Annotated in this window: 50 protein-coding genes and 1 pseudogene (2 of these 51 cut by a window edge); 16 read left to right on the top strand and 35 right to left on the bottom strand. The window is 71.5% G+C overall.

Annotation, left to right across the window (positions count from 1 at the left end; genetic code table 11):
* From ACH34Q_RS15090 to ACH34Q_RS15105, 4 genes are all read right to left on the bottom strand, one after another.
* On the bottom strand, positions 1-983 hold the 5' portion of the coding sequence (locus ACH34Q_RS15090; RefSeq protein ID WP_395983708.1) for an RNA polymerase sigma factor. It extends 247 nt beyond the left edge of the window; the window shows 983 of its 1,230 coding nt (coding positions 1-983); it begins with the start codon at positions 981-983; the stop codon falls past the left edge of the window.
* A 195-nt stretch (positions 984-1,178) separates the two neighbouring features.
* Positions 1,179-1,517 (bottom strand): YciI family protein, encoded by a 339-nt coding sequence (locus ACH34Q_RS15095; RefSeq protein ID WP_395983531.1) that lies wholly within the window; start codon positions 1,515-1,517, stop codon positions 1,179-1,181.
* A gap of 250 nt (positions 1,518-1,767) precedes the next feature.
* Positions 1,768-2,337, bottom strand: a complete 570-nt coding sequence (locus ACH34Q_RS15100) for a dihydrofolate reductase family protein (protein ID WP_395983532.1) — start codon at positions 2,335-2,337, stop codon at positions 1,768-1,770.
* Between the two features lie 32 nt (positions 2,338-2,369).
* Complete coding sequence (locus ACH34Q_RS15105) at positions 2,370-3,002, bottom strand: NADPH-dependent FMN reductase (protein ID WP_395983533.1); 633 nt, start codon at positions 3,000-3,002, stop codon at positions 2,370-2,372.
* A gap of 100 nt (positions 3,003-3,102) precedes the next feature.
* On the opposite strand from ACH34Q_RS15105, the gene ACH34Q_RS15110 reads away from it, so the two are divergent.
* Both ACH34Q_RS15110 and ACH34Q_RS15115 read left to right on the top strand, forming a co-directional pair.
* Positions 3,103-6,330, top strand: coding sequence for a BTAD domain-containing putative transcriptional regulator (locus ACH34Q_RS15110; RefSeq protein ID WP_395983534.1), 3,228 nt, complete (start codon positions 3,103-3,105; stop codon positions 6,328-6,330).
* 44 nt (positions 6,331-6,374) lie between these two features.
* Entirely contained in the window at positions 6,375-9,428 is a 3,054-nt protein-coding gene (locus ACH34Q_RS15115) for a BTAD domain-containing putative transcriptional regulator (RefSeq protein ID WP_395983535.1), read from the top strand.
* A 43-nt stretch (positions 9,429-9,471) separates the two neighbouring features.
* Here ACH34Q_RS15115 and ACH34Q_RS15120 read toward each other — a convergent pair whose 3' ends face one another.
* From ACH34Q_RS15120 to ACH34Q_RS15135, 4 genes are all read right to left on the bottom strand, one after another.
* Positions 9,472-9,969: an SRPBCC domain-containing protein gene (locus ACH34Q_RS15120; RefSeq protein ID WP_395983536.1), complete on the bottom strand. Its 498-nt coding sequence runs from the start codon at positions 9,967-9,969 to the stop codon at positions 9,472-9,474.
* A 75-nt stretch (positions 9,970-10,044) separates the two neighbouring features.
* On the bottom strand, positions 10,045-10,851 hold the full coding sequence (locus ACH34Q_RS15125) for an MFS transporter (RefSeq protein ID WP_395983537.1): 807 nt from the start codon (positions 10,849-10,851) through the stop codon (positions 10,045-10,047).
* 52 nt (positions 10,852-10,903) lie between these two features.
* Positions 10,904-11,191: a hypothetical protein gene (locus tag ACH34Q_RS15130; RefSeq protein ID WP_395983538.1), complete on the bottom strand. Its 288-nt coding sequence runs from the start codon at positions 11,189-11,191 to the stop codon at positions 10,904-10,906.
* A gap of 210 nt (positions 11,192-11,401) precedes the next feature.
* Positions 11,402-12,121, bottom strand: a complete 720-nt coding sequence (locus ACH34Q_RS15135) for a S1 family peptidase (protein ID WP_395983539.1) — start codon at positions 12,119-12,121, stop codon at positions 11,402-11,404.
* Positions 12,122-12,252: 131 nt separating this feature from the next.
* Here ACH34Q_RS15135 and ACH34Q_RS15140 point away from each other — a divergent pair, with 131 nt between their 5' ends.
* Complete coding sequence (locus tag ACH34Q_RS15140) at positions 12,253-12,474, top strand: hypothetical protein (protein WP_395983540.1); 222 nt, start codon at positions 12,253-12,255, stop codon at positions 12,472-12,474.
* Here ACH34Q_RS15140 and ACH34Q_RS15145 read toward each other — a convergent pair.
* Positions 12,465-12,863 (bottom strand): ATP-binding protein, encoded by a 399-nt coding sequence (locus tag ACH34Q_RS15145; protein ID WP_395983541.1) that lies wholly within the window; start codon positions 12,861-12,863, stop codon positions 12,465-12,467. The two genes, ACH34Q_RS15140 and ACH34Q_RS15145, sit on opposite strands and share 10 nt — an antisense overlap.
* Positions 12,864-13,073: 210 nt before the next feature.
* Between ACH34Q_RS15145 and ACH34Q_RS15150 the strand changes: the two genes are divergently transcribed.
* Positions 13,074-13,898, top strand: a complete 825-nt coding sequence (locus ACH34Q_RS15150) for a helix-turn-helix transcriptional regulator (RefSeq protein ID WP_395983542.1) — start codon at positions 13,074-13,076, stop codon at positions 13,896-13,898.
* Positions 13,882-14,076 (top strand): DUF397 domain-containing protein, encoded by a 195-nt coding sequence (locus ACH34Q_RS15155; protein ID WP_395983543.1) that lies wholly within the window; start codon positions 13,882-13,884, stop codon positions 14,074-14,076. The genes ACH34Q_RS15150 and ACH34Q_RS15155 overlap by 17 nt, the downstream gene beginning before the upstream one ends.
* Before the next feature lie 2 nt (positions 14,077-14,078).
* Here ACH34Q_RS15155 and ACH34Q_RS15160 read toward each other — a convergent pair whose 3' ends face one another.
* Positions 14,079-15,017 carry an RNA polymerase sigma-70 factor gene (locus ACH34Q_RS15160; RefSeq protein WP_395983544.1) on the bottom strand — a complete coding sequence of 313 codons (939 nt, stop codon included), beginning with the start codon at positions 15,015-15,017 and terminating at the stop codon, positions 14,079-14,081.
* A gap of 197 nt (positions 15,018-15,214) precedes the next feature.
* On the opposite strand from ACH34Q_RS15160, the gene ACH34Q_RS15165 reads away from it, so the two are divergent.
* Complete coding sequence (locus tag ACH34Q_RS15165) at positions 15,215-16,705, top strand: MFS transporter (protein WP_395983545.1); 1,491 nt, start codon at positions 15,215-15,217, stop codon at positions 16,703-16,705.
* A 129-nt stretch (positions 16,706-16,834) separates the two neighbouring features.
* Here the strand turns inward: ACH34Q_RS15165 and ACH34Q_RS15170 are convergent, their stop codons facing one another.
* Positions 16,835-17,326, bottom strand: coding sequence for an FBP domain-containing protein (locus ACH34Q_RS15170; protein WP_395983546.1), 492 nt, complete (start codon positions 17,324-17,326; stop codon positions 16,835-16,837).
* Between the two features lie 66 nt (positions 17,327-17,392).
* Here ACH34Q_RS15170 and ACH34Q_RS15175 point away from each other — a divergent pair, with 66 nt between their 5' ends.
* From ACH34Q_RS15175 to ACH34Q_RS15185, 3 genes are all read left to right on the top strand, one after another.
* Positions 17,393-17,986 carry a TetR/AcrR family transcriptional regulator gene (locus ACH34Q_RS15175; protein ID WP_395983547.1) on the top strand — a complete coding sequence of 198 codons (594 nt, stop codon included), beginning with the start codon at positions 17,393-17,395 and terminating at the stop codon, positions 17,984-17,986.
* Positions 17,987-18,067: 81 nt separating this feature from the next.
* Positions 18,068-18,673, top strand: coding sequence for an SMI1/KNR4 family protein (locus ACH34Q_RS15180; RefSeq protein WP_395983549.1), 606 nt, complete (start codon positions 18,068-18,070; stop codon positions 18,671-18,673).
* Positions 18,674-18,699: 26 nt separating this feature from the next.
* The gene (locus tag ACH34Q_RS15185; RefSeq protein ID WP_395983550.1) at positions 18,700-19,017 is read left to right on the top strand and encodes a hypothetical protein; all 318 of its coding nucleotides are present in this window, start codon (positions 18,700-18,702) and stop codon (positions 19,015-19,017) included.
* Between the two features lie 43 nt (positions 19,018-19,060).
* On the opposite strand, the gene ACH34Q_RS15190 is transcribed toward ACH34Q_RS15185, so the two are convergent.
* Together ACH34Q_RS15190 and ACH34Q_RS15195 are read right to left on the bottom strand one after the other, a co-directional pair.
* Positions 19,061-19,900, bottom strand: a complete 840-nt coding sequence (locus ACH34Q_RS15190; RefSeq protein ID WP_395983551.1) for an MFS transporter — start codon at positions 19,898-19,900, stop codon at positions 19,061-19,063.
* 29 nt (positions 19,901-19,929) lie between these two features.
* Positions 19,930-20,265, bottom strand: coding sequence for a hypothetical protein (locus ACH34Q_RS15195; protein ID WP_395983553.1), 336 nt, complete (start codon positions 20,263-20,265; stop codon positions 19,930-19,932).
* 173 nt (positions 20,266-20,438) lie between these two features.
* Between ACH34Q_RS15195 and ACH34Q_RS15200 the strand changes: the two genes are divergently transcribed.
* Positions 20,439-21,404 (top strand): LysR family transcriptional regulator, encoded by a 966-nt coding sequence (locus ACH34Q_RS15200; RefSeq protein WP_395983555.1) that lies wholly within the window; start codon positions 20,439-20,441, stop codon positions 21,402-21,404.
* 80 nt (positions 21,405-21,484) lie between these two features.
* Here ACH34Q_RS15200 and ACH34Q_RS15205 read toward each other — a convergent pair whose 3' ends face one another.
* From ACH34Q_RS15205 to ACH34Q_RS15215, 3 genes are all read right to left on the bottom strand, one after another.
* On the bottom strand, positions 21,485-22,915 hold the full coding sequence (locus tag ACH34Q_RS15205) for a DUF2254 family protein (protein WP_395983556.1): 1,431 nt from the start codon (positions 22,913-22,915) through the stop codon (positions 21,485-21,487).
* A 218-nt stretch (positions 22,916-23,133) separates the two neighbouring features.
* On the bottom strand, positions 23,134-24,183 hold the full coding sequence (locus ACH34Q_RS15210; protein WP_395983557.1) for an LLM class flavin-dependent oxidoreductase: 1,050 nt from the start codon (positions 24,181-24,183) through the stop codon (positions 23,134-23,136).
* A 95-nt stretch (positions 24,184-24,278) separates the two neighbouring features.
* Entirely contained in the window at positions 24,279-25,472 is a 1,194-nt protein-coding gene (locus tag ACH34Q_RS15215) for an ABC transporter substrate-binding protein (RefSeq protein WP_395983558.1), read from the bottom strand.
* A 167-nt stretch (positions 25,473-25,639) separates the two neighbouring features.
* On the opposite strand from ACH34Q_RS15215, the gene ACH34Q_RS15220 reads away from it, so the two are divergent.
* The 3 genes from ACH34Q_RS15220 to ACH34Q_RS15230 are packed head-to-tail and all read left to right on the top strand — an operon-like array spanning position 25,640 to position 29,340.
* Positions 25,640-28,315, top strand: coding sequence for a nitrate- and nitrite sensing domain-containing protein (locus ACH34Q_RS15220; protein WP_395983559.1), 2,676 nt, complete (start codon positions 25,640-25,642; stop codon positions 28,313-28,315).
* A gap of 7 nt (positions 28,316-28,322) precedes the next feature.
* Positions 28,323-28,703 (top strand): DUF742 domain-containing protein, encoded by a 381-nt coding sequence (locus ACH34Q_RS15225; protein ID WP_395983560.1) that lies wholly within the window; start codon positions 28,323-28,325, stop codon positions 28,701-28,703.
* A gap of 58 nt (positions 28,704-28,761) precedes the next feature.
* Positions 28,762-29,340, top strand: a complete 579-nt coding sequence (locus ACH34Q_RS15230; protein WP_395983561.1) for a GTP-binding protein — start codon at positions 28,762-28,764, stop codon at positions 29,338-29,340.
* Positions 29,341-29,356: 16 nt separating this feature from the next.
* Here ACH34Q_RS15230 and ACH34Q_RS15235 read toward each other — a convergent pair whose 3' ends face one another.
* The 6 genes from ACH34Q_RS15235 to ACH34Q_RS15260 form a co-directional block, all read right to left on the bottom strand.
* Positions 29,357-29,602 (bottom strand): hypothetical protein, encoded by a 246-nt coding sequence (locus ACH34Q_RS15235; RefSeq protein ID WP_395983562.1) that lies wholly within the window; start codon positions 29,600-29,602, stop codon positions 29,357-29,359.
* A complete protein-coding gene (locus ACH34Q_RS15240) occupies positions 29,599-30,144 on the bottom strand; it encodes a class E sortase (RefSeq protein ID WP_395983563.1) in 546 nt (181 codons plus the stop codon). The genes ACH34Q_RS15235 and ACH34Q_RS15240 overlap by 4 nt, the downstream gene beginning before the upstream one ends.
* 107 nt (positions 30,145-30,251) lie before the next feature.
* Positions 30,252-31,079 (bottom strand): hypothetical protein, encoded by an 828-nt coding sequence (locus ACH34Q_RS15245; RefSeq protein WP_395983564.1) that lies wholly within the window; start codon positions 31,077-31,079, stop codon positions 30,252-30,254.
* A 245-nt stretch (positions 31,080-31,324) separates the two neighbouring features.
* Complete coding sequence (locus ACH34Q_RS15250; protein ID WP_395983565.1) at positions 31,325-32,176, bottom strand: hypothetical protein; 852 nt, start codon at positions 32,174-32,176, stop codon at positions 31,325-31,327.
* 174 nt (positions 32,177-32,350) lie between these two features.
* Positions 32,351-33,640: an NAD(P)-binding domain-containing protein gene (locus tag ACH34Q_RS15255; protein ID WP_395983566.1), complete on the bottom strand. Its 1,290-nt coding sequence runs from the start codon at positions 33,638-33,640 to the stop codon at positions 32,351-32,353.
* Positions 33,641-33,722: 82 nt separating this feature from the next.
* Positions 33,723-34,982, bottom strand: coding sequence for an ATP-grasp domain-containing protein (locus ACH34Q_RS15260; protein ID WP_395983567.1), 1,260 nt, complete (start codon positions 34,980-34,982; stop codon positions 33,723-33,725).
* Between the two features lie 778 nt (positions 34,983-35,760).
* On the opposite strand from ACH34Q_RS15260, the gene ACH34Q_RS15265 reads away from it, so the two are divergent.
* Positions 35,761-36,618, top strand: a complete 858-nt coding sequence (locus ACH34Q_RS15265) for a hypothetical protein (protein ID WP_395983709.1) — start codon at positions 35,761-35,763, stop codon at positions 36,616-36,618.
* On the opposite strand, the pseudogene ACH34Q_RS15270 reads toward ACH34Q_RS15265, so the two are convergent.
* The 8 genes and pseudogenes from ACH34Q_RS15270 to ACH34Q_RS15305 all read right to left on the bottom strand — a co-directional run.
* Positions 36,558-37,550: pseudogene (locus ACH34Q_RS15270) on the bottom strand (glycosyltransferase); the annotation flags it as partial. The gene ACH34Q_RS15265 and the pseudogene ACH34Q_RS15270 sit on opposite strands and share 61 nt — an antisense overlap.
* Positions 37,543-38,700, bottom strand: coding sequence for a GNAT family N-acetyltransferase (locus ACH34Q_RS15275; RefSeq protein ID WP_395983568.1), 1,158 nt, complete (start codon positions 38,698-38,700; stop codon positions 37,543-37,545). The gene ACH34Q_RS15275 and the pseudogene ACH34Q_RS15270, both read right to left, overlap by 8 nt.
* Positions 38,697-39,497 carry a hypothetical protein gene (locus ACH34Q_RS15280; protein ID WP_395983569.1) on the bottom strand — a complete coding sequence of 267 codons (801 nt, stop codon included), beginning with the start codon at positions 39,495-39,497 and terminating at the stop codon, positions 38,697-38,699. Before ACH34Q_RS15280 ends, ACH34Q_RS15275 begins: the two co-directional genes overlap by 4 nt.
* Positions 39,498-39,508: 11 nt before the next feature.
* The gene (locus ACH34Q_RS15285) at positions 39,509-40,657 is read right to left on the bottom strand and encodes a glycosyltransferase (protein ID WP_395983570.1); all 1,149 of its coding nucleotides are present in this window, start codon (positions 40,655-40,657) and stop codon (positions 39,509-39,511) included.
* Complete coding sequence (locus tag ACH34Q_RS15290; RefSeq protein WP_395983571.1) at positions 40,654-41,400, bottom strand: polysaccharide deacetylase family protein; 747 nt, start codon at positions 41,398-41,400, stop codon at positions 40,654-40,656. The genes ACH34Q_RS15285 and ACH34Q_RS15290 overlap by 4 nt, the downstream gene beginning before the upstream one ends.
* Before the next feature lie 104 nt (positions 41,401-41,504).
* Positions 41,505-43,109, bottom strand: coding sequence for a murein biosynthesis integral membrane protein MurJ (murJ, locus tag ACH34Q_RS15295; RefSeq protein WP_395983572.1), 1,605 nt, complete (start codon positions 43,107-43,109; stop codon positions 41,505-41,507).
* Positions 43,106-44,494: an O-antigen ligase family protein gene (locus ACH34Q_RS15300; RefSeq protein ID WP_395983574.1), complete on the bottom strand. Its 1,389-nt coding sequence runs from the start codon at positions 44,492-44,494 to the stop codon at positions 43,106-43,108. The genes murJ and ACH34Q_RS15300 overlap by 4 nt, the downstream gene beginning before the upstream one ends.
* Complete coding sequence (locus tag ACH34Q_RS15305) at positions 44,491-46,035, bottom strand: exopolysaccharide biosynthesis polyprenyl glycosylphosphotransferase (RefSeq protein ID WP_395983576.1); 1,545 nt, start codon at positions 46,033-46,035, stop codon at positions 44,491-44,493. The genes ACH34Q_RS15300 and ACH34Q_RS15305 overlap by 4 nt, the downstream gene beginning before the upstream one ends.
* A 525-nt stretch (positions 46,036-46,560) precedes the next feature.
* Between ACH34Q_RS15305 and ACH34Q_RS15310 the strand changes: the two genes are divergently transcribed.
* Positions 46,561-46,803 carry a hypothetical protein gene (locus ACH34Q_RS15310; protein WP_395983577.1) on the top strand — a complete coding sequence of 81 codons (243 nt, stop codon included), beginning with the start codon at positions 46,561-46,563 and terminating at the stop codon, positions 46,801-46,803.
* Between the two features lie 222 nt (positions 46,804-47,025).
* Entirely contained in the window at positions 47,026-48,021 is a 996-nt protein-coding gene (locus ACH34Q_RS15315) for a matrixin family metalloprotease (protein ID WP_395983578.1), read from the top strand.
* Between the two features lie 47 nt (positions 48,022-48,068).
* On the opposite strand, the gene ACH34Q_RS15320 is transcribed toward ACH34Q_RS15315, so the two are convergent.
* From ACH34Q_RS15320 to ACH34Q_RS15340, 5 genes are all read right to left on the bottom strand, one after another.
* Positions 48,069-50,027 carry a hypothetical protein gene (locus tag ACH34Q_RS15320; protein ID WP_395983579.1) on the bottom strand — a complete coding sequence of 653 codons (1,959 nt, stop codon included), beginning with the start codon at positions 50,025-50,027 and terminating at the stop codon, positions 48,069-48,071.
* 419 nt (positions 50,028-50,446) lie between these two features.
* Positions 50,447-52,696, bottom strand: a complete 2,250-nt coding sequence (locus tag ACH34Q_RS15325) for a hypothetical protein (protein WP_395983580.1) — start codon at positions 52,694-52,696, stop codon at positions 50,447-50,449.
* Positions 52,693-54,543 (bottom strand): HSP90 family protein, encoded by a 1,851-nt coding sequence (locus ACH34Q_RS15330; protein ID WP_395983581.1) that lies wholly within the window; start codon positions 54,541-54,543, stop codon positions 52,693-52,695. Before ACH34Q_RS15330 ends, ACH34Q_RS15325 begins: the two co-directional genes overlap by 4 nt.
* Before the next feature lie 189 nt (positions 54,544-54,732).
* On the bottom strand, positions 54,733-55,665 hold the full coding sequence (locus ACH34Q_RS15335) for a diiron oxygenase (RefSeq protein ID WP_395983582.1): 933 nt from the start codon (positions 55,663-55,665) through the stop codon (positions 54,733-54,735).
* A gap of 4 nt (positions 55,666-55,669) precedes the next feature.
* On the bottom strand, positions 55,670-56,097 hold the 3' portion of the coding sequence (locus tag ACH34Q_RS15340; protein ID WP_395983583.1) for a TetR/AcrR family transcriptional regulator. The gene runs 187 nt beyond the window's last position; only the last 428 of its 615 coding nucleotides appear in the window; the start codon falls outside the window, past its right edge; it ends in the stop codon at positions 55,670-55,672.

Genomic DNA, 56,097 nt, shown 5'->3' on the forward strand with positions numbered 1-56,097 from the left:
ATCGCGACCGCGCGGTTGAGCTCCACGACGGGGGACGGGGCGCGCTGGGCGAGGACGTCGTACAGGGCCGCGATGCGTTCCCAGGCGGTCTCCTCGGCCGTACGGGCCTGGGCGTGGCAGGCGGCGATGGCGGCCTGGAGCACGTACGGCCCGGGCGGGCCGCCGATCTTCTCGGCCCGCAGCAGCGCCGCGTACCCGCGCCGGATGAGCAGCTGGTCCCAGAGCCCGCGGTTCTGGTCGAGCAGCTGGACGGGCGCGCCGGACGGGCCGGTACGCGCCCGGGTCCGCGACGCCTGGATCTCCATGAGCGCGACGAGGCCGTGCACCTCGGCCTCGGCCGGGGCGAGCCCGGCGAGCAGCCGGCCCAGCCGCAGCGCCTCCAGGCAGAGGTCGGTACGGACCAGGTCCTTCCCGGCGGTCGCCGCGTATCCCTCGTTGAAGATCAGGTAGATGACCTCCAGGACCGAGGACAGCCGGCCGGCCCGCTCGGCTCCGGCCGGTACCTCGAACGGCACGTCCGCGTCGGCGAGGGTGCGCTTGGCCCGGACGATCCGCTGCGCGACCGTCGTTTCCGGGACGAGGAACGCCCGCGCGATCTCGTCGGTGGACAGCCCGCCCAGCATGCGCAGCGTGAGCGCGATACGGGACGGGGTGGGCAGCACCGGGTGGCAGGCGGTGAACACCAGCCGCAGGATGTCGTCCTCGATCGGCTCGTCCTCGAACATCGCCGCGAGGTCGTCGTCGGAGGCGGTGCCGTCGCCGATCTCCAGCCGGTGGCCGATCTCCTCCAGCTTGCGCTCGAGCGTCTGGTCGCGGCGGATCCGGTCGATCGCGCGGCGCTTGCCGATGGCCATCAGCCAGGCACCCGGGTTATCCGGTACGCCCGCCTTCGGCCACTGCTCCAGCGCGGTGACCAGCGCGTCCTGCGCCAGCTCCTCGGCCAGCCCGATATCGCGGACCAGCCGGGCCAGCCCGGCGATGATCCGCCCGGACTCGGCCCGCCAGACCGTATCGACCGCCCGGTGCGCCCCGGCCTCGGTACCCGTACCGCCGGTGCTGCCGGTACCACCGGTGCTGCCCGTATTGCCCGTACCCGTCACGCCGACGATCAGAGCACCGCCCCGGCCCGGGCGCAAGCCTCACCGGACGATCCCCGGCGTGCCCGGGGCGGCGACTGATCACTCCGGCCCGAACACCTGCTTGATCACACCTTCGCCGTCGCCGACGATCGCGTAGAACCGCTTGGAGAGCTCGATGGCCTCCTCCTTGGTCCGGGTCTCGACCAGCGCGAAGCCGACCACGACCTCCTTGGCCTCGGCGAACGGCCCGTCGGTCACGGTGATCTTGCCGTCGGCCGAGGCGATCCGGGTCCCGTGCGGCTCCAGGCCGCCGGTGGCCAGCAGCTGCCCCGACCTGCTCGTCTCCTCGATGAACGCGCCCATCTCGGCCATCATCTTCTCGTCCGGCGGAGCCGCTTCGGCCGAGCCGCCGTCGGTCGTCATCAGCAGGAATCGCATCGTGTTCTCCTCGCTCGCCGCGCACGACCTGTACGCGGCGTCCTTGCGTGGGGGACGTCCTGTCCGTCCCGCCCTTCACCAACGCGTCGGACGGAGGACGACCGGATCGACATGCCGGTCGACATTCTTTCGAAGTTTTTTCAGAACGAACGGCCGGGCCCGTGTCACGCGGCCCGGCCGTTCGTCGTTTCGCCTGCTCAGCGCCCTGCTCGGCGTCCTGCTCAGCGTCCTGTTCAGCGCCTGCTGGGCCTTACTTCTCCGGCTTCGCGGCGGCCGGGGTGTAGGTGGCCACGATGACGCCCGAGCTGAACGTCGTCGTCCCGGCCAGCTCGAACGAGGCCTTGAAGCCCTCCGAGGTGAGCAGGTCGGCCGTCTTGCCGGTCCCGACCATCACCGGGTGGATCCACAGTCGCAGCTCGTCCAGCAGGCCGTTCTCGACCAGCGTCCGCGACAGCGAGCCGAAGCCGTACTGGACGATGTCCTGGCCCTCCTGCTCCTTGATCCGGCGGATCTCCCCGACCACGTCGTCCTTGATGATCGTGGTGTTGTTCCACTCGCCCTTCTCCAGCGTGGTGGAGACGGCGTAGTGGGTGATGGTGTTCATCCGGACGCCGAAGTCGCCGGTCTGCTCCTCCATCGCCGGCCAGGCCTGCGCGAAGGTCTCGTAGGTGGTGCGGCCGGCGATCAGAGCGTCGCAGGAGAAGAGCAGGTCGCGGGCGTAGACCTGGGCCTCCTCGTTGAAGTAGTCGGAGGTCCACAGCTGCGGGTCCTCGATGACGCCGTCGAGCGAGATGTAGGTGGAGTTGATGATCTTGCGCATGGCGGTCTCCTCAGGTGGTGTGCGGATTCGGGTCAGCTCGTGTACGGAACGGCGGTGCGGGCGTCCCGGAGGGCGCGGGCCCACCAGGCGAGCTGGTCGAGCGTGGTCTTGACGGCGGTGTTGCAGGCGGCGTTCGTCTTGGGCCAGGTGCCGTCGGCGGCGAAGTCCTCCCAGTAGCAGGGGAGGGCGATGCCGTCCCGGATCGTGACCGCGTGCAGCTCGGCGAAGATCTGCCGGAGCTGCGCCGCGGCGTGCAGCCCGCCCGACTCGCGGCCGTACGAGACGAGGGCGACCGGCTTGGCCTTCCACTCCTCGTAGTACCAGTCGATGGCGGTCTTCAGCGGAGCCGGAAAGCTCCGGTTGTACTCGGGTGTCACCACGACGAAGGCGTCGGCGGCGGCCAGCCGGGGAGCCAGCTCCCGGACCGGCGCCGGTACCGGCTCGTCGTGGTCGCCGAGCGTGTCCGGCAGCCGGACCCCGGCCAGGTCGACCACGTCCACGTCCAGGTCCGGGCGCCGGCGGGCATGGCCGGCGAACCAGCCCGCCACCGTCGGCCCGAACCGGCCGCTGCGGGTGCTGCCGATGATGATCGCCATCCTCAGCATCCCGGCCTCCTCGCGTTCGGTGTCCTGTGCTTCGTTCCGCTCCGTTCTGACATGTTCCACGGTGCCCGAGGAGGTTTACGGGATCTTTACGGCCGCCTTCTGGCCGGTTCGCGCCGCTTTACGGCGCCCTGGCCGTACCCCTCCGACTATCGTGCGGCTCATGCTTTTCGGGGTACTGGGGCCGCTGGCCTTGTGGACCGACGACGGCGCTCTCGTCGCGGTGCCGGGCGTGAAGGTCAGGGCCCTGCTGGCCGACCTGCTGCTGAACGAGGGCCGCCCGGTCCCGGCGGACCGCCTCATCGACGATCTGTGGGGCGACGACCTGCCGGGCAACCCGCCCGCCGCGCTGTCGGCCAAGGTCTCGCAGCTGCGCCGGGTCTTCGAGGACGCCGAGCCGGGTGCGCGGGCGCTGCTCCCGACCCGTCCGGCCGGGTACCTGCTTGACATCGCGCCTGAACGGGTGGACGCGTACCGGTTCCAGGCCACCACCGCCAGGGCGCGCGCGACCACCGAGCCCGGGGCCAGGGCGGAACTGCTGGCCGAGGCGCTGCGGCTGTGGCGCGGGGCCGCACTCGCCGACTTCGCGGACGAGGCGTTCGCGCAGGCCGCGATCGCCCGCCTGGAAGAGCTGCGGCTCACGACGCTGGAGGACCACGCGGAAGTCCGGCTCCTGCTGTCCGAGCACGGTCCGCCCGAACGCAGCCTGGCCGGGGCAGACCACGGCGATCACGGCGTTCTGGCCGGTGAGCTGGGCGAACTGCTCGCCGCGCATCCGCTGAGGGAACGGCTGCGCGCCGCGCACATGCGTGCCCTCTACCGTTCGGGACGGCAGACCGAGGCGCTGGAGAGTTACGAGTCCCTGCGCGCCCACCTGTCCGACGAACTCGGCCTCGATCCCAGTGCCGAGCTGGCGGAGCTGCACTGTTCGATCCTCATGCAGGCACCTGAGCTGAACCCCGATCCCGCCGCCGCTCTCAGCCGTCCCAGGACGAACCTGCAGGCACCGGCGTCCGACCTGATCGGCCGTGACGAGGACGTCGAGGCGATCCGCGCGCGCCTGGCCACCGACCGGCTCGTCACGTTGACCGGACCGGGCGGCGTCGGCAAGACCCGGCTGGCGATCGAGACGGCGATCGGTATCGCGACCGGTACCGCGTTCCCCGGTGGTACGTGGCTGGTGGAGCTGGCCGCCCTCGACCGGTCCGCGACAGCCGGGGATCTCACCGACACCATCATGCGCGCGCTGGACATCCGCGATTCCCCATCCCCGGGCACGCCCGCCGAACGCCTGGCCGAGGCGCTGGACGGCCTGCCGATCCTGCTCCTGCTCGACAACTGCGAGCACGTCGTCGACGAGGTGGCCGACCTCGCGCGCCTGCTGCTCGCCTCCCTGCCGGAGCTGCGCCTGCTCGCGACCAGCCGCGAACCCCTCGGCCTCCCCGGCGAGATCGTCTGGAACGTCCCGCCCCTGGACGTCCCCGAGAGCACCGACATCGACGTCGCGGCGCTGGAACGGTCGAGCGCGGTCCGGCTGTTCGTGGCGCGGGCGGCCGCGGCGGCGCGCGACTTCCGGCTCGACGACGAGACCGCCGCCGCCGTCTCCGTGCTCTGCCGGCGCCTGGACGGCATCCCGCTCGCACTCGAACTGGCCGCGACCCGCGTCCGGGCGCTCGGTGTCCACGGACTGGTGGCCCGCCTGGACGACCGCTTCCGGCTGCTGGCCACCGGCCATCGCGGTGCCCCGCCCCGCCAGCGCACGCTCACGGCGATGATCGAGTGGAGCTGGGAGCTGCTGCCCGAGCCCGAACGCGCCGTACTGCGCAGGCTCGCCGTGCACGCCGGCGGGTGTTCGCTGGAGGCCGCCGAGGCCGTCTGCGCCGATGACGACATCCCGTCGTTCGACGTTCTTGATCTCCTGATCCGCCTGGTCGACCGTTCGCTGGTCGTCGTGGCCGACCGTCCTGACGGCCCCCGCTACCGGCTGCTGGAGTCGGTCGCCGCGTACTGCGTCGACCGCTTGCGCGAGGCGGGCGAGTACGACGAGGTGCTGCGACGGCACCACGGCTACTACACAGGACTCGCCGAACGAGCCGAGCCGTACCTCTACGGCCAGGACCAGGACCACTGGCTCCGCGTCCTCGACACCGAGGCCGCCAACTTCCGGGCCGCACTGGCAGGCCCGCTGGCACTCCGGCTGGCGAACGCCTTGACCTGGTACTGGTTCCTACGCGGACGGCTCGCCGAAGCACTCCGGTCCTTGGACACCGCCCTCCTTACGGAAGGGGACGAGGCCGACCGTGCGCGTGCCTTCGCCTGGCGTACGGGCATCGCGTTCTACCAGGGCGACGACATCGACTGGCCCGTACGCCGCCAGGAGGCCCTGACCCGACTCGGCAGGGCGACCCCGCATCACCGTGCCCGCGCCCAATGGTTCCTGGCCTTCATCGGCAGCGAGGTGGACCAGCCGGCGACCGGCGAGGAACTGCTCGACACGTGCCTGGAGACGTTCCAGGACCAGGGCGACCGCTGGGGTGAGGCCGCCACCCACATCCTCAGGGCCAAGCACGCCCACAGCCGCGCCGATTCCGCCGCGCTCGAACGCGAAGCCGAACGTGCCGTACGCCTCTTCGCCAAGCTCGGCGACCGCTGGGGCCAGCTCCAAGCCACCGGCTGGCTGTCCGGGCATGCCGAGCTGACCGGCGATTACCGGCAGGCAGCGGCGATCCACCACGACAGCCTGCGCATCGCCGAGGAACTCCACCTGTGGCCGGAGCTCGCGGGCGGGTACGCGTGGCTCGGCTGGATCCATCTGCAACTCGGCGAGTTCGCCGAAGCCCGCGCCTACTGCGCCCAGGCCCAAGGCTCAACGGACCCGCACGCCATGATCTTCGCCGAACTCACCCTGGGCTTCATCGCCCGCTACGAGGGCAAGGCCGACGAGGCCGAATCCCGCCTGACCACCCTCCTCAAGGCGATCCCCACGGACGACGACTCGCCGCCCCTCTCCCTGCCCCTCATCTATGTGGGCCTCGGCCACACGGCCGAACTACACGGCAACCCGCAGATCGCCTTCGACTTCCACCGCCGGGCCCTCGCCGTTGGGCTCCAGATCGACGGCCCTCGCGACATGGCCTACTCCCTGGAGGGAATGGCCAGCGCCCTCAGCCTCATGGGACTTCCGTCCGACGCGGCCCGCTTCCTGGGAGCCGCGATGGAAATCCGCCGTACGACCGGCATGACCCAGGGCCCCGCCGAACGCTCCGACACGGCCCGTACGGAAGCACGACTCCGCGACGTCCTCCCCGTCGCCACCCTGGAAGAACGACTGGCCGAAGGCGCCGCCCTCACCCCCGCCACCTGCCTGGACCGCGCGCAGACCCTCGCCTGAACGCCATCTCCAGGCATCGTCTCGATGGGCTTAAGGTCCCTCATATGCGATTCGGAGTGCTGGGACCGGTCACGACCTGGACCGATGCGGGCGAGGTCGTCGCGATCCCAGGGCTGAAGGTGCGCGCACTGCTGGCCAGTCTGCTCGCCCACGAGGGACGGGTCGTGCCGGTCGATCGTCTCGTCGAGGACCTGTGGGGGGACGAGCCGCCCGGCAATCCCGTCGCCGCCCTGCAGGTACGGGTGTCACAGCTGCGCCGGGCGCTGAAGGACGCCGAACCCGGCGGGAACGACTTGATCGTCTCGCGCGCCCCCGGGTACGCGCTGGCGGCCGGGCCCGACGCGGTCGACGCCGTCCGCTTCGAGCGGCTGGCTGGCGCGGGCCGGTTCGCCGAGGCGCTGGACCTGTGGCGCGGCGACCCGTACGCGGACTTCGCCGACGCCGAGTTCCTCCAGCCGGTGATCGCGCGCCTGGACGAGATGCGCCTGACGGCCGTCGAGAGCCACGCCGCCGAACGGCTCGAAGCGGGGGAGCCGGTCGACGTGGCAGAGCTGGTCGCGCAGCACCCCTTGCGCGAACGGCTCCGCGCCGTCCACATCACGTCCCTCTACCAGCGAGGACTCCAGAGCGAGGCGCTCGCCGCGTACGCCGACCTGCGCGAACGGCTCGCCGACGAGCTCGGGCTCGACCCGTCCCCGGAACTGGCCGAGCTGTACGAGCGCATCCTGCGCCAGGCCCCGGAGCTGCGCGGCACCCGCGAACGTCCCCGTACCAACCTCCCGGCGGCGGTCGGCGACCTCATCGGCCGGGACGAGGCGGTCGCGGAGGTACGGGTACTGCTGGGGAACGAGCGGCTGGTCACGCTCACGGGCCCTGGCGGAGTCGGCAAGACGAGCCTCGCGCTGGAGGCCGCCCGCCGGCTCGCCGCTACCCAACCCGACGGCGCGTGGATGGTCGAACTCGCCCCGTACGACCGGAACACGCCCTCACTCGCCGAAGCCGTCCTCGCCGCGCTCGACGTCCGCGCCGGATCCGCGGGCAGCATGGAGGACCTGATCGGGTCGCTGCGCGAGCGGCGGCTGCTGTTGCTGCTCGACAACTGCGAGCACGTGATCGACCAGGCCGCCGACCTGACCGACAGGCTGCTGCGTTCGGTCCCCGGCCTGCGGATCCTGGCCACCAGCCGCGAACCGCTGAACGTGGCGGGCGAAACGCTGTGGAGCGTCCCCGCACTGCCCGTTCCGAACGGTTCTGAACTGCGCACGGTGGCGAAGGCCGACGCCGTCCAGCTGTTCCTGGCGCGCGTGACGGCGTCCGCGCGCGACTTCCGGCTCGACGCCGACAACGCCGCCGCGGTCGCCCAACTGTGCCGCCGCCTGGACGGCATCCCGCTGGCACTGGAGCTGGCCGCGACCCGGGTCCGCGCGCTCGGCGTCCAGGAGGTCGTGGCCCGGCTGGACGACCGCTTCAAGCTGCTGGCCGGCTTCCAGCGCGGTGCCCCGGCCCGGCAGCAGACGCTGATGGCGATGATCGACTGGAGCTGGACGCTGCTCGGCGACGCCGAACGGACCGTCCTGCGACGCCTGTCCGTCCACGCGGACGGCTGCGGGCTGGAGGCCGCCGAGGCGGTGTGCGGCGAGCCCGGCATCGAGGTGATGGACGTCCTGGCCCGGCTGGTCGACCGTTCCCTCGTCGTCGCCGTGGACGGCCCCTCGGGCATGCGCTACCGGCTGCTGGAATCGGTGGCGGCCTACTGCCTGCGCCGCCTGGACGACGCGGGCGAGGTCGAGTCCACGCGAACAGCACACGCCGCGTACTACACGGAACTCGCCGTACAGGCCGAGGCGTACCTGCGCGGGGACCGGCAGATGCGCTGGATGCTGCGCCTGGACGCCGAGTCCGCGAACCTGCGGGCCGCCCTCGACAACGCCCCGCCCGCCGAAGCCCTGCGGCTGGTCAACGCGCTGGCCTGGTACTGGTTCCTGCGCGGCCGGCTCGGCGAAGCGCACCGCTCGTTCAGCAAGGCCCTGGCAGCCGCCCCGGAGCGGGACGCGGAACGGGCTCGCGCCGCCGCCTGGCTCGCCGGCTTCGCCCTCCTGCTCGGTGAGGACACCGATTGGAAGGGCGCCCTTGAGGACCTCTCCGACCCCGGCGATCGGGCGAGGGCCCAGTGGTTCGTCGGGCTGAGCATGCCCGACCTGCCGTCCGCGCGGGATCTGACCAACGCCGCGCTGGAGACGTTCCGGGAGATCGGCGACCGCTGGGGGACCGCCGCCGCGCTGACCAGGCACGCCCGCGACGCGTTCACCCACCGCGACCTGGAGGCCCTGGAACGCGACGGCGGCGAGAGCGACCGGATCTTCCGCGAACTGGGCGACCGCTGGGGACGGCTCCAGGCGACCGAATGGATGGGCGGCCTCGCCGAGATGAGCGGCGACAGCGACAAGGCCGTCCGGCTGTTCACCGAGAGCCTGCACCTGGCCGAGGAGATGGGGCTGTGGCCCGACGCCGTACGGCGGATGTCCTGGCTGGGATGGATGGCCCTGTACGCCGGTGACTACGCGCGGGCCATGGAGCAGTGCGCCCGGGCCCTGCGGCTGGCGAACGAGCAGGGCTACCAGGAAGGCCGGATGATGGCCGAGATGGGCTACGCCTTCTCGGCCCGCCGGGCAGGCCTGCTGGACGAGGCGAAGGCGCACCTGGACCGCATGGTCGAGGGTGTTCCGCGCGACGACGAGCCGCCCTTGTTCCTGCCGTCGACCCTGGTCGAGCTGGGCTTCGTTCACGTACTGCGCGGCGATGCCGAGCGCGCGCGGGAGCTGTTCCTTGACGCCTTCACCGCCTCCATGAGAATCGGTGACCCGCGCACGACGGCGTCCACGGTCGAAGGCCTGGCCGCCGCGTCGCCCCCCGAAGACGGCGCCCGCCTCCTCGGCCTGGCCGCCGCCGCCCGTGACGCGCACCGTACCCCGGCCAGCGACACCGAGACGGACGAGATCCGGCGGATCACCGAGGGAATCGTGAACGCGCTGGGCGGCGACGCCTTCGCCGCCGCCTACGCACACGGCCGCGAACTCACCTTCGACGACGTGTCTTAACGACGCTGTGTTTCAGCGACGCTGTCTTTAGCGACATGGTGCTTCAACGACGCTGGGTGTCTTGACGACGCTGGGTGTTCTGACGACGCCGTGTGTTCTGAACGCGGAGATGCTCGGCGAGCCGGTCGAAGAACTCGACCCAACCGGCCTTGGCCTGTTCGGCGTGCTCTGCGTCGGTGTTGACCCCGTACTGGTGGAACCGCATCGTCGTGGTGCCGTCCTGCTCGTCCAAGAGAACGGTGACCACGGAGGCCGGGGCGTCCCCGGGATCGTCGGGATCGCCGGTCGTGAACACCAGCCGCCCCGGCCCGTCCACTTCGCGGTAGACGCCGTTAAGCGTGACCTCGAAGCCTTCCTCGCCGACCATCGTCGCCTTCCACGTCCCACCAGGCCGTACGTCGAGGACGACCCGGTCGGCGGGCGTCGTGAAGACGCGCGGGCCGAACCAGCGTGCGAACCGTTCTGAACGCGTCCACGCCTCGTACACCAGCTCGCGTGGCACGTCGAAGACACAGGTGATCTCGTACTCGGCGGTCTGCATCGCGCTCTCCCTCGTAGATCGCTACCAGCGAGGACCACGATGCCGAGCGCCCCTTACGATCCCCTTCCCGCCCACTTAAGGAGCCCAGCCGGGCAGCACCTGCGGGCTTTCGCTCTGGGACTCCGAAGGCACGGCCCGCCGCCGCCGGGAGAGCCGGTGGGCCAGCTCGGACAGGCCCAGCGCGAGCAGCGCGAGCACGGCGGCGGCCAGCAGGACGAGCGCGCCGGACGCGACCGCCCGCCCGCCGAGCCGGTCGGCCAGCGTCCCGCCCGCGTAGTTGGCGACCGTTCCGATCACCCCGAAGACCAGCAACAGCAGGGCGAGGCGCCCGGTGTCCCCGCCCGTGGCGGGTTCGAAGATCGCGGAGATGTAGGTGTACGGGATGTAGACGGCGGTGAACCCGATGAGGGTGGTTCCCATCAGGGCAAGCGCGCGCGGGTCGCGCAGGGGGCGCAGCCGTTCGCCGAGGCCCTCGGGTGCCGGGGCCACGGCCTGCCGAGGTACGAGGGTGAGCATGGCCACGATGCCAAGGATTGCTAGGCCGACCAGGAACCACACTGTCGCCCGCCACCCGAAGGCCCCTCCCAGGACGGTGCCGATAGGGGCGCCCAAGGCTGTGGCCGCGGTGAACCCGGTGGTGACCACGGCGATGGCACGCCCGCGGCAACGCGGGTGCGAGGGCCGTACCGACATTGCCCGCGAGGTAGACGCCCAGGGCGAGCAGCAGGATCCGGCGGCGCGGCCAGCGGGCGGTGAGGGTCCCCAGCACCGGGGCCAGCACAGCGCCGGCCAGGTCCGGTACCGGCTCAGCGGCGGGACGGGCGGGCTCATGTCGACCGAGACCACCTCGCCCCGCCAGGCCGGGTCGACGTCACCTCCCATGCCCACGGCCAAGGATGGACGGCTCACACCCGTTCCGTGGACCGGTGCCCGTTCAGCCCCGCTGCAGGGCGGCGAGCCCCTTCCGCATGTCGTCCGGGCTCATTACGGGGTGGATGTCGATCTTCGCGCCGAGCTCCTGGAACAGGGGCTCCGCGATCGAGGGCAGCGTCGAACTGTCGGTCATGTCGAAGACGAAGGTGCAGGAACGATGGCCCTCGCCGGGACCGAAGTAGGCCGCCTCGGGCTTGAGGCGCTCCATCATCGACTCCATGACCTCCCGCAGCTTGCCGCTCTTGAGCGCCTCGTTCGCGACCTGGGTGTCCAGCTTCGCTCTCAGCATCACTCTCATCGCACGTACTCCCCGTGTGTTCGGCTTCCCGTGCATCCGGGCCGGCGCGGCCCGGCCGCGCTCCCCGAGACCCGGTGCTGCCCCGATTGATCACCCCAACCGACCAGGGCAAACATCGCGTTCCGCAGCGCCCGAGGAGGGAGTCCTCGGGCACGGAAAGCCCGGCCGGGAAGGGGACCCGGCCGGGCTTCGCGAGCGGTGTCAGACGCCGGATACCGAACGAATCCAGGAGCGGTTATAGGGCACGCTCCCGTACTGCTGCGTCGACTGGCCGTCGGCGGTGGAGGCGACGCCGACCTGCTGGCCGTTGTAGCGCTGCGGCCCGCCGGAGTCGCCGCTCCACGCGTTGCCGGTGATCCTGCTGCTGCAGACCGCCTGGCCGCCGTAGTAGTCGCGGCACGTCGTGGACGTGACACGGACGTCGGCGCACTTGAGCTGGTCCGAGGTCGGGCCGTTGTAGCTCGTACGGCCCCAGCCGCAGATCTGGTTGGTCGAACCGACCGGCGGGTTGGTGCCGGCGAGCTGCGAGTACGTGGTGTTGTACGCGCTGGCCAGCCGTACCAGTGCGAGGTCACCCTGCGGCGACACCTGGTAGCTGCTGACGGCGATCGTGGTGGCGCGCGACCGGTAGACGCTGCCGACGCGTACCGTGATGCCGCTGCTGACACAGTGCCGCGCGGTCAGGACCCACGTCGGCGCGATGATGGTGCCGGAACAGGTGAACGATCCGCCGCTGCGGTAGATCGAGGCCGCCCAGGGGGCGCTGGTGACGGGCGTGCCGCCGATGATGGGCGGCGCGGCCAAGGTGGCGGGGGGACCGGGCCTACTGTCGGATCCGTCGTCCGCTGTAGCGGGGACGGCCATCCCGAAGAGCAGGGCCAGTGCGGCCCCTACCAAGGTAATGGTGCGTCGGGTGGACATGTACGGCTCCTTTGTGGGGGGTATGTGTAGGAGCCCCACAAAGATAGACCGACGCCCAACAAGTGTGATGTATCCAGTACCTATCGGTTTTTCAGTGTGAATGCCTTTAGCGTAGAAGGTGGCACTCGCCAATGGCGCCCATCCCTGGCCACGGTGCCGAGCGCCGTGACGGTCTGCTCGATGCGCCCGCGACCCTCGTACGGCGCGGCCCCGAGAGCTTCGAGTACAGCGACCAGGAGGACGCCCGACGCGACGAGAACCTCGCCCGCCATGCCGGCGAGATCCAGCCCGCTGATGACCATATGTGTACATTCTCCATTCTCCGTACGGCAGTGATCTCGGCCTATGGCTGACCTGCTGCCACCTGAAAGTGAAATTTCGCCCATACCCACTTGCCGTGCGGGCGCGTGCGCTCGATGCCCTGCTCGTCGCTCAGGGCCATGACCAGCGGCAATCCCAGCCCGCCGATCTCCTCGGACGCGTAGCCCTCGTCCAGTGCCCGTGAATCCGGCGTGACCCCTTCCAGGCAGATGTCACGCGGTGTAGGCTTATCGTCACTGGCATCCCACACACCAACCCAAATGCCCTGGACCTCAAGAACGGCCGAGAACGAAATCGCCGAATGAGGAGTGGCACACCCCGCGTTGGTGACCAGTTCGGATACGACGAGCAGAATGTCGTGCCGCTTTTCCGCAGAGATCGTCTTGTCGAGCCCGAGCCGTGCGAAGCGTTGCTCCAGCATGCTCCGGATGCTCATGGGAACGGTCGGTGCGGGAAGCGTCGTGCACCTGATCTCCCGATCCTCCGACGTTCCGATCGCTGACCCCGACACCTGACCCACCCTTCGGCCGCTGACCTCCGTGAACGGCTCCAAGATTGGCTGTGCCGAGGTTGGTTGTCACTATTGCCAGCAACATCAGAAAATCGATCACCCGTGAGAGGGAGAGTGATCATGGTCCGGCAATCCCCCGACCCCACCTCGTCGATCTACGACTTCATGGGGTACTACCTGCGCTTTCTGCGGATGCAGCACGGGGCGACCCAGGTAGAGGTCGGAAAGATCATCGGCTGCTCGAACAGCCAAGTTTCCAAGTACGAATCCGGGGAGAAGCAGCTCGACGTCAAACAGTGCGAATCACTCGATAAGGAGTGGAATACGGGCGATCTGTTCACGACGCTGCTCGTCTACGCGAAGCATGGAGCGGATGCCAACCTTCCGGCACGGCTCGGCCGCTACCAGCGCAGGGCGGTCGAGCATCACATCTTCTCCAACCTGATCCCGTTCCCACTGCAGACGGAGGCTTACGCGAAAGTGCTCCTGCAAGCGGGGCATGCCGCCGGTTACGTTGATGACGTCGAGGTCGCCGTCTCTCGGCGGATGGATCTCCAGGCCGCGGTCATGGAGGGGCGCCCCAATATCTGGGTGGTCGTAGACCAGGTCGCTCTCCGTCCGATGGGAGCCCCTGAGGTCATGGCCGCCCAGCGGGACAGGCTGCTGGAACTGGGGGCATTGGCCCATGTATCCATCCGTATACTCCCGCTGTCGGCTGCACCCCACATTGGCCTGGACGGCTCCTTCTGGTGCTTCACCTTGCCCAACCGTCGCCAGGCGGCGTTCTCGGGCAGCGCGTTGGGTGTTGGTCGAATTTTTGACGATCAAACGGAAGCAGCTCGGGTGGCAGAACGCTTCCAAAGACTCGCGGCGCGGGCCTGGAGTGAAGATCAGTCACGCGAGCACCTGGAAGGGATGGGTGTGGACCATGACGGCTTGGCGTAAGAGCAGCTACAGCCAGACCAGCGGTACAACGGACTGCGTTGAGCTGGCCGGTGTCTTTGGTGGTGTCGGTGTGCGGGACAGCAAGGCTCCGGACTTGGGCCACCTTGTCTTGAGCCGGGCGGCTTTCCGTGAGGTCTTGCTGCAGGTGCGGGCTGGCGAGCTGGACATGGGAACGTAGTCTCAGCGGCTCACGGTGGTCTCTCGCTCCACGCGGGACAGCTTCTCGGGGTTGCGCACGTGGTAGGCGCCGGTGATGAGGCCGTTCTCGATTCGCACCGCCACCACGCCGTCGACCTCCCCATCGACCCGGACGAGCAGCCCCGGGCCGCCATTGATCTGTACCAGCTCGACCGACCTTTCGGCGCCCCGCTTCCACCAGCCGGCGGCCAGCAGGCGAGCCACCTTGTCGGCCCCGACGAGAGGCCGCAGCAGGGCATGTTTGATTCCGCCGCCGTCGCTCAGGGCGACGACGTCCGGCGCGAGGATGTCGAGCAGCTGCTGCAGGTCGCCGGTCTCGATCGCGCGCAGGAAGGCTCCGAGTGCGGCTCGGGTCTCGGCCGGGGAGGCGACGCCGCGTGGCCGTCGCGCGGCGACGTGCGCCCGTGCCCGGTAGGCGGTCTGGCGGACCGCGGCCGGGGTCTTGTCGACGGCTTCGGCGATCTCGTCGTAGTCCAGGTCGAACACCTCGCGCAGGACGAACACCGCCCGCTCGATCGGCGCGAGCGTCTCCAGCACCAGCAGCATCGCCATCGACACGCTGTCGGCCAGCTCGACGTCCTCGGCCACGTCGGGCGCGGTCAGTAGCGGCTCGGGCAGCCATGGCCCGATGTAGGACTCCCTACGGCGGCCGAGCGTGCGCAGCCGGTCCAGCGCCTGCCGGGTGACGATCCGGACCAGGTACGCGCGCTTCTCGCGGACGGTGGCCAGATCGACGGCCACCCATCGCAGCCAGGTCTCCTGCAGGACGTCCTCGGCGTCGGCGGCCGAGCCGAGCATCTCGTACGCGACGGTGAACAGCAGGTTCCGGTGGGCGACGAAGACGTCGGTAGCGGAGTCCACGCGGTCGCCAGGAGCGCGCGGTTCGGCTGGGTCCGTCGTTCGTTCGCTGCGCTGTCCCATTCCCGGCTCCTGCCTGTTCGGCCTTGGTCCTGCCACACGCACTAGACGCCGCTCCCCACTGCTTTGTAACACCCGCGAGCGATGACCCACATCACACCACCGCGCTGTTACAGGACCTGGGTCGCCGGCGTCTTGTGATCGTCAGGCCGCTGCGCGAACGATCCGCGCGGCACGCAACGAGCAGAGGACGAAGAGTCATGGCAACCACGAAGGCGCAGGCACCGGCGGTCTCGTCGCGCCGCTGGGCCGCGCTGTTCTTCATCGGGCTGGCTCAGCTGACGATTGTTCTGGACGGGACGGTGGTGAACATCGCGCTGCCGTCGCTCCAGCAGGACTTGATGATCTCTGACGGTGACCGGCAGTGGATCATCACCGCGTACACGCTGGCGTTCGGCAGCCTGCTGCTGCTGGGCGGCCGGATCGCCGATCACACCGGCCGCAAGCGGACCTTCCAGATCGGGCTGCTGGGCTTTGCCGCCGCGTCGGCGCTGGGTGGTGCGGCGGGCAACTTCGAGTTGCTGCTGACCGCCCGTGCCTTGCAGGGCGGGTTCGCTGCGCTGCTGGGGCCATCGGCGCTGTCGCTGCTGACCGTGACGTTCACCGAACCCAAGGAGCGCGCCAAGGCGTTCGGAATCTGGGGTGCCATCACCGCTGCCGGCGGCGCGATCGGGCTGCTGGCCGGCGGGGCACTGACCGACTACCTGGACTGGCGCTGGTGCCTGTACATCAGCGTCCCGATCGCGGCGATCGCGGCGATCGGCGGCCACCTGGTGCTGACCGAGTCGCGGCGCGAGGGCCGGGCCCGGTTCGACATCCCCGGCGTGCTGCTGGTCACCGGCGGGCTGGTCGCGATCGTGTACGCCACCGGCCGCGCCGAGTCCGGCGGCTGGGACTCGGTGGAGGTCATCGGGCTGCTGGCCGCGGGTGTGGTGCTGCTCGCCGCGTTCGCCGTCGTCGAGAGCCGGGTGCCGCAGCCGCTGCTGCCGCCGCGCCTGGTCGCCGACCGTACCCGCGGCGGCGCCTACCTGAGTGTGGGACTGGCGATGCTCGCGATGTTCGGGGCGTTCCTGTTCATGACCTACTACATGCAGGTCGTCAAGGGGTACTCGCCGATCAGGACGGGCGTGGCCTTCCTTCCGATGACCGTGGCGGTCCTGATCTCTGCGGGCGGGCTCACCGCCCGGCTGCTGCCCAAGCTCCCGCCGCGGATGCTGATCGTGCCGGGCCTGCTGCTCATCGTCTTCGGCATGCTGTGGCTGCGCACGATGGAGACCGACACCGCCTACGTCGAGGGCGTGCTGGTCTCGGAGCTGCTGCTCGGCCTGGGGGCGGGCATGATCATGCCGGTGGCCTTCAACTACGCCACCCACGGGGTCGACCCCGGTGACGCGGGCATCGCCTCGGCCACCGTCAACACCGCGCAGCAGATCAGCAGTTCGATCGGCACCGCGCTGCTCAACACCATCGCCACCAGCGCGACCGCGGCCTACATCGCCTCACACGGCACGAGCCCGGCCATCGCCAGGGAGGCGATGCTGGAAGGCTTCGTGACGGCCGGCACCTGGGCGGCGGGAATCCTCTTGGCCGGCGCGCTGGTCGTCGTCGTTTTGATGAACACCCCGCGCCCTGAACGCCAGGCCGTCACGAAGGACGCCGAGGACGCCGAGCCGGTGCTCGCTCAGCCCTGATCCCTCCGGCAGAGGTTCACTGGGGCAGCACTTAACCGCGGGGACGTCGGCGGCCGTGGCCCGGACGGGTCGGGGCCGCCGCTGCCTGCGCTGCCGTCCCCCGCCGTACTGCCGCCGGAGATAGCAGGGTCACTTGGCCACTCTGGCGATGAAGGCGGTCAGGTTGTCCTGAGTACGGGCGATCCTCTCGTCCACGGAGAGGGTCTCGTCGAAATCGCCGGCCGTCTGTTTCTTGCCCCGGACGAAGAGGGAGCAGGCCAGGTCCGTACAGAAGTACTGCCCGACGGTATTGCCCTGGCGTCCGGCCTCGCCGGCGCGCGGGGCGCTCATCAGTGCCACACCGCCGCTGGTGTGCGTGGACAGGCACAGCGAGCACATGCTGCGTGCGGTGAAGCCGCGCGCGGTTCCCGTTCCCGCGCGAAGGACCAGGCCGACGAGGCGGCCGTCGCGTTCGGCGACCAGGCAGGCGCGCTCGGGGGCGCCGGGATCTCGCCAGCCGAGGAAGTCGAGGTCGTCCCAGGGACGCTCCGCGAGGTCCTTGGGGACGTCCAGGCGCTTGGCCTCGCCCTTGGAGCAGTTGACGAACGACCTGCGGATATCGCTCTCAGTGAGGGGTCTCATGTGCGTCGAGGCTAGTTCACCTAATAGTATTAGGCAAACGCCTTATTTGCTTAGCCTGGAGGTCGCATGGCACGCGCGGGCATCACCGCCGAACGCCTCGCCCGTACAGCGGCGGAGCTGGCCGACGAGATCGGCTTCGACCGGGTGACCGTCTCGGCGGTCGCGCGGAGGCTCGGCGTCAAGGACCCGAGCCTGTACGCGCACATCGAGAACGCGCGGCAGTTGAAGGAAAGGGTGGCGCTGCTGGCCCTGGCGGAGCTGGCCGACAGGGGCGCCGAGGCGCTGGCCGGACGGGCGGGCAAGGACGCGCTGGTGGCGTTCGCCGACGCCTACCGTGCCTACGCCGAGGAGCATCCCGGCCGGTACACCGCGGCCCGGTTCGAGCTCGATCCGGAGACCGCGGCCAAAAGCGCCGGGCCAAGGCACACGGAGATGATGCGGGCGATCCTGCGCGGCTACGACCTTCCCGAGCCCGACCAGACTGACGCGGTGCGCTTTCTGGGCAGCATGTTCCACGGATACGTGAGCCTGGAAATGGCGGGCGGCTTCCGCCACACACCACGCGAATCCGATGCCTCCTGGTCCTGGGCACTGGACACCATCGACCTCGCTCTCATAAATCGCAGCGAGCGGGCTCGGGTGGCGGAAGAGCGGCCCTAGCGTCTCGGTGATCGGGTGAAGGCCGGGGAGTTCAGGACGCACCGTGTCGGTGTTGACGGCGAATCCCTAGGATCCTTCCCCATGGGTGAGGTGACCGACGCGTGGCGGCGGATCGAAGGCTGGATGGCGCGGTACGCCCCGGACAGCGCGGCCGTGCTGGCACCGCCCGCCCGGGAGGAGGACGTCCGTACCGCCGAAGAGGCGACCGGGCTGGAGTTCCCGCCGGAGCTCGTGGAGTCGTTGCTCTGCCACGACGGCCTCCTGAAGTGGGCCAACATCTTCCCCGGGAAGCCTCCGCTGCCCGTGGCCAAGATCGTCGCCCACTGGGAGATGTGCTGTGCGGAGATGGAGGAGGACGACGAGTTCCTGGACGAGGACGAGGAGCCGTGGTGGCACCCGCTGTGGCTGCCCTTCGCGGCGTCGGACGGCGACTCCCAGATCATCGACCTGCGGCCGGGGCCGGGGTACGGGCGGCTCGGCTCGGCGGCGCACGATGACGCCGGCGGCTTCGCGGACGCGTGGCCCAGTCTCGGTGCCTACCTGACCGAGACCGCGGACGCACTGGAGACCGGCGGGGGCGTACGGGTCTGGCATCCGCACCTCATCGCCGACCGCGAACTGTGGTGGACGTTCGCCGGTGAGACCGAGCTGCACGGCCGGCCTCTTCGTCCGGTAAGGCCGGGTTGAGGAGGCGGGGGCTTAGCATGCGGGGCATGAGGTCGTCGCGAGTGCAGTCGTTCATTGCCGGGGTCCTGGTCGCCAACACCGCTCCGCATCTGGCCACCGCCGTCACCGGTCGGCGGCATCTGACGCCGCTGGCGGGGCGAAACTCCGGGCCCGCCGCCAACGCCGTGTGGGCGGGGCTGAATCTCGCGGCGGGTGTGGCGCTGCTGCGACGAGCGCGGCAAGCAGGAGACGCGTCTCCCCGCTGGAACTCCGATCTCGTCGCGTTCGAAACGGGCGCGCTCGTCCTCGCCGCATGGATGGCGGGCACGGAACGGTTCTTTCCCATGAACAGCGACCGGGACTGACCCTTCGTCCCGTGGTGCCGCGGTGCGGGCGCGTTGCCGTGCATCATGCGGCGCGGGCGCCTTCGGCCGGCGCGGTGGGCTCAAGGTCGGACACGTGTGTCCGTTTGGGCAGCAGGAGCGGGGTCGCGAGCAGGAGAACGCCGGACATGGTGATCGCGGCGAGCGGGCTGGTGAGTGTGCCGAGGACGCCCCAGATCACCATCAGGGTGGCCTGGAGGAGTCTGCCGCTGACGCTCCATGTGGTGAGGACTCGGGCGGCATGATCCGCGGGCGTCCGCTGCAGGCGCTCCGTCGCGTAGATCGGGTTGAAGATGCCCATGCAGGTGATCAGCAGGGCCTCGACGACGATCACGGTGAGGAGGCCGGTGAGGCCCGGGTGGAGGAACGCGAGGCCGAGCGGGAACAGTGATCGCAGCCAACCGGAGACGATCATGACCCGGCGGCGGCCGTAGCGGGACACGAGGGGTGCGGACAGGCGGGCGCCCACGAAGCCGCCGAGCGCCGGGACGCCGAAGGCGAGACCGTACTGCCAGGCCGGGTAGCCGTACCGGCCCAGCAGGAGGACGGACAGGAGCGGGACGGTGGCCGTGATCAGGCCGCCGACCAGGATCGAGTTGAGGAACAGGCGCCGCAGGACGCGGTCGCGGAGGATGAACCGCCAGCCGTCGAGAAGGTCGGCTCCGCGCATCCCGGTGGCCCGCTCGCGGGGTGCCGCGACATCGTCCCCGCGGATGCGGAGGACGGCGAGCGCGGACAGCAGGTAGCTGAGGGCGTCGGCCATGACGGTGACGACCGGGCCGAGCAACCCGATGAGCGCGCCACCGAGGGGCGGGCCCGCCGCGGTCGCGACCCAGCTGGTGCCCTCGAATCTCCCGTTCGCCACAAGGAGGTGGTCGCCGCGGACGAGATGTTTCAGGTACGCGCCGGATGCGGCGGCGACCTCCTTGAGGCGATGCTCGCGGTTCCGGAGACGACCGAGACGACGAGCAGGTGGGCGTACGAGAGCAGGCCGAGGACGTACGCGATCGGCACGCTCGCCATCGCGGCGAACCGGACCAGGTCCATCGCGATCATCACCGGGCGCTTGGCCCGGTGCTCGACCCACGGCCCGAGTGGGAGCGCGACGATCGCCGCGACGGCGAGCCCGGCCGCGCCCAGAAGCGAAACGGCGAAGGCCGACGCGTGCAGCACCTGGATCGCGATCAGCGGGAACGCGCCGAAGGCGATCCACGTACCGTACGTACTCACGGCGTAGGCCGACCAAAGCCAACCGAAATCAGGCCCTAACCGCACGCGCATGCGACTCCCTCGCGACAACCGATGTTCGGGTCGCCGCATCGCATCAGCCGTACCGCCACGGGATCAAACAACCGGCTCCCGGCCAGCCACAACGATCGGTTGGGCACGCCTAGGCTGGCTCAATGGATACCGAGGCGGTGCGATCGTTCGTCCGCGCGGCCGAGCTCGGACAGCTGCAGCACGCGGCCGACGAGCTGGGCGTGACGCAGCAGGCCGTCTCGAAGCGGATCGCGACCCTCGAGCGCAAACTCGACGTCCGGTTGTTCACCCGCACCACCCGAGGGGTCGAGCTGACCCTCGACGGCCAGGCCTTCCTCCCGCACGCCCGGAACATCATCACCGGAGTCGATCGCGCCATCACCGCGATCAGACCGGGCTCGCGGGCCCTGCGGATCGACGTTCTCGGGCTGCGGTCCGCGCAGGCCGTCGTCCTGCACGACTACTGGCGGTCGCATCCCGAAACCGACCTCGACGTGGTGACCCTCAAGGCCACCGACCCGCGCGTGGCGGTCGCCGCCGTCCAGGCAGGCGATGTCGACGCCTCGTTCCGTACGGTCACCGACGCGGCTACGCTGCCGCGCGACGTGCAGATGGTCCCCGCGTTCGGCTCCCCGCTGGAACTCCTCGTCGGCCCGCGACATCCGCTCGCCTCCGCGCGAACGCTGACACCCGCCGAGCTGCGCCGGCACCGGATCTGGGTGCCGGGCATCGCGCCGGGTAGCGAATGGGCGGAGTTCTACGATCAGCTCACCACCGACTTCGACCTTGGCATCGACGCCGCGGGCCCGAACTTCGGCAATGAGGTCCTTCAGGACACCCTCGCGGATTCCGCGGTCGTGGCCACCTTCGTAGGCGCGCGCGACCGGTACATCTGGCCGGCGAATCACGACCTGCGCCGCATCCCGATCGTGAACCCGACGCTCGCCTACCCGCTCTCGCTCATCGTCCCCAGAACGAATCCGCACCCAGGACTCCAAGCGATCATCGACCACTTCGCAACCCTGGCACCGCTCCCCGAGCCCGTCTGGCTCCCCTCCTGGGCAACGCACCCGCGCAGTGACGCGGACATCGAACGCACCCGACGCTGACGGGGTCTCACCCAGGACGCCGTCGCGGTGGTCAGGGTGCTAGGCGGCCGACCAGGCGAGGCGTCCAACGTTGGAGAGGCTCAGGCCGGGTCCGCCTCGTGGGGCCGGGGCATGCCGTAACGCTGGTGCATGTGGTGCTGGTGGGCGTCGATGAGGGCGTCGAGCTGCTCGGCGCAGCGGTGGCGGTCGCGGGACGACAGGGCCCTGGCGAGGAGTCGCGCGGCGTCCTCGATGTCGGCGGACAGCGTGGTGAGGCCGGCCACGATAGGTAGCAGCCGCCAGACGCGGTCTTCGAGCAGCGGCAGGTACTCGGTCCGGACGTACGGGACGATCTGGGCCAGCGCGAGGAACACCTCGGTGCAGGGGGCGGCGTTCCCGGACTCCTCGGTCAACCGGCCGATCTTGGTGAGCCGGTCGATCGTCTCGGCGAGGATCACGTCGGGGTAGACGACCGGAACGGTTCCGTGCCGCTCGGGCGGCGGTCCGAGGATCCAGCGTTCGAGCAGGTCGGTCAGCACCCGCATCGCGGCCAGCGCGATGACCGGGCTGTTCTGGGAGCTGGAGTAGGCGGTCCAGGCGATGCCGGCGATCTGCTCGACGGCGTAGCCGGGATCGGTGCGTACGTCGCGGTTGGTGTCGATGACCAGGCAGCCGGCGACCTGGGAGGCCAGCCGGGGGAGCACCTGGGCGTCCTCGCCGCGCACGTGCGCCACCTGGTCGCCGGCGCCCAGGTACGTCCCCACCGGGTGCTCGAAGACCACCTCGACCTCCGAGCCGGTCCTGCCGATCACCCGCCGGAGCCTCTTGAACCGTACGTCGACCAGGTAGCCGTCCTGAGGCGCGAGCACGGGAGCGGCCCGGTCGGGCGGCAGGAGGGGCGCCTCCCGCAGCATGGCCAGCAGTCCACCGGCGCGGCTGCGGGATCGCAGGGTCAGTTTCCAGGTGGCCGACAGGACGCTGGCGGGCCGCATCTGGTTGATCGTGCCGTAGATGAGCGTCATCAGCATGACCAGCGCGACCGTGGTGAGCAGGAACAGGAGGACGGCGCCGAAGGCCAGATGGTTTCCGGGGCGTACCGAGGCCAGCAGGATGAACGAGTACAGCGACAGGCCGATGAAGAAACCGAAGTGGATCTGATTGCTGCGCCGCCGCAGGAACTCGTCGAAGACCACAGGGGTATAGAGCGAGGCGTTCTGCTGCACCGCGATCAGCAGTACGGAGAAGGTCAGCGAGGCGACGCCGACGATCGCGGGAGCGACCTGGGCCAGCAGGTCGACCGCCACCTCGCTGGGGATGAGCTTGTCCAGCGCCGTGCGTGCGCGCCGCAGCGGCGCGGCCGTGGACAGGTCAAGGTAGACGGTCACGGCACCGAGCGCGGTGAAGGCCGCGAGCATGAGCAGCGGCATCATGAGGAACTCCGCGAGCGCCCGCCGGAACGCCCACAGTGCCCGGAGCGCCTTGACCAGCCCGCCCTTCTCGGTGGCCGGCGTCGGGCGGACGGGATGGCGCACGTACTGAGGCGGCCGGTTCCCGGGTCCCGCCGCTTCCCCCATGCCTGCTCTATGTCCGCGGCGGGCCCGGCCGTAGCTCCGTGAACGGCAAAGTGACGGCAGGTGGCCGACGGCGAAGGGGCCGGGCGCCACCTGCGCCCGGCCCCTCGTTGTACGCGGGGTTCTTGCTTGCTAGCCGCCGGTTTCCGGCTCGGCAGGTGCCGGCTCGGCCGGTGCGGCTACTTGAACGCGGGCATCAGTTCGTCGTGGATCAGGCGGAGTTGGGTGTCGACGTCCGCGACGCCCTCGACCTCGCGGCCGGTGAAGCCCTTGACCAGACCGGCGTCGGTGATGGCGCAGATCATGTGGTTCACGCCGGTGGGGGCGATCTCACGCTCGATCTTGGCGCGCACCTCGTCGGGCGTGCCCGCCAGGGACAGCTTCTCGGTGATGTCCGGGGTGGTCAGCTCGATGGCCTTGGCCAGGTCACCGGCGCCGATGGCGGCGACGATGGGCTCCATGTCCTTGGGGTCGACGCCGTTGCGCTCCAGTTGCTCGGCCGGCATGGCCGAGGCGTACAGGCCGACCATGCTGCGGGCCGCCTCCTTGGCCGCGGCGGAGTCGGGACCCGTCGCGAACACCACCCAGGCGCCGATGTCCATGGACTGCCAGTCCTTGCCGGCGCGCTCGGCGCCGATCCGGAAGTTCTCGACGGCGTACTCGTACGCGCCGCGGCAGTAGCTCAGGGCGTGGTGGACGCCGTCGGACAGCTCGCCGGCGGCCTGGAACGACTTCGGCCCGCGCATCGCGCCGATCTTGACCGGCAGGTGCTCCTGGACCGGGCGGGCGAAGGTGAACAGGCCGTCGTAGGAGTAGAACTCCCCGTCGCGGGTGATCGTGCCCTCGTCCAGCAGGGTACGGACGACCGCGACGGCCTCCTTGACCCGGGTGAGCGGCTTGGTCTTGGCCCAGTCGATCTTGTACTGGGCGAGCACGCCGAAGTTGCCGGAGCCGAGGACGACCTCCGCGCGGCCGTCGGTGAGCTCGTCCAGCGTGGCGGCGGCCTGGGCGATCAGGCTCGGCTCGCGCAGGGTGACCGCCGAGACGCTCGGACCCATGCGGATCTGGGACGTCTGCGCCGCGGCGGCGGCGAACAGCAGCCACAGGTCCTTGTGCCATGGCTCGTCGGCCGCGTACACGGCGTAGAACCCCAGCTCGTCGGCCAGCCTGATCGAGGCGAGCGACTCGGTGAGGGGGTAGTCGGGAAGCATGGCGTAGCTGAACTTCACGGAAAAGCATCTCCTTGTAGTGCGCCATCGCACTGTCCGGGGGATGGGGGAGATTCAGTGCTGCTACTGCTTTCGGGCTCGGGGCGTCACCTCTTCTATCCCTTGATCTGTGTCCAGGCCTGTGACCAGCGCGAATAGTCCACGCAGGCGTCGCCCCGGTCGTCGCCGCAGTTCTTGACGGGCGTCTTCCAGAACGCGATGCGCTTGTAGAAGTCGGCGTCGCCGACCTTGTACGTCGCGCAGAAACCCTTGGCCGTGTAACGGCACGCCTTGGGGTTGGCGGCCGCCTGGCCGAACCACTGGGCCACCTGTGCCTGCACCTTAGGCATGGTGATCCAATTCATCCAGCGGTACATGCAGTTCGGGTGTTTCGCCCGGGACGAGATCATCCAGGTGTCGGACCAGCCGGTGGCGCCCTCGACCGGCAGCACCGTGTCCACCGGGGCTTTCTGCTCCTTGGCCAGGTTCGCGGTCACCTGCCAGGCGGTCCCGGCATGGTTGTCGCCGATCTTGAACGACTGGAGCTCGTCGGCGTAGTTGTGCCAGTACTGGCTGACGTTGGGACGCTGCTGCCGGAGCAGTTCCAGGGCGGCCTCGAACTGCTTCTCGTCGAGCTCGTACGGATCCTTGATCTTCAGGTCCGGGCGGTGCGCCTTGAGGTACAGCGCGGCGTCGGCGATGTAGATCGGCGAGTCGTACGCGGTGATGTTGCCGGCCGCGGGCGAGTTCTTGTCCCACACGACATTCCACGAGGTCGGAGGCTGCGGGAGCTTGTCCGTGCGATACATCAGGTAGTTGGCGCCGTAACCGTGCGGGACCCCGTACATCTGCCCGCCGACCGAATTGTACGGCTGTTCCTTGAGATAGTCAGCGATGTCGGGATAGTTGGTGAGCAGCGAGGTGTTCACCGGTGCCACGTCGCCGCCGTAGACCAGCCGCAGGCTCGCGTCCCCGGACGCCGACACGCCGTCGTACTTCCCGGTCTTCATGAGGGCGACCATCGAGTCCGAGGTGTCGGCGATCTTGGTCTGCACCCGGCAGCCGGTCGCCTTGGTGAACGGGGTCACCCAGTCGACGGTCTTGTCGGTCGAACCGTCCTCGGCGTACCCCGTCCAGGCCACCAGGTTGAGCTGTCCCTCCGTCGCGCCGATCACCTGCTGCGCCGGTATCTGCGGCAGCGCGGTACGGGTCGCCGAGTTCGAGCCGCTGCAGGCGGCCATGGTCGCTGTGACGGTCGCGGCGACCGCGCAGGCCGCCAGCCGTCCCGTGAGCTGGCTCTTGAAGATCACGGTCGCGGATTGTATGCCCGCGACTACCGGTCATGTGGCTCGAATCGCAATGATTCAGATCTCTACCCACAAGCCACGCAAACGATCACGTAGCCATGTACCCTCTCGTGCGATCAGTAACCGACGGCTAACAGAGAGCCTCCTTCGTGCGATCAAGGGACCGCGGCATGGGGTCACGCATCAGTCATCGACGGCCACGTACCGGAACCGGGCGGTTCCGTACGGTTCGCTTCAAGGTCACGGCGCTGGTCCTGGTGTCGCTCGTCTCGCTCAGCATCCTGTGGGCGTTCGCGGCGAGCGTCACCCTCGGGGAAGGGCTGAACCTGCGCAACGTGGAGACCGTTCAGGACCACTTCGAGTACCCCTCCGGCGCGCTCGGCAGTACGCTGCAGGCCGAACGCCGAGCAACGATGGTCTATCTCGGCGGTAAGGCGCCCACCGACTTCGCGGTCATGGAGGCGGCCCGGCTGGTCACCGACCGGCAGGCGAGCCTGTTCCGCAACCTCGCCGGCGACAAGGAGGCGCTGGAGGCGGCGCCCGCCCAGACCCGGCGGCTGGCCGACGAGATCATCCGCGGCCTGAACGCGCTGGGCGCCAAGCGCAACGCGATCGACACCGGCGGCACCGCGCGCGGCCAGGCGTTCGCCGACTACAGCGGGCTGGTCGGCGGCATCGGGACGCTGCAGGGCACGCTGTCCACGCTGAGCAACGCCGAGGTCGCCAAGGACGCCCGGAACCAGGTCGCGCTGGCCCGCGCGCGAGAGGCGCTCTCGCAAGAGGACGCGCTGCTGGCGGGCGTGCTGGCGGCCGGCCGGATCAGCCGCGCCGAGCACGCCGAGTTCGTCAAGCTGGTCGGCACCCAGCGGTCGCTGTACGACATCGCCTCGCCCGAGCTGCGCACCGAGGACCGGACGTACTTCCGCCGGGTCACCAGCACGCCGGAGTTCGGCCGGCTGCGCACGCTGGAGGACCGCTTCGTCGCCGGCACCCGCATCCCCAGGGTCGCGGACGAGACCACGGTGCTGTGGAAGACCACCGTCGACTCCAACCTGACGCGGCTGCGCGGCCTGGAGCTGTCGCTGATCGCCGCAGCGGAGGACCGTGCCAAACCGATCTCCGACGCGATCATCCTGCGGGTCGCGCTGGCCGGCGTGCTGGGCCTGGTCGCGGTCGTGCTGTCGGTCGTGCTGGCGATCTGGGCGGCGCGCTCGGTCATCCGCGACCTGAACGGGCTCAAGCGCGAGGCGCTCGACCTGGCCACCACCCGGATGCCCGGCGTCATCCAGCGGCTGCGCCGCGGCGAGGAGGTCGACGTCGTCGCCGAGGCCCCGCCGCTGTCGTTCCGTACCGAGGAGATCGACCAGGTCGGCCAGGCCTTCAACGAGGCCCGCCGGACCGCGATCCAGGGCGCGGTCGAGGAGGCCGGGCTGCGCCGCGGCATCAGCGAGGTGTTCGTCAACCTGGCCCGCCGCAGCCAGACGCTGGTGCACCGGCAGCTCAACCTGCTGGACTCCATGGAGCGCCGGATCAGCGAGCCGGACGACCTGGAGGACCTGTTCCGCATCGACCACCTGGCCACCCGCATGCGCCGGCACGCGGAAGGCCTGATCATCCTGTCCGGCCAGGCGCCGGGGCGCGGCTGGCGCAACCCGGTCGCGGTCATCGACGTGGCCCGCGCCGCCGCCTCCGAGGTGGAGGACTACACCCGGGTGTCGGTCGCCCCGATGACGCAGGCGGCGATCTCGGGCGTGGCCGTCGCCGACGTCATCCACCTGCTGGCCGAGCTGATCGAGAACGCCACCTCGTTCTCGCCGCCGCACACCAGCGTCCAGATCACCGGGCAGGCGGTGGCGCGCGGCTTCACGCTGGAGATCGAGGACCGCGGGCTGAGCATGGACGAGCCGAGCCTGGCCGCGGCCAACGCCCGGCTGGCCGAGCCGCCCGAGTTCGACCTGTCCGACAGCGCCCAGCTCGGCCTGTTCGTCGTCGGCCGGCTGGCCAAGCGGCACAAGATCCGGGTGACGCTGCGGACCTCCCCGTTCGGCGGGATGAGCGCGGTGGTGCTGATCCCCGAGGAGATCGTCGTGCACGGCGACGGCGACGGCCTCGACGAGGCTCCGGCTCCGCTCGCCCTCACCCGGCGCAGCGAGGACGCCCTCGTCCCGGTCGGTGTCCTGCGCGGCGGCCAGGAACGTGCCGCGCTGCCCGCCGGAGCAGGCGGGCCGGTGCTGCGCCTGCACTCCAACAGGCCCGAACCGCCGCAGGGACCTCCCGTCGGGCCGCCGCCCGAACCGACGTACGGCGGGCAGCCGGGACACATCACGCAGCCCGTGCAGCCCGGTCAGGGTGGAGTGCAGCCCGAATGGGACGACTGGCCGTCACCACCGGACCGGTCGGGTGTGCGAACCGGTTCGCAGCCGAGCGCCCGGCACCGCAGGGGCGGGGGAGAACCGCCCCAGGGGGTACCGGAGACCGGCGTGCCGCCCGCGTCCGACCCGCCCATGTCCGAACGGTCGGGCGACCCGCCGGCGAGCGGACGCCCCGTACAGGAGCTGCGGTCCGAACGGCGCACGACCGGTGGTCCCGGATCGCTGCGCCGCCCGCCCGGGGGATCGTCCCGGGGCGGGGGACGCGGCGGCCGGCCTGAACTGCCCAGGCGGGTCCGGCAGGCCAACATCGCCCCGCAGCTCCGCGAGGAGCCCGGCGGTGAGAGCTCCGCGCCGCCGCCCGAGCCGCCCCCGGAGCGCTCGCCCGAAGAGCTCCGCTCGATGATGTCCTCGATCCAGCGCGGTACCAAGCGCGGCCGGTCGGAATCGATCGTCGAGTTCGACGAGGGGTCGTGACAGGGCGATGAGCGGCCCCGGAAACGAATGGCTCGACGAGGACGCCGGTCCCCTCGTCCGCTCGTACGCGCTGACCGGCGGCCGGGCCAGACCGCGCACCAGCGGCGAGGGCTTCGAGCTGATCGCCATCATCGCCACCGTGGCGAGCCCGGCCGCGGCCTCGCCCGACATCGGACCCGAGCATCTGGCCATCATCGATCTGTGCGTGCGGCCCCATTCCGTGGCGGAGGTCTCCGCCCGGCTGGGGCTGCCGCTGGTGGTCGTCCGGGTCATGCTCGGCGACCTGCTCACCCACGGGCTCATCGCGGTCAGGCGCCCGCAACAGGAAAGCCCGACCGTCACCGAACACCTGCTCAGGGAAGTGCTCCATGGACTCGAGGCGCTCTGATGCCGCATCCTCCTCTGTCGCCTCCGCGGGGTCGGCTCCCTGGAGCGACGGCGGCGCGATGCCCCTCGCCGTCAAGATCCTCGTGGCCGGCGGCTTCGGGGTCGGCAAGACCACGTTCGTCGGCGCGGTCAGCGAGATCAAGCCGCTGCAGACCGAGGAGATCCTGACCGAGCAGAGCGTCGGCGTCGACGACATCTCCGGGGTGGACCGCAAGACGACCACCACGGTGGCCATGGACTTCGGCCGCATCACGATCCGCGAGCGGCTGATCCTCTACCTGTTCGGTACGCCGGGCCAGGACCGCTTCTGGTTCATGTGGGACGAGTTGTCGCACGGCGCGCTGGGCGCGATCGTGCTGGCCGACACCCGCCGGCTGGCCGACTGCTTCCCCGCGGTCGACTATTTCGAGAGCCGGGGGCTGCCGTTCATCGTCGGCGTCAACTGCTTCGACGACGGCTACGACTACGACTCCGACGAGATCTGCGAGGCGCTCGACCTCAACCCGAAGACGCCCATCGTCCTGTGCGACGCCCGCAGCAAGGACTCGGCCAAGAGCGTGCTCACGTCCCTGGTCAAGCACCTGATCACCGTCAACGGCGAGGACCGTTCCGCGGAGGCCGCCGGCCAGTACAGCTGAACCGCGCCGGCGCTCGCTAGCCGTCGAGGGCCCAGTCGTCGGACTCGATGTACTCGTCGTCGCACGGCCCCGCCGCGTCCTCGCCGGACGCCGTGGGGCCGTGCTCCAGGCGGCCGTCCACGGCGCGCAGGAGGGCGCAGTCCGGCGGCGTCTCCAGGGACAGGACGGCGCGCAGGTGCTCCAGTTCGGCGTGCGTCATGGCGCGCAAGGGCTTGGTGGCCCAGCCGTAGGTGCCGGCCGGGCGGAGGCGCGATCCGTTCACCGGCCGGCCTGCCCTGGCACCCGCCTGGCCAGAACGACCAGCCGTTTCCTGTCCGAGCCCCGGGGATGGCAGCTGATGAGGGTCAGCACGCTGTCGCGCGCCTGCGCTCCCCTTTTGAACGGGACGGGGGCGAGCACGCTCGTCTTGCGCGGGGAGATGATCCGCTTCTTGTACGTCCGGTAGACGTAGGTCCGGCCGCCGGTCGTCACCGTAATCCGGTCGCCGGTGCGCATCCGCTGGATGTTAGAGAAGGGGGCCTTGTAGGTGGTGCGGTGGGCCAGCAGCACCGCGTTCCCTATCTCACCGGGCATCGCCGTACCGGGGTGGTGGCCGATGCCTCGCGCGAGGACGCGGCGCGACACGCCCTGCCGTACGGGGCCGCGCACTTTCATCCGGGGGATCGAGATCCGCGCGATCCGCTGACCGGTCTTCGGCTTGGCGGCGACGGCGCTGGCGGGCGCGGGTGCGGCGGAAGCCGGGAGCGGGGCCGCAGGCACCGCGAGCGCGATGACGATGACGGGGGTGGCGGCGGGTGAACGCATGTCCTGTGGTCCTCTGAGCGGCCGAACGGCGGCGGGGGCGGCGCGCCCGGAGCGGCGGGCCGCCCCCGCCCTCAACGGTGGCTTCCTCGTGGTTCTGCGGCCTTCGGTCAGCTGGGCAGCGAGGAACTGGTCAGCCGGACGGGGAGCCCCCTGGTGAGTCCGTCCAGGTTGCCCAGACCGGGGTCGGCCTTGCTGACGGGCTTGCCTTCCACGTCATCGTTGCCGGTGTCCTGGCCGGGTGCCTCGGGGCTGTGGACCGGAGCGCCCAGCGAGCGGAGGAGCGTACGGATCGCGTCGCCCGGCTGCGGAGCGGGCCCGGCCATGCGAGCCTGGCCGCCGGTCTGGCGCAGGGACGAGGGCGCGGTGAAGAGCATGTCGGCCCCCGGCAGCTGGTACGCGGTCGGCATGCCCTGCGTGAGCTCCTGGGTCAGGTTCTGGGCCTCGGGCAGCCGGGAGGGGTCGGGCAGCCCGGCGGCACCGAGCAGACCGAACGCACTGAGCGCGTCGTTCGTCAGCGGACCCGGGTGCGGGACGGCCTTGCCCACCCGCTTGGTGGAGGGCAGCTTCGCCGGCGGCTTCCCGGTGACGGGCTTTCCGGTGACGGGCTTCCCGGTGGTGGGCTTGGTGGCGGCGGGCTTCCCTGCCGCGGGCGCGCCGGCCGGCGGCTGGGCTCCGGTGGGCGCCTGGGTTCCGGCGGGCGCCTGCACGGGCCGGCCGCCGGGCGCGAGCGGCGTGCCCAGCTGCCCGAGCAGGCCGGTGAGCATCTCGACCGGCTCCGTCCCCGCCACGGGCATGATGGGCATGGACGGCAGGGGCCCGGTGCTCGGGCCGTCGGCGGCGGCGGTGGTGGTGCCGGCGCCGAGTCCGGCGCCCGCCATGGCGATGCCCGCCGTCACCAGAACGGTACGGGTGATGTTCCTGGTCCAGTTCCGCATTTTCTTCTCCTTTTCGTCGGTGCGCCGGTTGATCGGCAGAGATGGTCGGTACGGCTTTCGGCGGTGGGCTGAGCACCCAGGGCCGGTGGAATGGACGAGATGCGGATCCCGAAGCGGGATCGCTCGGTGGTCGGCGCGGAGATCCGGTGGTCCAGAGCCCCGCGACGGAGACCAGAACCCCGAGGTGGAAGGACGAGCCCCGAGGCGGAAGGACGAGCCCGATCGCCGAGCCCGCCCGGGCGCGGCTAGTCCGGGGCGGTCACGGGATCGGCGGGCGCGGCCTCTTCCTTCGGCGCCGATGCCGGAAGCGCCCGTGCGGCCATGGCGTCCGGTACGTCGGGAAGGGAGGCGGGCAGCGTGCCCGCGATGGGGCCGTGGCCCTGGCCGGGCTGCGTGAGCGCGGCCTTCGCGTCGTCCTGCCCCGTCTCATGGAAGGGGCGGGGAGCCGTCGGCACGCCGTCCGCGCGGTCGCAGCCGCGGCAGGTTCCGCCGGGCTCGCCGGCGGTGCGGGGCGTCGCGGCCGGCCGCGGGTCCGTGTCGCCGCCGGGACCGTCCGCACCGCGCGCCGTGCCGGAGTCGCGGTCACCGCCGTGCGGCCGCCCGCCTTCGCTTCCGAACAGCGCGTCCGGGACGGCCCGTCCGGTGAGCGGCGACAGCAACCCGTGCACCGCGTGGCGGTCGGGCAGCCCGGCCCGTTCGGCCAGGCCCGATGCCGCCGGGCGCAGCTCGCGCAGGCCCGGGGCGCCGGACACCAGCCCGGTGAGCGTGGACGACGGGGCGCGCAGCAGGCGGTCGCCCGCCTTCCGTACGGTCTCCCGCTGCGGCGATCCGGTGCCGGTCGCGCTCGTGGTCAGGCCCGTGGCCAGATCTCCGGCGAGATCGCCGGCCAGGCCGATGGCCTCGCCGCCGTCCCGGCCGGCCACGGGCCGGCCGTCGCCGCTGTCCGCGGACGCGGAACCGGCCAGCGCGGCCAGCGCGAACCAGCCCGCGAACGCCAGCCCGGCGACGACCGCCATCCTGAGGACGCCCGGAACGCGGGCGCGGGTCGTCCGGTCGAGGGCTTCGCGGGCCCCGGCGCGGATCGCCACCTGCTGCATTCTTGGAACACCTCGCGGATGGAAGTCGACGGCACTGGATTCGACGGCGCCATCTGCTAACGCGTTGCGACGATAGCAGCACGGTGCGTAATCGTCGGCGCCATTGAATTCCCATTGGCGTGTCTCCGGCATGCCGCCATGCTGCGTCACCGGCGGTGCGGCGGGCGCGGCACTCTACCCAGGATTTGCCGGAGCGTGTGGCGGCGTTGGTGCGGCCTGGCCTTCCCCGTCCAGCACCTTCACGGTCTCCTCGGGAGGCGCGGCCGCGCGGCTGCCGGCCGCCACGTGCGCGGCGATCCGGCGGGCGGCGAAGTCGGCACCGTGGACGAAGCGCATGACCGGGCCGAAGCTCGGGGCCGCGGTGAGCCCGGCGAAGTACAGGCCCGGCACGGAACTCTCGAAGTGCGCGCCGAGCACCGGCGCGCGGTGCCTGGTCCGTACCCGCTCGCGCAGCTCCGGCGCCAGGATGCCGATCCGGTCCAGATCGGGAACGAACCCGGTCGCGGCGATGACATGGTCGACCTCGTGCTCCCACGGGCTGCCGATCCGGCCGGCGGTGGTGACGGCCGCCCTGCCGCCGGACTCGCGCGCGCCGGTGACCGCGCGGCCCGTCATCACGTGGACGCGGTGGTCGACGCGGTCGCGCAGCCACCAGGCCCCGGCGGGACCCATGGTCGTACGGAGCAGGTGCCGCCGCGTGGCGTCGGGCAGCAGGCGCGTGGTCCAGGGGTGCTCGGACCAGATCCACGTCCGGTACCCGCGGCCGAGGCCCGAGGCCGGTCCGCGCAGCAGCCGGTCGACCGGTGAAGGGGACGTCAGGGGCACCGCGTTCCAGGCGAGCCGTTCGGTACGGGCGAGGACCTGCGGGCGCGCGCCGGCCTCCGCCAGCAGCACCGCGGTCTCCAGCGCGGACTGGCCCGCTCCGACCACGGCCACCTCCTGGTCCTCGAAGCGGCCGAAGTCGCGGTGGGCCATGCTGTGCGTGAGCAGGTCGCCGGGCAGCGCGGACAGCTCGTCCGGGATGTGGGCGAACGGCCCGACGCCGATCGCCATCACGACGGCGCGCGTCCTGGCCACCTCGCCGGTCGACAGCGTGACCTCGAACGGCCCGTCCCCGATCCCGTCCGGGCGCTCGATCCGGAGCACCCGGGCGTCCTCGGTGTACGGGACGAGATGGCCGGCGAACCAGCGGCCGTACTCGACGAACGTCGAGAGCGGGATCGGCCGGCCGGTGTTCCAGCCCGGATTGCGGTCGGTGAACGTGGCGCCCCCGTGCGGCGCGCCGAGGCTGGAGGCGAAGGGCTCGGACTTCAGGTACATCCCGGGCGGCATGCCGTCGGCCCAGAACTCCATCGGTGTGCCGATGATGCGGACGTCCAGGCCGTGGTGCCGCAGGTACGCCGCGGTCGAGAGGCCGTAGGGCCCCGCCCCGACGACGAGTACGTCGGCGGTCGAGTCGTGCATATTCGCGTTCCCCCGTGGTCGTGATGCGTGCGATAGCGCGCCTTGCGGTGGTGGTTTCATGCGGGTGGTCTTGACCGTTCCGTCACGTGCCGCGCCGGACGGCGCGGATCAGGCTCCGTCGGCCCATGACGAGGAACGGAACCGGGTCGTCCGTGGCGAACCAGGCCCGCTCGCCGGCCCGGCGGAGCCGCCCGAACGCGGCGGCGCGTTCCCCGGAGCGGGCCAGGGAGTGCTGCAGGAAGTGGTGCTCCACCAGCAGCGTGCGGCCGTACCGAGGGCGGGGCGGGGGAACGGCGCGGCCGGAGCGTTCCAGGTGCAGGGCCCTGACGAGGTCGATCCCGCGCTGGTCGCTGAACAGCCGGAACTGGGCGCCGAGCCTGGGGTTGAAGTCGAGCAGGTGGTAGATGCCGGTACGGGCGTCGAGCCGGAAGTCGAGATCGACGGTGCCCCGGCACCCGAGGATGTTGACGACCTTGTGGGCCAGCTGCTCCAGCGCCGGGTTGAGTACCCATTCGCCCGAGACGGTGTGGCCCGCGTCGCGGGGATGGGCCAGATGCTTGATCCCGGTGCCGCCGAACAGGCACACGTAGTTCTCGTCGAAGTGGCCGTGGAAGAACCAGTCGCCGCCGCCCGGCGGGATGCGGCGCTGAAGGATCAGCGGGCCGGCGGGGAAGTCTCCGTCGCCGCCGAAAGGCGGGGTGGTGGCGAGCGAGAAGAGGCGGTGGGCGTCGATGGCGGTACGGACCACCACGGTGCTGCGTCGCCCTGGCGGCAGCAGCCAGGGCCGCGACCACTTGGCGACCAGCGGCAGGCCGAGGCGGGCGACGGCCTCGCCGACCTCGGCGGGGGAGCCGGGGACGAGGCTCTCGGGGCAGGCGATGTCGTACCGCGTGCACTGCTCCAGCAGCAGCGACTTGTCGGCCACCCGGCGCGGGGCGGCCGGGTCCTGCGGGGGGAGGACGAAGCACTCCTCGAGGGCATGGGCGTGCTCGGCGGTGAAGAGCGCGCCCGCGTCGTCCAGCGGGATCAGCAGCGAGCGGCGGCCGATCTGCCCGGCGATGCCGCGCAGATGCTCGGCCAGCGCTTCCGGCGCGTGCTGCGGTGAGGGCCCCCAGGGGTGGCGGCGGCGCAGGCGGCGGGAGTGCGCGGCGGGTGAGACCCGGCCTTCGAGGATCGCGTGGACGGGGACGCCGGCGCGGCCGAGCGATCTGATCGCGCCCAGCGTCCCGTGATGCAGCGGGTTGCGGTCGGTGCGCAGCAGCAGGACGGGCAGGTCGCCGTCGAGCGCCGGCGCGCTGAGGCCCGGAGGGGCGGTCGCGCTCCATTCCGGTGCGATTCGCATTCTCGACACGCTTCCTATCGAAAAGGTAAATTCTGCCGCGTCTACGCCACTCCCGTGGCGATCCGCCTGTTCATATACGCAGGCCCGAGGGCATACGATACGCATGGGAGCCGACGATAACCATCGTATTCATCGGCTGTTCGGCTATGGGGGAGCAAGATCTCCGTTGGGTCTTCTCGTGCGGGCGCTCGCCGTTTCCTGTGTGGCCGCCGTGATGGCGGCGGGGGTGCTTGTCGCCGCCTGGTCGAATTTCCGCCCCGCAGACCGGATCGCCGACGGGACGCGGACCGTCCCCCCGCCGAGCGGAACCCCTGAACGGGTGCCGCCGGCCGTTCCTTTGGGGGCGTTTCTGGGGTCCGGTGAAGAAGGCGTGCGAAATGTCGGTCCTTTTCAGGAATGGCTCGGTACCGAGGTCACGGTCGGCCATACCTACCTGCCGGGGGAGCGCTGGGAGGACATCGAGGGCCGGCCGGGGATCCTGGAGCCCTGGGCTCGCTGGCGGCGCGCCGACCCGAGGCGCCAGCTGGTGGTCAACGTGCCGATGGTGGCACCGAACGAGGCGCGGATGCCCGACGGCGCGGTGTCCTGGCACCTGCGCGCCGGTGCCTCCGGCGCCTATGACCGGCACTTCTACGAGCTGGCGAAGCACCTGGTGGGGCAGGGGATCGGAGACGCGATCCTGGTGCTCGGCTGGGAGATGAACGGCGACGTCTACAGCGGCCGGTGCGGGCCCGACCCCGCCGCCTGGAAGGCGTACTGGCGGCGGATCGTGCGGACCATGCGCGGTGTCTCGGGCACCCGGCTGCGGTTCGACTTCACCGCGACACGGGGCCGCGACGCCGTGCCGTGGGTGGAGTGCTATCCGGGTGACGATGTCGTCGACATCATCGGTTCCGACAGTTACGACCAGCCCGAGGGGGCGTCGTTCGGGCGCTTTGTGGACGAGCCTTATGGATTGCGGGAGCATGCGCGCTTCGCCGCCGAGCACGGAAAGCCGATGTCGTTTCCCGAGTGGGGATTGTTCCGTAATTCCGACAATCCCGAATATATTCGGGGGATGTATGAGTGGATGGCCTCGCACAACGTCATCTACCAGACCATCACCGACTACTGCCCGCACGGTGTATGGCGTTGCTCGGAGAATCCCCGTTCGTCGGGGGTCTACCGCGAGTTGTTCGGCGGGAAGGGCGCCGGTGCCCCCGTTCCCGCGCCCTCGGTCTCCACTCCGCCGCCCGGCCCGCCGCCGCAGTCCCCGCCGCCGGGACCCGTACCGCCCGATTCAGGTCCGTCCGATTCAGGTCCGCCCGTTCCCGATGGCGGGCAGGACCCCTCGGGCGCCGGCCCAGATGAGGGCGGCCCGGCCGCGCCCCCGCGCCCGGAGACCCCGGTGCCGCCCCCGAGCCCCGGCCCCGTTCCGGAGCATCCCGGTTCCGAGCCTTCCGTACCGCGGCCTGCCAGCCCCGAGGTGACGGCGGAGAGCAGCGCCAGCGTTCCGGTCAGGTCGAACGCGCCGGCCGTGCCCGCGCCCGCGCGGCCCTCGGCGTCCGCGTCGGCTCGCCGCGAGAGCCTGGCGGCGACCTCGAAGGCCAGGCTGACGGGATCCTCCGGCGGCACGAGGGCACCGGTCCCGGGCTGAACGATCTCCGCGAGCCCGGGCACGTTGCTGCACACCAGCGAGCGCCCGCGGGCGAGGGCCTCCAGCGCGACCAGGGCCAGTCCCTCCCAGCGGGAGGGCAGCACCACCAGGTCGGCCGCCGCCAGCCAGCCGCGCGTGTCCGCGACGGGCGGGACGAACAGCACGCCCGGCGCGGCCCTCCGGCGCAAGCGCGTGAGTTCGTCACCGTCACCGACGATGGCCAGGAGCGCGCGCGTGCAGTGTTCCCGGATCATGGGCCAGGCGGCCAGCAGGACGTCCTGCCCCTTCTGCCGTGTCACGCGGCCGATGCACACCGCCAAGGGCGCGTCGGACGGCAGCCCCAGAACGCGCCGCGCCGCGCTGCGGTCGGCGGCGTCGGCCGGGGTGAAGTGGCGCAGGTCCACGCCGTTGCGGATCAGCCGGTACGGCGCGCGCACCCGTGCCTCGCGGCCTTGCTTGAGCTCGCCCGTACCGACGCAGACCAGGGCGTCGGTACGGCGCGCGGCGAGGCGTTCCCAATGCAGCCCGGCCGCGGCCTGGGCGCCGGTCGCGGCCAGCCAGGACCAGCCGTGCGGCTGGAAGATCGTCGGTACCTCCGGCCCGCCGAACGGGAGCCGCCCGGCCAGCCCCGCCTTGGCCGAATGCAGATGCAGCACGTCCGGGCCGAACCGCCGGACGATCCGCCGCAGGGTGCTCACCTCGCGGAGCGTGTCCGGTCCCGGGGCGCGTTCGGCATGCCAGAGCAGGTGCGGGGCGCCCGCCGCCCGCACCCGAGCCGCCAGGTCGCCATCCGGCGGGCAGGCCACCGCGACCTCCCAGCCCCGGCGGAGCTGGTCGGTGACGGCCTGGATGACGTAGACCGCCACTCCGCCGTCGGTGGGCTGGCTGACGTGCAGGACGCGCACTCCGGTGACCGCGGGCCGGTCAGCCATGCGGTGTCTCGGCGCGGCGGCGCATGCGGGCGCTCAGCTCCGCGCGCCCGCGCGCCGCGGTCGCGTAGGCCGACGCCAGCGGCGACCGGCCCAGGATCAGCCGCTCGTTGCGGACCGGGGTGGGCCGCCACTTCATCTTGTACGGCTCGTCCCCGCGCAGCAGGCTGAGCGCCGGGACGCCGGCCCGCTCGGCCACCCCGAGGTCCTGGCGCAGCAGCATGAGCGTCACCTCGATCCTGTCGCGCAGGTCCGCGACCGACCCGTACAGGTACGCGCCCGCGAAGTCATGCCCGATCAGGACCAGGTCCGCGGCCACCAGCCGGTCCGCCTCCCGGTACTCGAAGATCACGGCCTGGCCGTCCCGGGTCATCTCGGTCAGCGCGGCGGCCAGATGCCGGCGGAACCGGGCGCGGGTGTGCTCGGGGTTGATCGGCCGGTCCCGCCACTGCCGGACATGCAGGTCCAGGAGCCGGTTCACGGCCTCGCCGGCGCGCTCGGCGGGCACCGGAGCGACCGCGATCCCGGCCGCGTCGATCTTGCGCAGCCGGGCCCGCGTCTTGCCCGCCCGGCGGCCGGGCAACCTGGCGAGCAGCGCGTCGACGCCGCCGGCGGGCAGTTCCAGGCAGATCGACGCCGGGGTCCGCCAGGACGTCCCGGGCCAGCGCTCGGCCACCGCGTGCGCCGCCGAGCCCGGCCTGACCTCGCGCAGGTCGATCGCGCCCCAGCCGGGTGCGGCCAGCAGCGCGCGGGTCAGGTACCGCACGGACTGCCGCGCGTGATCGCGGTCCAGCAGGAAGTCGGTGAAGTCGCTCTGCGGCGCCGCGAGCGGCTCCAGCACCGGGAATCCCCACCGCCGCACCGCCATCAGCGGCGCCGCGGCGACCAGCAGGCCATGCCGCCGTACCAGGCACAGCCGCAGGCCTCCGCGCGTGCCGTAGTTGCGCCACCAGGCCGCCAGCCACGCGTGCGACTGGAACGGGGTGGCGGTGTGGCTCCGCGCGTAGAGGCCGCGCCATTCGTCCGCGAGTTCGGCCAGCGCGTTCGCGTCCTGGCGTACCTCCACTGTCCAGACCGAGTGCGCGGTATCGGCGGAGTCGGCGGAGTCGCCGGGGCTCACGCGGACCCCGCCGAGCCTGCCGGGCAGTGTCACTTCGCGGCCTCCGCATGGACCTCGGACGCGGCGTCCTGGGACGCCGCCTCCTGGAACTCCGCGTCCCGGCCGCCCGCCGTCTGGGGCCCCGCCTCCCCGAGGTCCATGGCGGCCGGCTCGCTGCGCTGCCTCGTCCTCGCCTTCGGTGCCCTCGGCCCGGCCGACGGCCGGCGGTCCGAGGTGGGGCCGGTGCCCCCCTGCCGCCGGCGGAGGCGTGTTCCGGCTCCGGTCGCCGCCACCAGGCCCGCGAGCAGGATTCCCGTCGCGGTTCCTACGGCCACGTTCAGCGGAAGGTTGGGCGAGCTGGGACCGAACGGTGCCGCCGCCCTCGTCATCAGCGCGACGCGTACGCCGGTGTCCTGCTGGTGGGCGTTGCCATAGCGGACGAGCGCGTCGGCGGCCGTGTTGGCGAAGGTCGCCGCACGGCGCGGTGTTCTGGCCGAGGCCGTCAGCCGTACGAGCGGGGTGTCAGGGGACGTGGACGCCTGGATGTTCCGGCGGGCGTCGGCCAGGTCCGCGGGCGGCAGGGGAACGGCGGCCCAGGCGAGCGTTTCCGGAAGGGCCGCCAGCCGTCCGTAAGCCTGGGCGAAGCTCACCGCCACGGGCGGGCCCTCATCGTTCTGGGACACCAGGAGGACGTAGGACGTCGCCGAGTAGGCCGGAGTCTTGAGCAGCCCGTAGCCGAGCCCGGTCAGCAGTCCGGCGATGACGATGGCCAGCGGAAGGCCGATCCGGCGGGCCGGCTTCAGGGTTCTGTTGAGGAAGGTGCTGTTGAAGAAGCTGCGGATTGCTTGCATGCCTGGTCCCTTCAGAACGAGGTACGCGACAGGTCGGGACGGACGGGCAGGACCGCTGCCGGACCGTCTTGGTAGAGGGCGGTGAGCCGTTCGGCGTGTGCGTCAACGGCGTAGTGGTCGACCGCCGGCGGCGGGACGTGACGCACCTGCGAACCGGAACGCGAGTGCTCGGCAAGGGCCGCTGCCCATGCCGCCACCCGGGTGGGCAGCCGCCGCGCCTGTAGCGCGGACGACGGTGCGGGCAGGTCGTCCAGTGCGGGACAGGCCGTGTAGAGGACGGGCAGCCCGGACGCCAATGCCTCCAGAACGCTCAGCCCGAACGTCTCCTGGGTCGAGGGAGCCGCGAACAGATCCATCGCCGCGAGAGCCCCCGCCACATCGGCCGTGTCACCCGCGAAGACGATGCGTCCTCCGCTGCTCCAGGCGAGGTCCTCCAGCGCGGGACGGCTAGGGCCCTCGCCCACGATGAGGAGCGTCGCTCTGTTCTCTGTACGGGTATCCGCACGGGCGAACGCGTTGATGAGCAGGTCGAGCCGTTTGGTGGGGACGAGCCGTCCGACGGTGCCGATGACGAACGCGTCCGTTCCGATGCCCAGGCGCTCGCGTGTCGCCGCACGCTGAACGGCATCGAAGACGTACGCCGAAGGGTCGATGCTGTTAGGAATCGTGACCAGACGGTCCGGTGGTACGCCCCACCCACGCAGACGCCGGGCGACGGTAGGGGAGACGGCGACGGTGGCCGTGCCGAGGCGTTCGGTCGCCCGGTAGAGCATCCGGACACCGGATGTCGTACGGCGCCCTTCTATGTGGCCGTCGCCCAAGGAATGTTCGGTGGCGACGATGTGCGTCACTCCGGCCATGCGCGCGGCCACCCGCCCGTAGACGCACGCGCGGTACAGGTGCGTGTGGACGACGTCGTACCGGCCACGACGGATCAGCCGTACGAGACGCGGCAAGGCGGCGAAGTCGCGGTTGCCGCACATCCCGATCTCATGGACCGGGACGCCCAAGGCCCTGATGCTCTCCCCGAGCGCACCGGCGCGGGTGAGCACCGCGACCTCGGACTCGACCGGGAGATGGCGCAGCAGCAGGGCCAGCTGCCGTTCGGCACCGCCGTGCGCCAGGCCGGTGATGATGTGCAGGACCCGCGTACCGGTCATACGCGTACCAGCCACTGCAGCTCGTGCCGGACCACCTTCGCGCGCAGCCGCAGGTTCCGGTCGCGCTCACCGACGTACGTCCGGGCCAGCGCGAAGCGGCTCGCCTCAGTGGGACGGATCGCGCAGGCGTAGTCGTAACCGGCGGCCCTGACCTCCGCCATATCGCGCGGGCCGGCGTTGCCATAGGGATAGGCGAACCCGCCCACCGGCCGCTGCACGATCTCCTCCAGAACGAACCGGCTCGCCTGGAGTTCGTCGCGTACCTCCTCGACGGGCGCCTCCGGCAGGGACACGTGCCGTACGCCATGGGAGGCGACCTCCATCCCGAAGTCCGCCACGGCGCGGATCTGGTCCTGCGTCATCAGGGCCTTGGGCGGGCCGGTGTCCCACTGGTTGTACGCACCGATGTGCTCGGTGACCACGAAGACCGTCGCGGTGAACCCGTACCGCACCAGCGCCGGTACGGCCCGCGTGGCGAAGTCGGCGTAACCGTCGTCGAAGGTGAGGCCGACCAGGCCCCGCGTGCCGCCCCGCGCGTGCGCCCGCAGCAGCTCTGCCATGCTCACGCCGCGCAGCCCGCGGGTGTGCAGCCAGCGCAGTTGCTGCTCGAAGCGCTCCGGCGTGACCGTCACCAGGTGCGGGTCCTCGTCGTAGTGATCGACCGAGTGGTACATCAGCACCATCGGCATCGCGATGATCGGATGCCGCGGGTTCTCCGGATGCCCCGGGCCGACGGGACGCACCGGCTCCCGGGTCGCCTCCGGGCGTTCCGGCTGCCCGTGTTCTGACTGGACGTGTTCTGGCGGCCCGTGTTCTGGCGATTGGTGTTCTGGTTGCTCGGGCTGGTTCACGGCACTTCCTTGTGACGGATGCGGTTGACGCGGACGAGCGGGCTGAGCGGTCCCGTGGCGCGCGTACGGCCGTGCGCGGCCAGCAGGAGCGCCACGGCGTACACGGCGGTGACCACGGTCAGGCCCGCGAGCAGGCGCGGGAACGCCGGAAGGCCCGTACCGGTGACGGCCAGGCCCGCGAGGCAGGCCAGGCCCGCGGCCGTCAGGAGCGTTCCGAGGTCGCCGCCGACCGCGCGCAGCGACACCGGCGCGACGTACTTGCGCATGGCGGCCAGGAGCAGCAGCGCGGCGACGGTGATGCCGGCGGCGTTGGCGGCGGCGAGCGCGGTGGTACCGGCGAGCGCGACCAGGGTGCTCCCGGCCACGGCGGTGACGGCGAGCCCGGCCGCCATGGCGCGGACGGGATGCCAGACCGGGCGGCTGCCGGCGAAGAAGGCGCGAGCGGTCACGCCCATCATCGCCTGGCCCCACACGCCCAGGACGTAGACGCGCAGGACGAGCGCCGTCCTGGAGCCGTCGGCCTCGGTGAACCGCCCGTGCTGGAACAGCAGTTCCACGATGAGCGGCGCGAACGCGGTCAGGCACGCCGTCGCCCACAGCACCACCGCGCTGACGATCACCAGATCGGTCTCGAGCCGCCGGCGCATCTCGTCCAGGTCCCCGCCCGCCGACGCCCGCGCGAGTCGCGGGAACGTCACCGTGACCAGCAGCAGGGAGGCCACCATCGGGACCTGGCCCACCTTCTGGGCGTAGTTGAGATGGGAGATCGAGCCGGCCGCGAGACCGGAGCCGAGGAAGCGCTCGATGAAGACCTGCGACTGCCGGGTCAGCGTGTAGATCACGATGGGCGCCGCGGCGGCCAGCGTGAGCGCGGTCAGCGTGCCCCGGTCCGCCACTCCGTCCGGGCCCTCCGACACCCCGGGCGGGGCGGCGGGCCCGGGGCCCGAGCGCAGGCAGCGCACGAACGCGGGTGCCTGCACCACGATCATGAGCAGCCCGCCGCAGGCCACGCCGAGCGCCGCGCTGGTGATCCCCAGCGGTGCGGCGAGCGCCGCGATCATCGCCAGGATGCCGACGTTGTACGCGAGGTAGATGGCGGCGGGCGGCCCGAAGTGGTGGTGGGCCCGCAGCGTCGCGCTCATGAACCCGGCGATGCCGAACGCGAGGACGGTCAGCGCGGTCAGCCGCACGCAGCGCGCCGCGGGACCCGGGTCGTCCAGGCCGGGCGCGAGCACGCCGACGACCAGCGGCGCGGCCAGGATGAGGACGATCGTGGCCGCCGACAGCGCGGTGACCAGGCGGGGGAGCACGGTGGTCACCAAGGGGCGCACGCCGTCGGGTTCGCGCAGCAGCCGGGTGACGATCGGGACCATGAGCAGTGCCATGGCGTCCTCGATCAGCAGCGGCGAGACCGTCTCGGGGATCGTCCAGGCGACCAGGAACGCGTCGGTGCCGCTGCTCGCGCCGAACCGGTGCGCCATGACCAGATCGCGCAGGAAGCCCAGCAGGGTGCCGCCGGCGACGAGCAGCCCGGTCAGCAGCGTCGCGCGCCGGATCGAGCCCTCGTGGCGCCGGACGGCCTCGGTCTGGACGGCGGTCATCGCGCCTCACCACGGGAACGCGTCCCGGCAGGGGAGCCCCCGAGGGAACGTGCGGCGACCAGGCCGATCAGGATCGCCACCAGCACGCTGCTCGGACCGCTCATGTCGGCGTAGACGAAGTTGGTCAGCAGAGCGGCCAGGAAGCCGGCCGAGGCCAGCCACAGCGGGTCGCGAGGGTCGCGGCGCGTCCACAGCCCGTACAGCAGCGTGCCGAACAGGGCCAGCAGCCCGGCGAACCCCACCAGCCCCTGCTCGGACAGGACGAGCAGGTACTGGCTGTGCGGCGACAGCAGCGGCTGGCGCTTGTAGCCGTGGACGGGGTCGGCGGTCTCGCCCGCCGCCGACAGGTCGATGGGCGCGTACGAGTCGCGGTACGCGGGGAAGTTCTTGACGCCCACGCCGGTGAGCGGGTGGTCCTGCCAGATGCCGGACGCCGCCGTCCACAGGCTGTAGCGGTCGATCACCGACTGGTCGGGAGATTCCGTGATCCGCGCCATCGACTGGGCCCGGGCGGTCAGCGTCTCCGTTCCGATGCCGAGGCCGCCGACCGTGACGACCAGCAGCGCGACGCCGGCCACAGCCGTACGCCATGCCACCCGGCGGTCGAAGGCGACCAGCACCAGGCCCGCGGCGGCGGCGATGGCGATCCAGCTGCCCCGGCTCAGCGCGAGTACGAGGGCCAGGGCCAGTACGGCCATGGCCGCCAGCGCGAGCGGGCGTACCCAGCGGCGCGCCGAGGCCAGCACGAACGCCAGCGTGATGATGAGGCCGAAGCCGGTGACGACCGACAGCGCCATCACGTCTCCGGCGCCGAACGTGCCGACCGCCCGGACGTTCTCGCCCGCGAAGGACGCGCCGGTCCCGGTGAAGACCTGCCAGATGCCGTAGGCCGCCTGGAACAGCCCGGCGACCACGACGGCACCCGCCACGAGCAGGGCGTCCGTGCGGTCCCGCACGATGGCGGTGACGGCCACCGGGACGAGCACGAAGAGCTGCGCCACCCGTACGAAGCCCGTCAGGCTCGCGTCGATGTCCTGCGAGCACAGCGTGGCGAGGCCGAGCGCGGCGGCGGCGGGACCGAAGGCGAGCAGGGTGCGCGGCGGTGGCGCCGCCTTGCCGGTGACGACCAGGACGGCGGCGGCCGCCACCAGCACGGCGCTCGCGACATCGGCGGGTGTGATCGCCACGGCCGCGTCGCCGCTCCCGGCTCCGGCCTGCGGGGGCGACGGAAGGCAGATCGCGAGCGCGGCGGCCGCCACCAGCCAGCCGGGGCGCCGGACCAGGGCCCCGATCAGGGGCCGGGCGTTCTCGGGCCGGGCGTTCTCGGGCCGGTCGATCAGGGGCCGGTCGATCAGGGGTCGGGCGACCCCGGGCCGGTCGGTCACGGGTCGTTCCTCGTCAGCACGGCCCGGACGGTCATCAGCAGGATCTTCAGATCGGTACCGAACGACCACGTGTCGATGTAGCGGTTGTCGTACTTGGCCCGAAGTTCGATCGAGGTGTCCCCGCGCAGCCCGTTGACCTGCGCCCAGCCGGTCATCCCGGCCGGGACCCGGTGCCGCAGCGCGTACCCGGGACAGGACTCGGAGAACAGCCGGACGAAGTGCGGGCGCTCGGGGCGCGGGCCGACCAGGCTCATGTCGCCGCGGACGACGTTCCACAGCTGCGGCAGCTCGTCCAGCGAGGTCTCCCGGAGGAACCGGCCGACCGGCCCCATCCGGGCGTCCCCGTTCACCGACCAGCGCGTGTCGGCCTCGTGGTCGTCGGCGGGGCGCAGCGAGCGGAACTTCAGCAGCACGAACTGGCGGCCGCCGGCGCCGACCCGGCGCTGCCGGAACAGTACGCCCGGGCCGCCCTCCAGCCGTACGGCGAGCGCGCACGCGAGCAGCACCGGCCATGCGAGCGTGAGCGCGGCGGTGGCGGCGGCCAGGTCGAACGCGCGTTTGGCGGTCCGGGCCAGGCGCTCGCCCGTACGGGAGCCGAGGCGCAGGCACGGCAGGCCCGCCAGGTACTCCACCCGCGAGCCCGGGCCCGTCCCCGTGAGCAGGTCCAGCGTCGACAGGACGAGCAGGGTCTCGCACGGCAGCACGGAGCAGGCCCGGACCAGCGTGTCCAGGTCAGGGCGCCGGACGTCGTCCATGACGATCACGACGGTGGACCCGTCGGTGTCCGTCCTGGACGCGAGGCCGAGCACGGCCTGCCGCAGCTCCACCGGCCGGCCGAGGACCGGCAACCCGGGCAGCGGGCGGTCGTCCTGGCTCCCGGACAGGATCTGGCCGACCGGCACGAGCCCGAACTCCCGGCGCCGCCGCAGCACGCCGGTCACGTGCTCGGCGGTGGGGCCCGTACCGACGATGACGGCGGGCCGGGCGGTACCCGGCCCGCGCCGGGCGAGCCGGCGGCCGGTGGCGGCGGCGGCGCGCGCGGGCCCGGCGAGCAGGGCGTACAGGATGACGATCCAGAACCAGGTGGCGATCAGCTCGCGCAGCGTTCCCGGCGAGGTGGCCAGGGCCTCCGCGGCCCCGGACGAGGGCGACAGGGCCGCGGCGAGGGCCGCGACCGCCGCCGCACGGGCGGCGAGCGCGGGCGTGTCGTCGAGCAGCGAGGAGGACAGCCGGCGCCGGTAGAGCCCGCCGGCGGCGTTGAGCCCGGTCACCGCCGCGCCCGCCGCCACCGTCAGCGGCAGTCCGGCTTCGGTGGCGGTCGCGACCGCCACCGCGGCGGACATGGAGAGTCCGTCGGCGGTGACGAGCGCGAGCGGATACAGGGCCGTCCGGATGCGGGGGCGTGCCGCCCGGACATCGAACGGTGCCGTGCCGACGGTGAGGGGGACCAGGCCCGCCTCACCGATGTCCGCGCCGGCGTCCGGATCCGGCCGTTGGGTGTCCGCGCCGATCGAGGGGACGCTCAGCCCCTGTGAGCCCATCTCGGCCGTCCTTTCGAAGAGGGCTTAGCGGCTGCCCGGTCTGCGGATTCAAGGCGAGTCTGTTCCCACTCCACGGCAAGAGGTGCAGGGCGGCGCCGCCCCGGTCCCATGCCTTTAACAAAGGTCAACGTGCTCTTGAGATGCACCGTGTGTCGGAAACGCGGACATGGCTCCTGGAAACACGGACATGGGTACCGGAAACGCGGGACATGGGGGTTGGGATGGGGAACGCCGCGCTCTTTTTCGCCGAGGGCGGGACACTCGGCCGCAGGTGACCATGTACTGGCCTCCCCGCAATGCGTATGACCGTGCGCCGCACCGGCCCACCGGCATTTAGATCGGGATGAAGCGGCCGAACCTCTGCCAGGCGCAATCTCGATGTAATGATCAGATCAAGTTCGCCGATTCGTGCCCGATGGCCTGTGCGACGGCCGCGGTATCTGTGTTACCTCTAACGAAGCACTGCGGAATCGCGTATCCGCAGAGCTTTCGAAAACTCTGTGCACATGAGCTCAGGAGGGCAACATGATGAAGCGACTGGCCGCGACGGGCGTGCTGGCCATGGCCGTCGGAGGGGCGCTGCTGGGCGCGACCCCCGCTCTGGCCCACGGCGGCGACGAGGTCGAGAACCAGGAGGTCAAGAACGAACAGGGCCTCGGGATCCAGATCTGCCAGCTCCCGATCATCCCGATCATCTCGCCGGTCGAGATGGACGACTGCTACAACGGCTCCACCGAAGTCGAGCAGAACGAGTCCGAGGGCGAGTGACGTAGAACCGACCGTGGAAGGGCCCCGCCGTCCGGCGGGGTCCTTCCCCTTTTCCGGAAAAGCCCGGCCACTCCGGCATATCGGAAATAGAGCGACTATTCGATACAGGCACCGAACATTTGATGATCGATGGTTTTATCGACCAGGCGGCATGCTCAGAAATGCCATGTGAAGTCATGCAATGTGAGGTCTCAGAAATTCAGGACAGGGTCGGCGGCCGCCGTGCTCGCGATCGCGCTGGCGTTTCCGGTGACCCCGGCCGTGAGGGCGGACCGGCCGCCCGACTGGTGCGGTTCCGGGCCCGGCCTGCGGGCCGGCGCGCTGCCACCGGTGGTGGATCTGCGCGAATGCGATCTGCGCGGAAAGCTGATCAAGGGAGTGAACGGAGTGGCCGCGGTCGTGCCGCGCGACGGCGGCTCGGTGGTCGCGCACATGCTGCACCGGCACGAGGCCTCGGACCTGGAGATCAGGGTCGACGCGGAGGCGCGGACGGCCACCATCACCGAGAACAGGATCGCGCTTCCCGGCGGGCGCCCGCGCGAGGTGCGCACGACGTCCGGTGGCTGCTCCGACAAGGCGTACAAGCTCGGCACGAGCAAGTGGCGCCGCGGGACGGCGATCTCCTGGCACTACCACCGGGGCACCGTGAAGGACAGCGGGCTGGGCGCGCGGCGCGCCGCCAAGGCGGTCAGGCGCGGCGTGTCCGGTGCCGTCGGCGGCCGTACCGACTGCGTCGGCGGATCCAAGAGCTTCCGTCCCAAGCCCGACATCCGGCAGCGGTACGCGGGCACGACGGGCGCCCGGCCGAACATCGGCGGCGCCGGTGACTGCGGGGACCGCGACGGGACCAACTCCTTCGGCTGGACCGACCTGTCGAGCATGGAGGCCGACGCGCTGGCGGTCACCTGCCTCTGGCACGTCGGCGGCACGACGCAGGAGAGCGACCTGGCGCTCCAGACGCGCGGGAAGCGCTGGTGGACGCCCCGCGTTCCGCGCCGTGGCGGGCCCCAGCCGATCCCCGGCTGCCCGTCCGGCCGGTACGAGGCGGTCTCGGTGACCACGCACGAGATGCTGCACGCCCTCGGGCTGCAGCACATCGAGGGCACCCGGCACGAGAACCTGTCGATGAGCCCCTTCGTCCGCCCGTGCGACGACCGTGCCGCCACGCTGGGCAAGGGCGACCACCGGGGCCTCATCAAGCTCTACGGCGCGCGCTGAGCGCCAGGTCGATCCAGCGCTGTCAGCCAGCGCTGTCGATCCAGCGCTCAGATCATCTCGAGCAGCCGGGCCAGCGTCTGGGCCTTGTTGCCACCGGGCGCCAGGTCCTTGGACGCGTACCCGAACAGGTAGTGCAGCATCCGGTAGCGCAACTCCTGGTACTGGAGATAGTCGGGCGCGTTGAACAGCGCGGGATCGTCCAGGTCGGTGGGGACGTGGTACGGCCGCGTCACCAGGACGCGGCGGTCGGGAACGGGCGGCTCCGCCACGGCCGGCGTGCCGGTCGCGAGGCCGGTGCCGACCGCCGCCGGGACCTGGATCTCGTGCGCCACCTGGATCGCGGGCCCCGCCGGGGAACGGTGCGGCGGCGCGGGAGCGACGGTGTCGCGGGCGAAGAACCCCGGATGGCCGAGCGTGAACGAGACGGTGTGGATCGTCCGGGACCGTCCCGTCAGCGGGTCGGTGCCCGTCGCCGAGTCGGCGCACAGGTCGACCGTCGTCGCGTGCGCCAGCTCGAACGAGTACCTGACCCGCTGCGCGGTGATCACCAGCCGGGGGCCGAGGCCCGCCCAGCCCTTGGGCTCGGCCAGGTCGCCCCGGTGCCTGCCGAGCGCGTCGGCCAGAACGCGGGCGAAGGCGTTGTCGGCGCGGTCGTCGGCCAGGAACTCGCCGAGCCGCTCGGGATCGGCGCCCTCCCGCAGGTGGACGCGCGACAGCAGCCGGATCCGCTCGCCGGGCGGGTACGCCTTGGCCACCGAGCGGCCCTTGACGTGCAGGTGGAACGAGCCGGCCTCGTCGGTGTTCACCTGCCGGCGGCGCAGCACGACGGCGCAGCGCAGCAGGCTGAGCGCGGGGACGTCGTAGTACGTGTCGGTGCACCGCCTGATGTGCTCGGCCGACATCAGCTCGACGCCGAGGGCCTTCAGCTCGCCGGGCCGGGTGAACAGAGCCCGCAGGGAGGACACCACCGAGACGTGCTGCTCACCGGAGATCAGGAACTCCGACTCCGCCTCCAGCGAGGTGGCCATCTCCATCCCGGGCTGCAGCACGTCCTTGTACGCCTGGTAGACCGGGCGGTGGTCGCGCAGCGGCTCGCCGGCGTGCCACCCGCCCTTCGCGACGGTCTCGGAGTCCTTCAGGTCCTCCGGTGTGAGGGGACGCAGATCGATCCGGCCGGAGCCGTTCTTCTGGTCCATGCCGCCGCTGTAGTGGCGGGGCTCGTTGCGCCCGTACCTGTTGTCCCACCATTCGGCGGTGAGCCCGGCCTGGGGGAGCACCTCCAGTACGGCCTCGCGCGACGGCATCCCCGCGGGCCGCCGCATGCCGAGCAGCTTGGCGAGCTGGTTCCAGGTGTAGGAGGCCGAGAACGTGCAGACGTTCTGGTCGGGCGGCGGGGTGAGCACGATGACGGTGTCCAGCCGCCGGCCCCCGGGCCCGTCCAGCGTCACCAGGATCAGGTCGTGCGGTACGGCGACGTGCTCCAGGTTGGACAGCACGGTGACCTGGAAGCTCAGCCCGTCCTCGTTGACGCCGTAGCCGTTGACGATCAGCCGGGCCAGATCGGTGAACCGGTGGTCGCGGGAGAACAGCGGCGGCGTGACGGTCGGATGGTTGGACACGTCCAGGCCGAAGACCCGCTCGCGGGAGCGCTCCCGCCGGTGGCGCAGGAACGCCGGCGTCCGCATCTCGGCGTGCTGGGTGGTCTCGGGCGCGGACGCGTCGGCGTGGACGGCGTGCGCGACGTCCCGGCCGGGGGCGACCCGCCCGGCGCTCATCGACGGCGGCACCGGGTCGGCGGGCGGGGCCGGGACGATCGCGCGGCGCCGGTAGACCGTCATGCCGCTGACGAGGTCCTTGACGCCCGTGCAGCGGTAGTAGACGTACCCGCCGGGACTGATCTCCGCGCCGGCGATCACGGTGTCGCCGATCGACGGGATCCACACCTCGGTGCCGGCGGGCAGCGGCGGATTGGTCCTGCCCACCTGACCTGGCGTGGGGGTCGCCATGGCTGTCTCCCGACGTCGAAACGGCCCCGGCCGCCAGGGCCGGGAACGGGGGCCGGATGAGGGGAAGGCACGGGGTGGGAGATCGGTGAAGGTGGGAGAATCGGAACTCCCGGGAAGCGAGGCCGCGTGGATGGGCCTCGGGAGCCCCGCGCCGCCTCGCGGGGGATCGGTTCCGCCCCATGGGTTCCAGTGTCACTGATTCGGTGCCGTGCGGGCGCCGCGAGAACCGGCCGCGGCCGGTTCTGGCCGCACCGGAAGCCGCACTGAAAAGGGCGATTCCCGGCAGAGCCGAAATGGCGTGCACGTGCATTTCAGCACCGTTGTGTTTCGGTGGTCAGGGCGGGCGTCACGTACCGCCCGGACGGCCGTCCGGACGCCCGTGTGGACGCCTGTACGGACGCCTGCGCGGACGCCGCTGGTCAGGCCCCGCGCTCCCGGCGGATATCGGCGAGGAGGTCCCCGACCCGCTCGCGTTCGGCGGCGTTGCGACGGTGCTCGCCGTCCTCGTCCGGCTCGGCGGCGGGCGCGGCGAGGGCGCGGCCTGCGGCCTCCTCCGCCCCGCCGAGATCGTCCAGGTCGTACAGCAGTTGCCCGGCCATCAGCTCGCATCGCGTCACGAAGGCCACATCCGCGGTGGCCCGGAAGGCCTCGGCGGCACGCGTCGCCTCGGCGACGGCCTCGGCCGTGCGGTCATGGGTGGCCAGGATCCGGGCCCGCTCGTACCGGAGGACGGCGGCCTCCCAGACAGCGCGCTCCTCGCCCTCCGGGAACCGTTCCGCCACCCGGCCGGAACGGTCCGCCATGACCAGCGCCGTGTCGAGATCGCCCGCCCAGGAATGGGCGAGCGCCGCCTGCCGGAGGCAGACCGCCGCCTCGTAGAACGCGTCCGTTCTGACGGCCACTCTGTCGACGACCTCTGTGTTGACGGCCTCTGTGTCGACGGCCTCTGCACTGACGGCCTGCGCGTGGGCCTCCCCGATCGCGGCGTACCGGCCGGCCGCCGCCGTGTACCGCTCGGCGGCCTCGGTGTCGCGGTCCACGGCGGTGAGGATCGCGCCCGCCTTCTTGTCCAGCTTGGCCAGGACGTCCTCCTCGTCCGTCCGCTCGGCCATCTCGTCCAGCATCGCCAGCGCGTCGTCCGGCTGGTCCAGGTCCGGATAGGCGCAGACCAGTACCCAGCGGGCCTGCATGCCGGTGTACGCGGCGTCGTCGTCGGCGCCGATGTCGGGCCGTGCCTCCTCGGCGCATTCGGCGGCGTCCAGGGCCCGGCCCACGCTCACGTACGACGTCGCCAGGTCCACGCGGGCGTGGGCGGCCAGCCGCTTCTCGCCCAGCGCCGTGAGCCGGGCCGCGGCCTCGATGAACTCACCGATCGCCTGGCCCGCATCGCCCGAGCTCAGCAGCTCGGTGCCGCGTTGCGCGTACTGGAGCGCCACCTTGAGCGGGTCCTCCCCATGAGGAGTCGCCGAGCCGGGCTCGCCGATGACGGAGCCGGTCCCTGCGATCTGCTCGATCTCCTTGCGGCGGGCGGCCACGGCCGACAGCGGGAGGTGCTCGACGATCGCTCGGCTCGCGATGGTCGCGCGCACGCGGTCGCCCGTGCGGGTGGTGCCGTGCCGCTCGTCGTACCGTCCGGCCAGCTCAAGGGCATCGCGGGCGAACTCCTCGGCCAGCTCCGCGAACGTCCACTCCTCGTCCACCTCCTCCGGGTAGTCCGGATCGGCGGGCCAGAACAGCACCTCGTCGCCGCGCCCCTCGTCCACGAGCGCGCCGAACACCATCGCGGCCGCCGCCGACAGCTCCAGCTCGTACAGGACGGTCGGGGTGCCCTCGAACATCGGCAGGTCCCGCTTGACGATCGACAGCGCGCGCTCGGTGTTGCCCGACAGCACGCAGAACGTCAGATGCCGCGCGAGATCGGCCTCGTCGTCGTGGTCGAGCCCCCGGTAGGCGCGCCGGTGCGCGGCACGTGCCTCCTCGACCTCGCCGGTACGCAGGTAGCAGTTCTGCAGGATGTGCAGGACGTCGGCGGGCTGGATCTCGGTATCGCAGGGGAGTTCCCCGGTGAGGATCGGATCCGCCGCGGCGATGGCCTCCGCGTCCCGTCCCGTACCGGCGAGGAACCGGACCTGGAATGTGGCCAGGCAGGCCGCGCAGCCGTAGTCGGCCGCCTCCCGGTGGCGCAGTCCGGCGAGGGCGCGGTCGCCGGCCTCCCGGTCGGCGGTCACGTCCGCGAGCAGCAGCCGGATCGTGTGGACGGTGTGCAGGTCGTCGCGGTCGGGACGGCAGCGCCGTTCCATGTCGTCGCACACGCCGCGGACCAGGCGCAGCGGGTACTCGACCATCAGGCTCAGCACGATCCCCTGCGACGCGAACTGCCGCCAGAGCGCGTCCAGCATGTCGTCGTCGAACACGTCCGGTCGGGCGCTGTAGTGGGCGACGATGCGGGTGAACGCGGTGATGACACCGTTGACGTCCTCGGTGTCCTGCGCGATGGCCATCTTCGCGTCCACCAGGACCAGCCGGGCCTCGATCTCGATGTCGAGCAGGCTCGCCGCTTCCGCCCACCGGACGATGTCCTGGACGGCGCTCACCTGGGCCTCGCCCTCGGGCATCTCCTCGGCTTCGGAGAGCAGTTCGCGCAGCTCGGCCGGGCTTCTCGTGCTCACAGGCCGGTCTCCTCGTCCACGTTGTGCACGGCCCATTCGACGAGGCCGAGGAACGAGCGGTTGAGCGCGGCGGTGTCGGCCGGGCGCATCGGATGGTGCCCCTGCAGGAGCGCGTGTCCGTACATCGCCTCCACGATCATCCGTACGAGCAGCGGGTCGGTGAGGGTCACGACGCGGCGGACCAGCGGGCTGTTGTGGTTGAGGATCAGCTGCGGCAGTGTCGGCCCGGCTGGTTTCTCCTCCGCCGTTTCCGCGGGAGTGACCTCCGCGAGGCCGTCGAGCATGTCGGCCCACGCGCCCTCGGCCGAGTCCATCGCGGCGTGCCGTTCCGCCTGCCGTACGGCCTCGCGGCCCTCCAGGTACAGCGCGGGCAGCGTGACGGGCTCGAACGCCCGCACCACCGGCTCGCAGCCGAGCCGTTCCAGCGCGCGCCGGGCTTGCTCCAGGAACCGCTGGATCACGGGCTCGGTGGACGGGTCGAGCAGGTCCATGTGGGTGGCCAGCTCGGCCGGATCCAGCCGCGCCACCTCGATCGCCGGATCGAGCAGCGGCAGCCGGTTGAGGATCTCCGCGTTGTAGGCGTAACCGGCGTTGACCAGGCCGACCCCCTGCGCCGCCGCGACCCCCGCGAACTGCCGGAACTCGTCGACGCCCGGCGCGTACCGGATCGTGCCGTGGCGGCGCCGGAACTCCGCCAGCGTCATCTCGCCGTCGCTGGTCTCCATCGGCAGCCACCGGTCGACCAGCCGCAGCATCTCGACGTCGTGCACGGCCAGCGCCTTGACCCCGAGCTGGTGGACGGACAGGAACCGGTGCAGCCGGGCCGGCGCGGTCGACGACAGCCGGACCAGCCACGCCCGCAACTGCGCCCCGAGCGCCTCGCGGGTCTCCTCCAGCAGGTCGTCGGCGTACAGCTGCTCGCGGTCGGCGGTCGGCCGCAGCTCGCTCGCGTCCACCACGCAGCGCGCGAAGAACGCCCAGTCCGGCAGCAGCCCCTCGACCCGCTCGCCGAGCAGCATCCGCTTGAGGTAGACCCGGTGCGTCGAGCGCGCGCTCGCGGGCAGCGGCGTCGGCAGTACGAACGCCGCCCCGGTCAGCCCGGCGGCCGGAACGTTCAGTTCGATGACGTCGAACGGCCGGAACTCCAGCGTGTCCTCGGCGTACCGCAGCAGCGCCTCCCGCCGGGCGCGCGGATCGATGTGCTCGGCCTGCCAGGGCGGCGGGCCCTCGGTCACCAGCCGGTCGCCGACCCGTACCGGGTACGGCAGCAGCGAGCCGAAGTGCCCGGCCAGCTGCGTGACGGTGCCGTCCGACAGCCAGTGCTCCGATCCGCGCCGGGGCCGCAGGATCACCGTCGTGCCCGGCTCGTGCCGCGCCTCGGCGGGCTCGACCGTGTAGTGGCCGTCGGCGTACCCCGTCCAACGCACCGTCTCCGCGCCGCCGCCGGCCCCGTGGTCGCCGGCCCCGTGGCTGACAGCACTGCGTGTCACGACCTCGACCTCGTCGGCGACCAGGAAGCACGACAGCAGCCCGATGCCGAACTGGCCGAGGAACTCCTGCCGGGAGAAGCCCAGCTCGTCCCGCTTGGACGAGCGCCCGATGGTGGCGAGCAGTTCGTGGACCTGCGCCTCGGTGAGCCCGATCCCGTTGTCCAGGACCCGCAGCGTCCCGTCCCCGGTCACCGACGGCGGCTGGATCACGATGCGCGGGTCGTCCGGCGTCCGCGCGCTGAGCGCGTCCACGGCGTTCTGCAGCAGTTCCCTCAGGTAGGCGCGCGGGCTCGGATACAGATGCCGCCCGAGCAGGTCGATGATCCCCCGAAGATCAACACTGAAGCCATGACGCACCGAAGACGCCTCCCGCCCGTAGTCCCCGTGTACCTGACCGGTGGGCACCGGTCCGGCGCTGTACTGAGCTGTATCAATACGTATAAACCCTGCCGTAAAGGACGGTGTCATGGCAGCAGGATTTCGAGAAGTACAGGATCGAGGGACGTACAGGACCGAAAAGAGCACAATGCGCCCGGCCGCTTCAGATCAGAGAGGCCTGCCCGCGGCGTCGACGCCGCAGACCCGGCGCCACGCGTACGGCACCTTGCCGGGGCGGAAGACGCCCGAGTCCAGCAGCGCCTTGAGCACGGCACGGCACGCCTGGCGGCGCAGCTCCGTCCGTCGCGGGTCGCGGCGGACGGCCTTCCAGGTCTTGAACGCGGGCAGCCCGACCGTCCGGTAGACCAGCGGCTGCACCATCATGTCGAAGAAGAGGGCGATCGCGCCGGGAGCGAGCCACCGGACGGCCAGCCGGTCGCTGCGCCCGGCCGCGCGGTAGTGCTCGGCCACGGTCGTGCGGGCGTACGCGAGATGCCGCGCCTCCTCCTGCCGGTGGTAGACGCTGATCCGGCGCAGGTAGTCGTCGGTCTCGGGATGCTCGGCCATCAGCTTCTGCAGCAGGTCGGGGACCTCCTCGCCGCCCAGCACGAGGGTGTCCAGGAACGCGGGCCTGCGGAGCAGGTGCGGCAGCACGCGGCCGCGGATCCGGCGCGCGATCCGGTCGTCGATCGGGTTGTGCTGGCGCGGCTCCAGCTGGCCGACCGCGCGGGCGAACAGCCGCGAGTGCCGGGTCTCCTCGCCGATCTCGTGCAGCGCGTAGGTGAAGCGCGGGTCGGTCACGCCGGGCGCGAGGGCCAGCCGGAACGCGAACCCGGCCATCAGGACCGCCTCCAGCGTGATGCCGAGCCGCAGCATCGAGGCGACCTCCTCGCGGGACAGCCGGGCCCTCTGCTCGGGCGTGAGCCGCAGCCCGAGCCGGGCGGTCGACAGCAGCTCGTCCGGAACGATCTGGCCCGGACCGAAGTCGCCGGTGACCTCGACGTCGGGTTCGATCACCCGGCGTACGGAGGCGGTGTTCAGCCGCTCGATGCGTTTGGTACGCGCCGCGCGGTCGGTACGGAAGGTCTCCCTGGTAGCCATAGCGTCACCCTTCTGGGTCGTGCGAGGTCGTGTGGGGGGCCACGGAGGCGATGAGGTGGTCGACGACCGCGGCCCAGGCGGCCGGGTCGGGGCCGGGCAGCTCGAGACCGTTCATGACCAACGAGCCGAGCACGACGGTCATGCACAGGTGCGCCAGCGCCTCGGCGTCGAGGTCGGAACGGGCCAGGCCGTCGTGCTGGGCGCGCTCGACCGCCTCGCGCAGGCCGCCCCGGCGGTGCCGGATCCCGGCCGTGATCATCTTGGCCACGGCGGGATCGCGGCGGGCCGCCGCGAACGACTCGATCAGCATCGCGCCCTGCCGCGAGGAGCGGCCGGGCAGCGCCTCGGCGAGCCGGGTCAGCAGGTCCAGCGCGGTGCCGGGGGAACCGGCCGCGAACAGCTCGGCGAGCTGGACCGGGATGTGCGCCGCGA

This window comes from Actinomadura sp. 9N407, assembly GCF_044326315.1.
In the GTDB taxonomy this organism is placed as follows: domain Bacteria; phylum Actinomycetota; class Actinomycetes; order Streptosporangiales; family Streptosporangiaceae; genus Spirillospora.

What these genes read in the sequence shown, in the direction of transcription:
- ACH34Q_RS15095 (WP_395983531.1), bottom strand. Translation starts at nt 1,517, where the DNA reads ATGCGATTCCTGCTGATGACGACCGACGGCGGCTCGGCCGAAGCGGCT.
- ACH34Q_RS15100 (WP_395983532.1), bottom strand. Translation starts at nt 2,337, where the DNA reads ATGCGCAAGATCATCAACTCCACCTACATCTCGCTCGACGGCGTCATC.
- ACH34Q_RS15110 (WP_395983534.1), top strand. Translation starts at nt 3,103, where the DNA reads ATGCTTTTCGGGGTACTGGGGCCGCTGGCCTTGTGGACCGACGACGGC.
- ACH34Q_RS15115 (WP_395983535.1), top strand. Translation starts at nt 6,375, where the DNA reads ATGCGATTCGGAGTGCTGGGACCGGTCACGACCTGGACCGATGCGGGC.
- ACH34Q_RS15120 (WP_395983536.1), bottom strand. Translation starts at nt 9,969, where the DNA reads ATGCAGACCGCCGAGTACGAGATCACCTGTGTCTTCGACGTGCCACGC.
- ACH34Q_RS15125 (WP_395983537.1), bottom strand. Translation starts at nt 10,851, where the DNA reads ATGGGAGGTGACGTCGACCCGGCCTGGCGGGGCGAGGTGGTCTCGGTC.
- ACH34Q_RS15130 (WP_395983538.1), bottom strand. Translation starts at nt 11,191, where the DNA reads ATGCTGAGAGCGAAGCTGGACACCCAGGTCGCGAACGAGGCGCTCAAG.
- ACH34Q_RS15135 (WP_395983539.1), bottom strand. Translation starts at nt 12,121, where the DNA reads ATGTCCACCCGACGCACCATTACCTTGGTAGGGGCCGCACTGGCCCTG.
- ACH34Q_RS15140 (WP_395983540.1), top strand. Translation starts at nt 12,253, where the DNA reads ATGGCGCCCATCCCTGGCCACGGTGCCGAGCGCCGTGACGGTCTGCTC.
- ACH34Q_RS15145 (WP_395983541.1), bottom strand. Translation starts at nt 12,863, where the DNA reads ATGCTGGAGCAACGCTTCGCACGGCTCGGGCTCGACAAGACGATCTCT.
- ACH34Q_RS15150 (WP_395983542.1), top strand. Translation starts at nt 13,074, where the DNA reads ATGGTCCGGCAATCCCCCGACCCCACCTCGTCGATCTACGACTTCATG.
- ACH34Q_RS15155 (WP_395983543.1), top strand. Translation starts at nt 13,882, where the DNA reads ATGACGGCTTGGCGTAAGAGCAGCTACAGCCAGACCAGCGGTACAACG.
- ACH34Q_RS15160 (WP_395983544.1), bottom strand. Translation starts at nt 15,017, where the DNA reads ATGGGACAGCGCAGCGAACGAACGACGGACCCAGCCGAACCGCGCGCT.
- ACH34Q_RS15165 (WP_395983545.1), top strand. Translation starts at nt 15,215, where the DNA reads ATGGCAACCACGAAGGCGCAGGCACCGGCGGTCTCGTCGCGCCGCTGG.
- ACH34Q_RS15170 (WP_395983546.1), bottom strand. Translation starts at nt 17,326, where the DNA reads ATGAGACCCCTCACTGAGAGCGATATCCGCAGGTCGTTCGTCAACTGC.
- ACH34Q_RS15175 (WP_395983547.1), top strand. Translation starts at nt 17,393, where the DNA reads ATGGCACGCGCGGGCATCACCGCCGAACGCCTCGCCCGTACAGCGGCG.
- ACH34Q_RS15180 (WP_395983549.1), top strand. Translation starts at nt 18,068, where the DNA reads ATGGGTGAGGTGACCGACGCGTGGCGGCGGATCGAAGGCTGGATGGCG.
- ACH34Q_RS15185 (WP_395983550.1), top strand. Translation starts at nt 18,700, where the DNA reads ATGAGGTCGTCGCGAGTGCAGTCGTTCATTGCCGGGGTCCTGGTCGCC.
- ACH34Q_RS15200 (WP_395983555.1), top strand. Translation starts at nt 20,439, where the DNA reads ATGGATACCGAGGCGGTGCGATCGTTCGTCCGCGCGGCCGAGCTCGGA.
- ACH34Q_RS15220 (WP_395983559.1), top strand. Translation starts at nt 25,640, where the DNA reads ATGGGGTCACGCATCAGTCATCGACGGCCACGTACCGGAACCGGGCGG.
- ACH34Q_RS15225 (WP_395983560.1), top strand. Translation starts at nt 28,323, where the DNA reads ATGAGCGGCCCCGGAAACGAATGGCTCGACGAGGACGCCGGTCCCCTC.
- ACH34Q_RS15230 (WP_395983561.1), top strand. Translation starts at nt 28,762, where the DNA reads ATGCCCCTCGCCGTCAAGATCCTCGTGGCCGGCGGCTTCGGGGTCGGC.
- ACH34Q_RS15240 (WP_395983563.1), bottom strand. Translation starts at nt 30,144, where the DNA reads ATGCGTTCACCCGCCGCCACCCCCGTCATCGTCATCGCGCTCGCGGTG.
- ACH34Q_RS15245 (WP_395983564.1), bottom strand. Translation starts at nt 31,079, where the DNA reads ATGCGGAACTGGACCAGGAACATCACCCGTACCGTTCTGGTGACGGCG.
- ACH34Q_RS15250 (WP_395983565.1), bottom strand. Translation starts at nt 32,176, where the DNA reads ATGCAGCAGGTGGCGATCCGCGCCGGGGCCCGCGAAGCCCTCGACCGG.
- ACH34Q_RS15255 (WP_395983566.1), bottom strand. Translation starts at nt 33,640, where the DNA reads ATGCACGACTCGACCGCCGACGTACTCGTCGTCGGGGCGGGGCCCTAC.
- ACH34Q_RS15260 (WP_395983567.1), bottom strand. Translation starts at nt 34,982, where the DNA reads ATGCGAATCGCACCGGAATGGAGCGCGACCGCCCCTCCGGGCCTCAGC.
- ACH34Q_RS15265 (WP_395983709.1), top strand. Translation starts at nt 35,761, where the DNA reads ATGCGCGGTGTCTCGGGCACCCGGCTGCGGTTCGACTTCACCGCGACA.
- ACH34Q_RS15280 (WP_395983569.1), bottom strand. Translation starts at nt 39,497, where the DNA reads ATGCAAGCAATCCGCAGCTTCTTCAACAGCACCTTCCTCAACAGAACC.
- ACH34Q_RS15285 (WP_395983570.1), bottom strand. Translation starts at nt 40,657, where the DNA reads ATGACCGGTACGCGGGTCCTGCACATCATCACCGGCCTGGCGCACGGC.
- murJ (WP_395983572.1), bottom strand. Translation starts at nt 43,109, where the DNA reads ATGACCGCCGTCCAGACCGAGGCCGTCCGGCGCCACGAGGGCTCGATC.
- ACH34Q_RS15305 (WP_395983576.1), bottom strand. Translation starts at nt 46,035, where the DNA reads ATGGGCTCACAGGGGCTGAGCGTCCCCTCGATCGGCGCGGACACCCAA.
- ACH34Q_RS15310 (WP_395983577.1), top strand. Translation starts at nt 46,561, where the DNA reads ATGATGAAGCGACTGGCCGCGACGGGCGTGCTGGCCATGGCCGTCGGA.
- ACH34Q_RS15320 (WP_395983579.1), bottom strand. Translation starts at nt 50,027, where the DNA reads ATGGCGACCCCCACGCCAGGTCAGGTGGGCAGGACCAATCCGCCGCTG.
- ACH34Q_RS15335 (WP_395983582.1), bottom strand. Translation starts at nt 55,665, where the DNA reads ATGGCTACCAGGGAGACCTTCCGTACCGACCGCGCGGCGCGTACCAAA.